The following is a 57,671-nucleotide window of genomic DNA, read 5'->3' on the forward strand; positions in this document are numbered from 1 at the left end:
TCCCATTATGATTGACGGGCGCAATGTGTACAGGGAAGAGCAAATCAGACAATCTGCCTTTGCATACTATTCTGTCGGCAGGCCACAGATGAACAATCTGGATATAGATCGTCATCAGTCTGTAGTGAATCCGTAAAGGGAGGCTGCGTATGAAACGATGGCTGAAGGTGACATTAGGGGCTGTGGCGTTATTGGTTGTAGGAGGTGCCACCTATACCATCTATGTGTATCATTCCTTTAAAACAGCGGCAAATGCGATGTATCATCCGCGCAGCATCGTGCAGCCCGGAGCCGTCTCTACCCTTGCAACGGGCGGAGCAGGGCATTCCGTGGGTACAGACACTGGAGCAAGTACACCCAATCCGGCGGCCATCTCCCAGTTCAAGCCGTTCACCGTGCTGGTGCTGGGTGTAGATCGGCGACCGCACGATCCAGGACGATCCGATACGATGATCGTTCTCTCTGTGAACCCTGCCAATGGTTCGATGTTGATGTTCAACATTCCGCGTGATACGCGAACAGAGTTGATCGGTAGGGGGCGTGAGGACAAAATCAATCACGCGTTTGCTTTTGGGGGCGTGGATATGTCGATCCGTACGGTAGAGCACTTTTTGAACCATTCGATAGATTACTATGTACAAATGAATATGGAAGGATTTGCGAAAATGGTGGACCTTGTGGGGGGAGTCGAGGTTTACAATCCACTTGATTTTCAGTATGAGGGGCATCATTTTGCGCAGGGAAATTTGAGCTTGAACGGCACCGAAGCATTGGCCTATGCCCGTATGCGATTTGATGATCCACGTGGCGATCTCGGGAGAAATGCCCGCCAGCGAGAACTGCTCAAGCAAATTCTGGCCCAGTCCATCAGCAAGGAAGGACTGCTGCGAGTAAAACCGATACTGGAGGCAGCAGGGGAGCAGATTCGCACAGACATTACCTTTGACGATATGACGACCTTCCTCACCCGGATCGGCCCGTCCCTCAAGCAGACGGATACCGTTGAGGTGAAGGGACATGGGAGTAAAATCAACGGCGTGTATTATTACATCGTAGATGAACAGGAACGTGAGCGTATCCACGGAGTGCTGGAAAGGCATTTGCTCACCACTGCCGCATCACCTTAGCAATGCCTTATGACGACGGGTGTCCTTCAGGGAGACCCGTTATTTTCTTCTAAACTCCTCTTGTCCTACATACATCTGTAGAGTATTCGGTACAGTCTGACAGAGGGAGGGGCATGTGTGCTGCTTAGAAGAAGAGCGGCTTCGGCGTTCGTCCGTAAGCTACGTAAGCTACTGTATTTTGTAATTATATGTGGATTGCTGTGGCTGCTGTGGATAGGTCTGCGTGGGGTGATGTCTACGGGAGAAGGGGATCAGGCCGTAGAAGTGCTTAACGAGTTCTACAAGATGGAGCAATCGGGGAATTTTGGCGGCTCATGGGAGCTTTTTCATTCACAAATGAAGAAGAAATTCGAGAAGTCCACGTATGTACAGCAGCGAGCGCATGTTTTTATGCAGGATATGGGGACAGATACGTTTACGTTTGAACTGGGGGAGCCGCAGGCCGAATATGACATTCGTACCGATCCGGATGGGGAAGATTTAGGCAAGGTCTACCGTATTACGGTCACTCAGCATTACAAGACTCGATTCGGTACTTTTGATATTGTACAGCCTTGTTATGTAACACGGGAAGATGAGGAGTGGAGGGTGCTTTGGATATACAAGGAAAAGGAAGAGACATGACATGATGTCCCCAAAGGTGTTTCTGAAAGGATAAATATGGTACAATACTTCCAAAACCGGAAATGTACAGTAAAAAGGATGATAGCTTCACTCCGGATGGAAGGAGTTTCATAGTATGCAGCAAGCGACAGGGCAGGTTCCCGTCATACGTATGGAGGGTGTGAGTAAAATCATTTCCTCAAAAGCGATCGTGGACAATCTGACACTAGAGGTTCCGGCGGGACAGGTATTTGGTTTTCTCGGACCCAACGGTGCGGGGAAAACGACCACCATTCGTATGATGGTTGGCCTGATTTCGATCAGCAAGGGTGATATTCATATTTGTGGAGACAGCATCAATACCGATTTTGAAAAGGCTGTTTCTCATGTTGGTGCGATTGTAGAGAATCCGGAGATGTACAAGTTTCTGACAGGCTATCAAAATTTGCAGCATTTTGCGCGTATGTCGCCCGGGGTGACCCAAGAGCGTATAGATGAAGCGATTCGTCTGGTGGGACTCGGAAACCGAATTCATGATAAAGTCAAAACCTACTCGCTCGGGATGCGGCAGCGACTTGGAGTAGCTCAGGCGATTTTGCATCGACCGAAGCTGCTCGTGCTGGATGAGCCGACCAATGGCTTGGACCCGCAGGGGATTCGTGAACTGCGGGATTATTTGCGTCAATTGACCCGAACAGAAGGAATAACCGTATTTGTATCAAGTCATTTGTTGTCTGAAATGGAGCTGATGTGCGACCGTGTGGCTATTATTCAGAGCGGACGGTTGGTTGATATTAAGCAGTTGAAGAATACAGAGGGAGAAGTGCAGACGACGGAAATTGCTTTTGAAGTCAATGATGCCGAGCACGCTTATACGCTTGCTGGAGCAGGACGTGTCGAAGGCAATCAACTACTGCTTCACCTGGAGCGGGAACAAATTGCAGAGATGAACAGTCTGCTGGCTGCCAATGGAGTCAAGGTGTATGCCATTCGCCCGGTTGCCCGTACGTTGGAAGATCAATTTTTGGAAGTGACGGGAGGCGGGTCCATTGGCTGATTTCTTCAAGCTGGTGCATAACGAAAATCTTAAAATCTACTTGCGTGTACGCACATGGATTATGCTGGGGTTGCTGGCAGTCATCACCGCGGTGATTCCGTTGCTGATTTCGCTGGTTTCCGATCAGGTCAGTGTGTGGGATGGCATCACATTGACAACGTTGTTTACATTTTTCCTCAATACGACGTTTACGGTCATTGTAGCCGCTGATTCGGTGGCTGGCGAATTTACATGGGGCACGATTAAGCTGCTGCTCATCCGGCCTTGGACTCGGAGCAAAATTTTGTTGTCCAAGTATATATCGGTGATTTTGTTCAGCTTGCTCGGAACGATCATTTTGGTCCTGATGGTTACGCTGTCCTCCTGGCTGATGTTATCGAAGGATACACCGGCGGGTTCTGTTCCGCTGTTCAGTGATCCGATCTCTTATGTAACGCTGAACTTCTTGTATAGCTATATCGCCTTATTCGTGACCATGGCTTTTGCATTTATGTTATCGGCGGTGTTTCGTTCCAGCGCCTTGGCGATTGGTTTGTCCTTGTTTATGATGTTCACCAAAACCGTTTATAACTCGATTGGCTTATTCAGCACAGATCGTTTTGAATGGGCCCAATACGTACTCTTTACGCATATGGATCTGAAAAAATATCTGGATATGCCGCCGGGTACTGTAAGTTCCGATCTAACCTTTTCGCTCGTCGTGCTGGCTGCTTATTATGTGGTTTTTATTGCAGTTGCCTGGGTGGTTTTCGTAAAACGGGATGTTTCAACCTAACATTGTCTCTTAGCGTGTGTGATTCAATAATACGAGGATTTTGGCAACATGCTGAGATCACAAAAAGGAAGTCCAATGCCTAGCCATTTGGACTTCCTTTTTTGCTATGTTAACACTATTTTATTCAGTATTTATGTCATTTTTACTACACATTCTGCGTACAGGGGTATATTGTAATCTATTTTCAGCAAGAATCAATCAATAGGGTCGGTTTGCGTTTAAAGAAGTAGAGAGAAACAGAACAGGGGGGCGCATGAATATGCTGCAACATAATCGTTTTTTTCGTCTGACTTCAGGAATCGTCATGCTATTGCTTATCATCTACTTGGGCACCAAAGTAAGTTTTATATTCAGTCCAATCGTATCCTTGGTCAGCTTGCTGGTTGTACCGCTGATGCTATCTTTTTTCCTCTATTATTTATTGAGACCGATCGTAGATGTCATGGAACGGAGAAAAATCAAACGATCGATTTCCATATTGCTAATATATTTGGTCATCGGCGTGTTATTGTTCCTTTTCTCATGGGGAGTGTGGCCTACGCTCCGTGATCAGGTAACCAATTTATTTGAGAACGCGCCGAAGCTCATTAAAAGTTTGGTTGATCAATTGAGCCAGTGGCGGCATAATCAATCCTTGAGACAGGTGCTGCCTCCGGGTGAAGACCCGCTGTCACAACTGTCAGATACGTTAAACGAAGCTTTTTCAACGCTGTCAGATTATTCGGTAAAGCTGGTATCTTTCGTATCCTACTTTTTTATCGTATTGGCTACCTTCCCCATATTGCTCTACTACATGTTGAAGGAAGGAAGTAAATTTGGTCCCAAAATGCTAAACTTCTTCCCTAAAAAGTACCACAAGGATGCGCTGGAGGTTATGGAGGATATTGATAGTGCGCTGAGCAGTTTTATCGTCAGCCGGGTGCTGATCAATGTCGCGTTAGGCTTGATGATGTTCTTGGGATTTTTGATTATAGGTTTGCCTTATGCACTGCTGCTTTCTGTTATTTCGATTTTCCTTAATTTTATCCCCTATGTGGGGGCAGTAGCTGCTTCTATACCTGTGGTTATCATTGGATTTCTCGAATCGCCTTCCATGGCGCTCTGGTCGCTGGTAGTGGTGATCGCTGCACAGCAAATCCAGGATAATTGGCTGTCGCCTATTGTCTTTGGCAAGCAGCTGGACATTCATCCGTTAACTGTCGTTATTTTATTGCTAGTTGGTGGTGACCTGCTCGGGATCTTGGGCATTATTTTGGTCATTCCATTGTATATGTGCGGTAAAATCGTCATTCGCAAGGTGTACCATTTATTTTTGGAACGCAGAGTGGAGGATATGATGGAGTAAATAGAGGATGTATTGGAAATATAAGGAGTATATCGTCTCTATCCTGCCTCAGGTTGTAGGGAGTCTTGGGTGTCTTCTTGATCCTGGTCGAAACTGGATTGATTTTCATCCTCTGATTTTTCTATAACAGCTGGCGGCTCTGCATCCGTAGTTTGGTTCATTTGACTTGTGCCGTTCAGTACGCCGCCTTCAGAAATGATCAACGTGGGAGTCGCCGTATTTCCATACAGTTCGCCTGTCGGTGTAATGGTCAATCGTCCTTCTGTGGTAATGCTGCCGAACACCTTGCCGGCAACAATGACATCCCGGGCAATGATGTCCGAGCGTACAACCGCTGATTCTCCAATGACGACAGTACGAGTGCTGTAGATACCACCCTGAAAGTGACCGTCAATGCGAATGTTGGCCTCTGCCTCGATCATACCTTCGAAGCTGGTGCCATTCGCGAGCAATGTGTCCGTAGCCGGGGTAGAGAGCTTTTTTTTGGATTCCTTGAACATAAGCGTGTTCCTCCAATCCTTTATTGTCAGTATTCTGCAAAATCCTCATTGTACATACAGTAATGGATCGACAGGTTGGTTATGCTTGACAATCTGAAAATGAAGATGAGGTCCTGTGCTTCTTCCGGTGCTTCCCAGCAGACCAATGGTCTGTCCTTTGTGAACACGATCCCCGGGAGCCACCTGCATACCGCTTAGGTGCATATACCAGCTCTGGAGTCCGTCAGGATGCTGAATGATGATGCATTGGCCGCGGGCTCCGCTGGAAGCGGCCTCCAGCACAGTACCTGCTCCTGCCGCATAGACAGGATCACCGGATTGTCCGGCAATGTCCACACCTGAGTGAAAAGCAGATCTACCCGTAAATGGGTCACTGCGATAGCCGAAGCTGGAGGTCATGCGCCGTGAACCTACAGGCCAAATGGAGGGCTTTCCTTGTTCAGCAAGTGCCAGTCTGCGGGTCTGAAGAAGTAGTGCAGCTTGTTTGCGCTCCAGGTTCTGCTGTACGGCGTTTGCCTGTTGAATAGAACGTGGAACCGTACGCTCCACGGTGTCCAGCAGAGCCTCGATTTCCTGAAAATCGTCCATGGCCTGGCGGGCTAAAAGGGCTGTATTTTCATGCACTGCGATCATTTCACCACCGGTATGACCCGAAGCATCCCAGGAGAGCGGAGTTATGGTGGATTTATTGCTGCTTGCGCTGGAGGAATTTCCGTGTTTACGAATGAATTGCTGCATTTGTTGTTCCAGCTCTGTTACGCGCTGGAGACGTTCACGAATACTGGTGGCTTGATTCGTCAGCTCCATGACTTCCTGTCGCAGCCGCCCAATGGCTGCGTCTTTGTCCGCTACCGTGACCTCCATCTGCAAACTCTGGACAGCAAGATTGGTTTCCATTTGGGAAATAATATGGGAAGAACGGATTTGCAGCCCGATCACGAGCGTAGAGATTGATGCGATCACAAGGGTCGGGACGAGAATGACAGCGGCTGTGGAGCATTGTAGCTGCTTGGGCGGTTGCTGTGCATCCCGAATGACAAGCAGGGTCATCCGGCGATTTAGGCTTCCTTTTTTCATAATCGCTCCTTTCCGGACATGGCTCCTATAGTGCTTGGTTACTATCTATTCAGCTTAAGAGGCAAACATGTCAAAAAAATTGGAGCTCTGTATAAATCGTAGATATATAAAGGAGGCTTAGACATGCTGTGGTTGCTGTTGGTTTTAATTATTTTTATCTTTCAGACCGGGACGATTCTGCTCTTTGAATTTCGCAAGCCGTCCAAAGCGGTAGCCTGGCTTTTTATTTTGTTTTGCTTCCCGCTCATTGGTTTTGTGGTGTACTACTTTGTTGCACAGGATTACCAGAAACGAAAAGTGGTTCGAAAAGGCGGATCACAGCTGTTTCGTGAATTCCGTGAGCGTCTGTGGGCGCAATCCAGGGTGATTGAAAATGTGGAGCAAATGCACAATCCCCATTTCAAGCATCAGGAGCGGCTGTTTAACCAGTTAATTCGTATGTCGGAAAATCCGTTGACTGGCTGCAACCGTACGCGTGTGCTGACGAACGGGGAAGAAACATTCGAGGCCATGCTGACAGCGATGGAACATGCGCAACATCATATCCATGTAGAGTTTTACATATTTCGAGCAGACGAAATCGGGAAAAAATTTCAGGAGGTCATGATCCGTAAGGCACGTGAGGGAGTAAAGGTGCGATTTATTGTGGACGGCGTAGGGAGCTACAATTTGCCCTATTCATTTATTCGCACCTGTAGTGAGGCCGGGGTGGAATTTCATTATTTCCTACCGCCTTTTTTTGCCACGCTGGACCGCCGGATTAACTATCGTAATCACCGAAAAATCGTGGTGGTGGATGGTACGATCGGCTTTGTGGGTGGAATCAATGTAGGCGACGATTATCTTGGAAAGTATCCTAAAGTGGGATTTTGGAGGGATACACATTTGCAGATTGAAGGAGATGGCGTTTATTTTCTGCAAAATGTGTTTCTTAGCGATTGGAAACTGGCTTCGAAAGAGCGGCTGATGGATGTAAATTTATTTCCACCGCATAACTGCACGGGAATTGAGGAAGTACAGATTTTGAGCAGTGGCCCTGATCAGGTGTGGGACACAATTCAGGAATTGTGCTTTGGAGCACTCACGGTTGCCAAAAAGCGGATATGGATAACAACACCGTATTTTATTCCCGATCCGGGGATTTATGAGGCGCTAAAGCTGGCGGCCGTTAGTGATATAGATGTGAAAATTATTATTCCCTACCAATCAGATTCAAAACTGGTTCATCTGGCGTCACTGTCCTATGTGCAAGAATTGCTGGAGGCAGGAGTGGAGTTCTACCAATACCGAAAAGGGTTTATTCATGCCAAAGTGGTGATTGTGGATGATTTGCTCGGTTCGGTGGGGACCGCCAATATGGACATGCGAAGCTTTTTCTATAATTTTGAGTTGACCGCTGTGCTTTTTGCCACTTCGGCGATAGATCGGCTTTCGGCAGATTTTGTAGAGGACATTTCCAACTCTTCAAAAATAGAATTGAATGTGTTCCGCAGACGCCCTCGATCTCAAAAAATAGCTGAAATTCTAACTCGCATGCTCTCTCCCCTCCTTTAAAGGCGGTTTTCGCCGTTTTTATCAATATAATCCCGCTTTATTGTGATTTATGTGCTCTTTGCTAACTTTTTTGCGCAAAATCACAATTTTATGATATACTATTCATATAACTAAGCGCCGTAAAGGAAAGGGGACTGCGGATAGCAGCCCCTTTTTCGGTCTAATAAACCATACTGTAACGGGGGGATTTATATATGAGTGTAGTGAGCAAGGAAGTCCAAAATCTGTCTGAGATCACAGATGTAACCGGAGAGTTGACCAAGATCAGCAAAATTCCAGCTAATCCAAAGAACAAAGTAAAACGCTTATTGCAGCGTGCAGCTATGATCGTGGTTGGTGCAGCGTTGATGGCAGTGGGACTGGAAATATTCCTGGTTCCTAACGGTGTTATTGACGGAGGCGTTACGGGTATTTCCATTATGGCTTCCAAAATTACTGGTTATCCGCTCGGTATTTTCCTGACCCTGTTGAACCTTCCATTTTTACTTATCGGTTACAAACAAATCGGTAAAACCTTCGCTTTATCCACATTATTCGGCATCGTCGTTATGTCCATCGGAACTGCGTTACTTCACAATGTAAGTGCATTGACCCCAGGGGAACCGCTGCTTGGCGCGATCTTCGGAGGTGTCATTCTCGGCGTTGGGGTGGGTCTTGTGATTCGGTCCGGCGGCTCGCTGGATGGAACAGAGATCGTAGCCATTCTCGTCAGTGAAAAAACTCCTTTTTCGGTCGGTGAGATCGTACTGTTTGTTAATATTTTCATTCTCGGAAGTGCGGGTTTTGTGTTCGGTTGGCCGAATGCCCTGTATTCCATGATTGCTTATTATATTGCTATGAAAATGATTGATATTACCATTGAAGGTCTGGACCAGTCCAAATCGGTCTGGATTATTAGTGACAAATATCGTGATATTGGAGACGCCCTGACGGACCGTCTTGGACGGGGTGTTACCTATCTGGAAGGTGAAGGCGGCTTTACCGGCGAGAGCAAGAAAGTGATCTTCGTCGTCATTACCCGGCTGGAGGAAGCGAAGCTAAAGAGCATCGTTGAGGATTGGGACCCACACGCCTTCATCGCGATTGGTAATATTCACGATGTGAAGGGCGGACGTTTTAAGAAAAAAGGAATACACTAGCGCAAGGGGACAATTTCTCAGCCTATGGCTGCGGGGTTCGTCCCCTTTTTTGTGCTTCAAAGCATGGATCAGGTGGAGTGTGACTTGGTACGCATATGTTTGAGGAGCTCCTCTACGGGCTGGGGAGGAACCTTGTCGATCAAGTCGCCTACCTGGTTTAATCGTTCCTCAATATTTAACAAATGGTAGTCAAGTGGTGACACATCTCGCCGTACCTCCTCCCAGGTTAATGGAGTGGAGACGGTGGCGCCGGGACGTGCCCGTGGAGTATAAGGAGCGGCCAGGGTTTTTCCCTGATAATGCTGCCAATAATCAAAATAGATGGCTGTTCCTCGATCTTTCTTTAATCGTTCCAGTGTGAACAGATGCGGATGCTTTTCCGTTACAAATTGCCCAACCAACAGTCCGATGCTGCGAAGCTCGTCAAAGGTGATGCCTGTACGGATCGGTACGATAATTTGTACACCCGTAGCTCCGGAGGTTTTGGGGACAGAGTCCAATCCCAGCGAAGCCAAGACTTCCCCTACAATGGCAGCAGCCTCCATAATACGTGGCTCGACCTCTCTGGATGGATCAAGATCAATCATCCATTCACAGGGCAGCTGGCTTCCTGCTTGATGCAGAGAGGGATGAAATTCCAACGCAGCTTGATTACCGAGCCAGAGTAATTGGGGCAGCTTGCCAAGCACGATGTACTCAATGCCGTCATGCAGAGCAGTTTCAATGTAGTCTGGCCGAGGACGTGGGGCATTTTTCTGATAAAAAAAATCCCCATGAATACCATGTGGCCAACGGATGACAGTCAATAGACGCTGATGGCAATATTTGAGCAGGAAGGGGGCTAAAACAGCAAGCTTGCGAAGATATAGCGCCTTAGTTACACCTGCTTCGGGCCATAACGGTTTATCCGGATTTGTGATCGCAATTTCATGACCTTCAATCGTAATCATACCTTTAACAACTCGTCCCATAGTGCTATGCTCCTTTGGCTAACGTGCAGCAAGACATTATTTACAGACAACTGGCAGCACTTCTACATCTACATAAGGTTTAACATGAGCGTGCAGCACAGAATTTATCCATTAAGGGGATTGACAAGATACATTATGTATCATAAATTATAATAAAAATACGATATGTATCTATTAAAACGTCTTGAGCAGAAGTAGAGGAGGAGTGTGCTTGATTGACAAGCAAGGCGGCAAGCTAGTATTTCTGTTGAGTGTCCCTCGAAGTGGAAGCTCGCTGCTAACCGCCATTTTGCAAAACCATTCCCGTCTGTTTGCCACGCAGGAAATGTGGTTTCTGCTCAGCTTATATGATCTTCCTCAGTCACATACACGGCCATATGGAGGAACAGGAATACTCCGGCAATTTTTTAAAGGCATGGTCCCTCCACAGGTATTGGAGCAGGCCTCTCGTTCGTATGCACTTGAAATATATAATGGCCTGCTTCAAGGGACGACCGCTGATATGCTTATCGACAAATCACCGCGTTACTATGCAGTGCTTGAATTTTTAGACCGTTTGTTCCCGGCTGCCCGCCGAGTGTGGCTTATCCGCAATCCTTTGTCCATCGTGGCCTCGTTTAAAAAGGTCAATCAGCTCCGAAGTGGGAACTTTAACCTGCCGAAGGAACTGGGAAGTCCGCATTTTAATATGAAAATGACAGATATTACGGTTGGTTTGTTCCGTTACGCTCATTATTTTGCCACGCCTCATCCACTAGCATACCCGCTGATGTATGAACAACTCGTAGCCAATCCAAGGCTGGAGATTGAGAAGCTGTGTCATTTTCTGGGTATCCATTATGAGCCGGGGATGGAAAGGTACGGGAACTTTGCGGATACGCCTCAATCCAGTCTTTTTTATAGTATGGGAGCGGGTGATCCGTTTGTCATGGAGCATGAACAGGCGCATCAGAATTCGGTACATAGCTGGCAACATTTGTTGAGCACAATGGAAATTGAACTGTATTGCAGAAGTATTGGAGCTCGCTTGTTTAGGCAGCTTGGTTATGGGGAAGCGTTGGAACAGGCTGAGCAAATAACGGGTGTCCGCTTTGAAGATGAGCCGGATGTAGAGCTGTTGAGTCGACGTACCCACCAATTCCTCCAGCAAAGTGGCTTTGAATGGAAGGCGACTTATCGAATGCTGGAAGAACAGGATGCATATAACAAAGAACTTACGACAATTGCATCGCATCACGCCGCACCTCACAACTCGGATAGGATGGATATGGCACAGATCGTGAGTGATAGACGAATTCAATCGCTGGAAAACAGGCTGGCACATAGCCTTGAGGAACGGAATCGGCTTATTGCGCAGCTCCAAAGGTATCAGCACCCAAGTCAGGGTATCCGTTTTCGCTTCTTTGCCCGTAAGCTAAGGAACTGGGCGTCTGTATGGTTATCGAGTATGGGAAAAGAAAAAGGGGGGAGAACGTGAGTGCAATTGCCGGAATCTATAGATTTGGGCATGAGTCTGTATCTGCTGAAGAAGGCGAGAAAATGATGCAAGCCCTGCAAAAATATCCTGCTGACCGCGTGTGCACTTGGTGTGAAGGCTCCATTTTTTTGGGATGTCATGCCCAGCATGTGACCCCTGAATCTGTTCATGAGCGTCTTCCGTTCTATGATGAGCTCAGAGATTTGGCCATCACGGCTGATGCGATCATTGACAACCGTTCTGAGCTGTTTGAACGACTGGCGGTTGAGCAGGGGCGGCGGCAAGAAATCACGGACAGCGAGCTGATTTTGCTGGCATATGACAAATGGGGTGTAGATGCAGCACGTTATCTGGTAGGCGACTTTGCCTTTGTTATTTGGGATGCTAGGGAACATCGGTTATATGGTGCTCGGGATATGACAGGCAATCGTACGCTGTACATCTACCAACATGACGGAGGATTTGCATTTAGCACGGTAGTCGCTCCACTAATGGTTCTGTCCTTTCTGCGAAAAGAACTGCATGAACCATGGCTGGCCGAATTCCTATCTATCCGTGCGATGCAGGAATCCGTCGATATCGGGACAACCGCCTACAAGCATATTAACCAGTTGCCTCCTGCACATTGGTTCATCATGGAAGAGGGAAAGCAAACGCTCCATAAATATGCATGTCTGGACGAGGTAGAGCCACTGCGGCTCAAAACAGGGGGCGAATACATAGAAGCTTTCCGCGAGGTATTCTCACAGGCAGTGACTGCCCGGTTAAGGACACATCGCGCTGTAGGAGCTGCCCTAAGTGGGGGACTGGATTCCGGAGCGGTTGCCAGCTTTGCCGCGCCGTCGCTGCACTTACAACACAAGCCGCTACATGCCTACAGCTATGTTCCTGTTCAAGATTTTACAGACTGGACACCGCCTACATTGCTGGCGAACGAACGCAGCTATATTCAGTCCACGGCTCGCTATGTGGGCAACATTCATGAAAATTATATGGATTTTGAGGGGAAAAGTCCTTTTTCTGAAATTGATATTTGGCTGGAGTTAATGGAAGCTCCCTACAAATATTTTGAAAACTCCTTTTGGATCAGAGGTTTTTATGAAAAAGCACAGGAACATAATGTCGGTGTTCTGTTAACTGGAGCACGCGGCAATTTTACCGTTTCGTGGGGGCCTGCACTAGATTATTATGCCCGTCAGTTTCGCCGTTTGCACTGGCTGCAATCTTGGCAGGGAGTGAGGCGGTATAGCAAGCTTACGGGCAGTCGTATGTCTCATTTACTGCCCGTGATGTTGAAAAAAGCCACCTCACTTGACGCTCGCACATGGTGGGGACGCGGCAGGCAAAGTCCGATTCCTTCACTGATTCACCCGGAGTTTGCCAAACGGATGAATGTAGAAGATATTCCCGTATTGAGTGGAACTGGCTGGAGAAAAAATGCCGATCAGACAAGAAAAGAGAAGTTTTCAAATTTGGCGATTGCCAACAAAAATGGTGTCATGGCGACCAAACTTTCACTTCGTTATGGCCTGTGGGAACGTGATCCAACCGGAGACAGCCGTGTAATTCGCTTTTGCTTATCAGTTCCTTTTGAACAATATGTACAAGATGGTCGGGACAGAGCCCTCATTCGTAAAGCTATGCGTGATCATCTTCCTGACGATGTTCGATTAAATCAGCGAGTACGCGGCGTTCAACCTGCTGATTGGCTACATCGTATGATTCCTTGCTGGGATACATTTATGGGAGAGCTGCAAGTGATGTGTCATGATTTGCGAGCTGCTGAATATCTCAATATGGACTACATTAAGACGATTATGGCGAACTACCGACATCCCCGTCCGGAGCAGGCGTCTGATCCGAATATACGACTGCTCATGCATAGCTTGATCGTATACCGTTTTCTCTGTGGATTGAACTGATTTGGATCTATCTGGTCAGATGGTGTGCCATTCGTGGGAGGGGAGGTGATGAGATGAGTAAAAAAGAATGGCAGGAGCCGACAATCGAGGTGCTGGATGTTAATCAGACCATGGCGGGCAAAGGCTGGAAGCAGATTGATTGGGTATCAGACCATGATGCCGATTTGTATAATCCTAGCTAGCAGATCATTATACATGGGTTGATGTTGGACTGAGGACCGGAAAGCTTGTCGATAACGAACCGTCTTTATTTCTTTCGGGTCAGGTTGGACACGAAGGAATAAAGACGGGATTTTAAGAACAGGGGAGTGAGTCCTATCGTGCATGACAGGAGTACCCATATCAGTTGGGTGAAATATACAGCCTTTGGACTCAGGATTGCCAGTGAGCTGACTCTACCTGAACTGATCCCGGCAGAAGCGGGAGTGGAAGAGGATGTGGTCATTCGACAGGCTGATTTGTCAGCATGGAGGGACCAGCTAGAGCAGACCAATTTTGTCATGCAGGATGAACGCTTTATGTTCCAAATACCAGGCACGGCCATTTATGCCATCAGAGGAGGCAAGGAAATCGAGGTAAGTATGTTACCCGGGGCTGATCCTGAAACCGTGCGGCTATATGTGCTGGGTACATGCATGGGTGCTTTACTATTGCAAAAACGGCTTTTGCCTATTCACGGAAGTGCGATCGTCATCGAAGGTCGGGCCTACGCATTTGTAGGTGAATCCGGCACAGGAAAATCGACGCTGGCTGCTGCTTTCAGACAGGCTGGCTATCAGATGGTCAGTGATGACGTGATTGCTATAAACGTTATAGCTTCCGCGGCCATCGTATATCCGGCATATCCGCAGCAAAAGCTGGGACTGGAAAGCTTGCTCCAATTGGAGGCTATGCGGGAGAACCAGCATGTACGACAAAGAAAGCACGTTCTTTCTCTAACAAACGGCAATCCTGTAATGCCACAATACCGAGATTTGCGTAAGCTTGCAGGTGAGCTCAATAAATATGCCGTGCCTGCTGTGAATGAATTTTATAACGTTCCGCTTCCTCTGGGCGGTGTATTCGAGCTTGTGAGCAATTCTGCCAACCATGAGTTGATGCGTGAAGGGGAGCCAGTGGCGGTAACGGAGCAGCCCTTGAACAAACTGGAGTGCTTGCATACATTGCTACAGCATACATATCGTAGGGTTATCATTCCGCGAATGGGTTTGGGTGAATGGTATTTTGATACAGCGGCCCGGATGGCTCGGAAAGTGGAAGGCTGGCGGCTGCTGAGGGACAGCTCCTTCTTTACGGCGTCCGAGGTTGTACAACGGGTACTTGAACTCATTCATAAGGAGGAAAAGAGTTATGGCAGCCACTGATCCAGCTAGGGATTATTATCGCATCACGTATGGTGAAGAGGTCTATGTAAGTGATATGGATGGAGAAAAAGTGATGATGAGCATTCATACTGGAAAGTATTATAATTTGGGCTTCACAGGTGGGAGGATCTGGGAACTGATAGAGTCCAGTCCTTCACTTGGAGATATCGTAACTGTCCTGACAAATGAATATGAAGTGGACGAAGAACAGTGCAGACAGCAGGTACATACTTTTGTAGCTGATTTGGAGCGGGAAGGATTATTGAGGCTCCTGCGGGAGTTGGACTAACATGCGGATACGACGGCTTCTTCTCTTGCATCCAGAGGTCAGGAGATTGTTGCCGGAAGCTTGGCTGGAGTTAGGATGCGCGAGACTTCGCCAGCGTCGTTCTTTTGGAGATTACTCAGAGGCTTGGGGAATATGTATGGAAGAAACCTCTTGGCAGTGCGAGGTCGGGCAGGAGAAGTCGATCCGTCACATTTCACAAGCTGTGGATTTGGCCAGCCGTTATACTCCTTGGCGCAGTAGCTGTCTTGTACAAGCCGCTGCCGCTATGACGATGCTGGGACGCAGAAAACTGGACTGCACATTGTATTTGGGCACAGCCAAAAATGCTGCAGGACGATTGGCAGCACATGCATGGGTACGCAGCGGGCCGATCTATGTTACGGGAGCACGGGAGATGGGGGCATTTACCGTAGTGGGGATATTTGGGAGACACGCGGTGAAGGCTACAAATACGAAGATAGCGGATAAAGGCAGTTCTTTGTTTTAATCCGATACAAAGAGAACAAGGAACGTCCAAAGAATCGAAGGAGAAAAATCCATGATCACCAAGTCTATTTTGGAACTTGCTAATTGGAATGAGGATCAGGAATTAACGTTGTTACTTTCTCTACTGGGTAAAGACGGCACGCTGCGACAGGATTTCACTGCTGTTTCCCGGCTACACGAAATAGATTGGGTCCGCTTGTTGCGTCTGACAGAGCACCATCGCGTGGTGCCTACGGTGTATCTCCAGCTGAAAACGTTGAATCACCCGTTCATCCCCGTAGAATTGCTGCGAAACCTTCAGGCACAATATCAACGAAACACACTGCGCATGCTCCAGCTTCAAGCAGAAGCCGAGCGTCTGACCAGGCTGCTCACAACTCATGGAATCCGTGTGCTGATGCTGAAGGGTCCTGCTCTGGCGCAGCAATTGTACGGGGATGTTTCCCTGCGTACCTCTAAAGACATCGATTTACTCATTTCCCCGGATGACATGGATGAAGCGGAGCATTGGATGAAGGAAGCCGGGTATGCGTCCAAAAGCGGAGAAGCGCGCGTCCTTGGCAGTTGGAAGTGGAAGGATCATCATGCCTCCTTCCTACATCTGCAAAAGAGGGTAGAAATCGAGCTGCACTGGCGACTTCACCCGGATGGAGGGCGGGAGCCTTCCTTTGACGAGCTTTGGGACTGCCGGCAAGGGGGTAAAGCGGCAGGAGTCCGAGCCAGTCGGATGGCACCGGCAGCTTCTGCCGATAACAGGACTGTGATGACGTCCTGTATGTACACGCTTGGCAGCGAGCATCAATTTCTGTACCTCAGCGCACACGGAGCGCGTCACGGTTGGTTCAGGCTGCGCTGGTTAGCCGACATCGACAGGCTTGCGGTACGCGCTGTCGATTGGGAGGCGCTGCTGCCGCTACTGCGCCGTTACGGGGGCCTGCCTGCGGGCGGGCAGGCTTGGGCGCTGGCCGCTGCGCTGCTGGGTACGCCGATCCCGGAGCCGATGCGTCCCATATCGGCTACCCGGCAGGCGCATAGGCTTGCGCTGAGCGCGCTGGCCTTTATGCAGGCCAGCATCCCCGCCCCTTACCCGGTTACCACTGGGACGGGTACAGGCAGACTCGCTCGATCAGAGCTGTTGCCCAGCATGGCTTTGACCGAGCCGATGAAGACCTCCCCTTCGGCTGGAGGTACTTCAGCTAGCGTAGCCTCGGGTGAAGCTGTTCTAGACGCGGTCAGTGGTGCTGCTGACATGCCGAGAGACGCCAGCGGTGTCCTAGATGACACGTTGGATCCGGTGAACACTGCTGTGAGCAGCCTTGCCAAGCCTGCAAGAACTGCTACAGCCGCCTCCAGTCCAGCCATAGCTGGAGCTACAACAAAAGCGATCTCCCCTCAGCCGGTTAGCCGCGCTTACTTGCTTTCCTTAAAGGAGCCAAGACACAGACTATGGTATCTTATCAGCCGTTTGTTTCCTTCTACGAGGGATTCCGTTGTTCTTCCACTGCCTCGCCAGCTGCATTTTTTGTATATTCCTTTGCGTCCATTTCTTTGGCTGAAGCGGCGATTTTCAAAGCACTGACCCGATAAGGAGTGTACATGATGACTCACTTACGAATATATATGACCAAGCTGTACGATGTGAACGGCGGGGCGTTATTTTTCAATATGGGATGTATGATTATCGTCAGCCTACTGGAGGGTGTCGGCATTTATATGCTTGTTCCTATGCTGGCGGCCATCGGCGTATTCGGCGGTCATTCAGAACTGCCATTTCTGTCGGATGGGTTTGATTATTTTTTGCCGTACGTCCCTAAAAGCTGGTTGTTACCGGGGATGCTGATGCTTTTTGTAGTGCTGCTTACAGGGCAGGCTTTGCTTCAGCGTTATCAGTCCATTCTCAATTCGCGGATTCAGCAGCGTTTTATGCGTTCCCTGCGAATAGATGTATACACTTCCTTTATGAAGGCGCAGTGGGCTTTTTATTTGCGTCAGCGTAAATCTGACTTTAGCCATGTGATGACGACCGAGCTGGCGCGTGTCAGTCAGGGAACGAATTTGCTCCTTCAACTGACGACAGCCGTCACGTTTACACTGATTCAGGTTGCACTGGCGTTTTGGTTGTCGCCTTCTTTAACCGGACTGGTGTTTCTGAGTGGATTGGTGTTGTTTGTCGTGTTCCGTCGCTCCATCCGAAATGCCAAACAATTAGGTGACCGTACCACAGAGTTGTCCCAGGTTTATTTTGCCGGAATTACGGATCATATGAATGGGATGAAAGATATTAAAAGCAATCTACTGGAAGCGGCGAATATCCACTGGTTTCGCTCCCTGACGCAGCGCATGGAGGATAATACGACTCAGTTTGTTCGGCAAAATGCGACCACACAGTTTTTTCATCGTGTAGCGGCAGCTGTTTTTGTCGTTAGTGTCCTATTTGTTTCGCTCCAGTGGCTGCATGTAACACCTGAAAAGCTGATTGTACTCATCCTTATATTTTCCCGCTTATGGCCGAGGTTTGCCCTTATTCAAGCGAGTCTGGAATATATCATGTCTATGATCTCTGCTTTTGAGAGTGTGACCAAGGTACAACGGGAATGCGAAGCATTCTCAGATCCCTCGTTGATCGGGCTTACATCCGCTGGGGCTCACATTCCATTCGATTCATCGGTATATCATCTATCATCTACATCTGCGCGGCAACCTCTGTCCCTTCGTAACGGAATAGAATGCAGTCGTCTGGATTATTGCTACGACGGTGCAGCAGAGCCTGCCCTGCGTCAAATTAATTTATTTATACCCGCCCGCGGAATGACCGCTATTGTTGGTAAATCAGGTGCAGGCAAAAGCACGATGGTCGATGTGCTCATGGGTTTTTTACGCCCAACTAGGGGGCAGATTAAGATCGACGGGCACGTGCTGGATAACGAATTGCTGCCACTATGGCGCCAGTCGTTTGGCTATGTGTCACAGGACCCGTTTTTGTTTCATGCGACCGTCCGTGAAAATTTGAAGCTGGCCGATAAGGATGCTAGTGAACAGCAGCTATGGGAGGCGTTACATTTTGCAGCCGCGGACAGCTTTGTATCCAGACTGCCTGAAGGGCTGGACACAGTCATTGGCGATCGCGGGATTCGTCTTTCAGGGGGAGAGCGGCAACGGCTCGTATTAGCACGGGCTATTTTGCACCATCCTCCTGTTCTTATCCTGGATGAAGCGACAAGTGCGCTGGATGGTGAGCATGAAGCCGCAATTCAGGCGGCATTGGAACGGATGAAAGGTCAAATGACATTGATCGTTATCGCTCACCGTCTGTCAACGATCAGACATGCGGATCAAATTGTTGTACTGGATCAAGGTGAGGTCATACAGCAGGGGAACTACTGTCAACTGGCAAAAGAGGAACGGGGGGCGTTCAGCCAGCTACTATCGTATCAAAGCAGTGTCATTGCCGCCCCGTAGTCAAACTCTTATATTAAGCTCAAGTTTCTTTGCGTTTGGTGCTACTTCTTTTCTTTTTGACTGGAGTCGGAGAGAGGGCGTCGCCTGCGACAGCCTGCTGTGCTGGCGCGGCAGCTGGTTTACGCGCAGGGCGTTTTTTTGCACCAGGACCGGGGTCGGTAACGACTGGCTTTACGGCCTCGATACTGGCTTGAAGGGCAGCCATTAAATCCACCACATTGGTTTGAGGCTGTGTAGGGGCAATTCGCACCTCTTCACCGGCCACTTTATGCTGGATAAGATCCAGTAGACGCTCGCGATACTGATCCGTATACTTTGCTGCATCAAAAGGGGTAGACAGCTGCTCAATCAGCATTTTTGCCATGGTCAGCTCCTTTTCTTTAACCTCCTCCTGTCCGGGCAAGTTGGGAACTTGAGCAATGGGACGAATTTCATCCGGGTAAAACATGGTCTCCACCGCCAAGCATTCATCCAGCACGCGAATGGCTGCCAGACTGCTTTTCGAGCGGATGGAGATTTGGGCAATCCCGATTTTTCCGGTATCCTTCATTGCATTCATGAGCAGCTTATATGCATTCGAGCCAGCCTGATCCGGTGACAAATAATACGTTTTTTGAAAGTAGATCGGATCAATTTCCTGCAAATCCACAAAATCCAAAATCACGATATTTTTATCGGCTTGTCCGCTAACTTGCTCCAGTTCCTCCTTGTCGAACATGACAAATTTCCCTTTTTCATATTCGTATCCTTTTCCAATTTCCTCCCATTCAACCTCCTTATCACAAACAGGACACTTCCGTACATAGCTTAGTGGGCTCCCACACTCCTTGTGAATATAACGCATGGAAATATCCTTGTCCTCAGTAGCCGAAAACATTTTAACTGGCACATGAACCAGCCCGAAGCTGATCGCGCCTTTCCAGACCGTATGCATACCGCCAGTCCTCCTTTTTTAATCCGTATATTTCATATTTCGATTCCGGGCACCCGGGCTGTGAGCATTTCATTTTTCACTTAGTATGCTTCGCACAAAGGATTGTATGAGGTGCAAATGAAGGCTGCGAATTGCTTACACTTGCGCATGGTTTCGGTTTTTTTGGTGAATGTTAAGCCATATCTGATGCAAAAGGAGGTACACCATTGATGCCTAGAAAACCCTATCCTCAGCCAATCAGTCATCGTGTGGGGCAAAGTCACATTGCCTTTCGAGGGCCTGCTGGAGGCGAACAGGATGCATTGCCACCCGAGTTTGCCCTTTCACATGCAACGCGGCCGCCATTTCCCGTAGCTGTCGCTCATGTGGATTTGGAGGCTGTAGTTTCAACCTCGCCTTCACATAGCTTTCCTTCATTGGATGTTGAACGGATTATAGATGAAGATTAGGTGGCCTGTATTTGTAAATATTGCACAAAAACAATGAGTAGGAGGAGAACAGTATGAATGTAGAAAGAGCAAAAGCCATTTATGATTCATCCGATACGATTGCCGTCCAATTGGATGGCAAACCGATTTGGATTGAGCATGTAGATGAAGCGAACGGTATGGCAACGATCCAGATCGGCAGCAGACCTGGCAATACACAAACCGTTCGTGTGGATCGATTAGAAGAACAATAGGAGAGAGGCTACAACCTAAAAAGGCTCGCAATTGCTCAATGAGCAATTAGCGAACCTTATTCTATATAATGAATGTGATCAAGGAGACAAGTTAAACGCCAAACAAGTTAATTTGAAGGTGGAACTGGTCTTTACACTGCAATGGTCTTCAAATTCGGAGAAATCATCAACTCAGCCTCTGTTGCTATTTGAACATCTTCCACCGACAAACCGGGTGCAATTTCCTTAAGCATCAGCCCTTGACCCGGGATAACATCGATGACACCCTTTTCGGTTACGATGGTCTTTACCACATTTACAGCGGTTAGGGGCAGCTTGCATTGTTTCAGTATTTTTGGCGCCCCATTTTTGTTCAGATGCTCCATAGCTACAATTACTCTCTTGGCTCCAACCACCAAATCCATGGCTCCGCCCATGCCTGGCACCTTTTTCCCCGGGATCATCCAGTTTGCAAGGTTGCCTTTCTCATCGACCTCTAGGGCACCCAAAACGGTGACGTCCACATGCCCCCCACGAATGATGGAAAATGACAGCGCACTGTCAAGAAAACATGCTCCTTTTACGGTTGTAACATAGTTTCCGCCTGAATCGATACAATCGAGTCTTTCTTTTCCCGGAGCCGCTTTAGGGCCAACGCCGACGATTCCATTCTCTGCCTGTAGCATAATATTAACGTTGTCGGGGATGTAGTCCACCGCCATTGTAGGCAATCCGATACCAAGATTGACCACTTCGCCATCTTTGAATTCCTGGGCTATTCTTCTAATAATCAACTCTCTGTTATTCATTGTCTTCACCCACCTTTACAATCGCGTCGACAAATATTCCGGGAACGTTAATATGATTGGGGTCAATTTCCCCTACCTTCACGTATTCGTCTGTCTGAGCAATTACATACTCGGCTGCGGTAGCCATCACCAAATTGAAGTTGCGTGAAGAGCCGTTGATGACAAGGTTTCCTGCTTCATCAGCCTTATGGGCTCTAATGAGCGCCACATTGGCTTTGAGCGGCAGTTCGAGCAAATATTCTCTTTCGTCAATTTTGATTTTTTGTTTTCCTTCTTCTACGATGGTGCCTACACCTACAGGGGTTAAAAATCCACCCAAACCGGCTCCGCCTGCGCGTATTTTTTCAGCGAGCGTCCCTTGCGGGAAAAGTTGAACCTCTGCTTCCTTCGTCATCAGGAGTCTTCCCGTTTCTGGATTGGAGCCGATATAGGATGCGAAAATTCGCTTGACTCTGCCGCTTTTCACAAGTCTATAAATAGATAATTCGGGCGTGCCTGTATCATTGGAAACAATTGTAAGATTATCAGCGGAATTTGTATCTACAAGTGCACACACCAGTTCCTCTGGAATGCCTCCCTGCATAAAACCTCCGACCATCACCGTGTCCCCGTCTTTGATTTTCTTAATTGCTTCTTCAGCGGAGTTTACTTTTTTATCCATGGTTCCGTCTCCTTATATATTTTTTAGGAAAGCAAACTTTATTGGAGATAATCGTAGAGGACTCTTCCATATGGAAGTGTTAGGTCGGCAATAAAATGTTTTCCGCCAACATAAGCTTTAACCGGCAAATCTGCCACCGGAGCGTTGACATGGGGGATCAGACTTAATCTGGCAGGTCCTGACCAAGCGCCTTTTACAGTAATGTTTTCAAGATTATATGCCACTAGCTGAGCGATTTTAGGGGTGCCGTCAACATCAGGAATTAATTTTAAATTAACCTGCGTTTTTGCGATGGCTTTAGCCGTTTCCTTTTCATCAAGAGTGTTATATTTGAAAGGGGTGGTTCCCACGGCTACCAGGACGTTATTATAATGCAGCGTACCTGTCAGCGTCTCTGTATCCTCAACGATCAGGCGAGGCTTCGCCCATTTTTTCGGAAATCCCCAGATTTCACGTCCCCCCAGAATAGCAGGTGCGTTATCCAGATACATTTGGGCAACAAAATTACACGGTTCTCCATTATAAGTACACGGAATGACAATACCGCTTTCCTCATAGCTTCCTAAACCGGATGAATCGGGCATTTTGATCCATTCATAGGAAACCGTATTACTTCCATCCGGCTGAAGAGGTTCAGGGACCGCCTGTCTAATTGCAGCGGGATCGGATTCATAGGTTATAATAAAGAATTCCCGGTTAATGAAGCGGCATGGCGGACGTCCATAACTGCCGCTGGCCGCAGGCATGGATTGGAGTGAAAGCACATCTTTTTGATTCATAGCGATCCCTTCCTTTTTAAGAGATATTTCAACAAGTCATCTTGAATACGCACTTTAAATGAGAGCATTTTCAACCAGCATGGCTATGCCCATTCCTGTTCCGATGCATAACGAGGCTATGCCATAGCGTGAAGATCTTCTCACCATCTCATGTACCAACGTAACCAATACTCTAGCACCGCTTGCACCAACAGGATGACCGATCGCGATCGCGCCGCCATTGACATTGACCTTCTCCGGGTTGAGTCCAAGCTCTTTTAGCACCGCTAATGCTTGTGAGGCGAATGCTTCATTAATTTCAAAGAGATCAATCGAATCAATCGACATTCCCTGTTGCTTCAGGAGTGACGAAATGGCTTTTACTGGTCCCATGCCCATATATGCAGGGTCAACGCCGACAAGTGAATAGCCCTTGATATATGCCAACGGCTTTAACGCATGTTCCTTACATTTGTCTTCTGACACAACGAGCATGGCTGCCGCGCCATCATTGATTCCCGAGGCATTTCCAGCAGTAACTGTTCCGTTCTCCTTAAATGCAGGCTTTAAATGAGAAAGCTTTTCTTTCGTCGTATTTTCTCTTATGTGTTCGTCTTCTGTGAAATAAATAGTTTCTTTTTTGTTTTTGATCGTAACCGGAACAATTTGCTCTTCAAAAAACTTATTCTTTTTTGCTTGGAAAGCCTTTATTTGGCTTTCATAGGCGAACTCATCTTGCTCAAGTCTTGAAACTCCATATTTTTCGGCAACATTTTCTGCGGTAATTCCCATATGGTAATGGTTGATCGGACATGTTAGACCGTCGGCCACCAGGGAGTCTACCAATTCACCGTTGCCAAGCTTGTAGCCGTTTCTTGCATTTTTTAGAAGATAAGGGGCGTTTGACATGCTCTCCATGCCTCCGGCCAAAACGATGTTTCCTTGTTCCGCCAGTATTGAATCATAGGCTAACGCGACGGCATGAAGTCCTGAACCGCAAACCGTGTTTAGCGTTGACTCGGGCACATGAATGGGGATTCCCGCTTTTAGTGCCGCCTGTCTGGCAGGATTTTGTCCATTGCCCGCTTGAAGAACATTTCCCATAAAAATTTGGTCAATCAAAGAAGGCTCTAATTTACTTTGCTGAAGGCATGCGGTCATCACAGTTGCTCCCAGTTCAGGAGCGCTTAGAGGTGCAAGGGTTTTGTTAAAAGAACCGACCGCTGTTCTCAACGGGCTTACTATAGCTACTTTTTTCATAAAAACTCACATTCCTTTCGCTGTGTTCGAAGGACACAATACATCCATGATTGCACTTCAATTCGTAATTTCGGTACATACCTATGAAACGCAGAGACTGCAAGATACATTTGCATGCGGGCATATCATGGTGTCTAAGACAGTGAGTATGACGGGCCGATCGCCTTCTTCCCTTTCTGGAAATTAAAGCCAGAATTATCATAGTTCTAATACAGATTTTGCTCAATGTTCAAATCTTTACATAGATCTAAATACAGATGTTTATGGAGCCATATCCTCCACAATAATTAGGCCATTCTAATGTTTTCTGTTAATTTCTTTATTTTTCTGAAAATTGTGATCAAAAATTGAATTTTCTGTTAAATATGAAATTTCAAATCAATCTGTGAAAAGAATTTCTTTCCTCTGGAAAACGTCAGTGTTTTTTATATGCATGAGTAAAAAAAGAAGCCGATTTGCTTGAAAGCAATCGGCTTGGGGGATAAACTTTACAAAACTCAAGAAAAATGTATATCTGCTGTCGCAAGCAAACGCGCAAAACGATGACCTAGCGTTGCATTGTGGTGAGCTACAATTTGTTCGCTGCTTAGCACCTTGTTATCAAATGTACTATGCGCATCTGACACAAGCACGTTGTTCTGGTATCCTAGGCGATAGGCGCTTCGGCAAGTCGTGTCGAGACAAAATTCAGTTTGCATCCCGGCAATAATCAGCTGGTCTGCCCCTTCGATTCCCTCCCTGTGTATATCACTTAACATACAATAGCATGTCTTCATGCCTTGCGGCGACATAAGGTGAACTATATAATAAAGAACAAGTTGGAACGGTCCGATTCGGACGAAAGGTGATTAAAAGAGATGACAATTTCGCAGGAACAGTTGGTATTCCGTTCTGCCTCAGAGGCACAGACCGGGACATTAGCAGGCTTTTTGGCAGCCCAAGCGGTTCCCGGAACCGTGATTGTGCTGGATGGAGATTTGGGAGCAGGTAAGACTGCTTTTTCCAAGGCTTTTGCCAGCCATTTAGGTGTGCCAGGTATCGTAAATAGTCCAACCTTTACCCTTATTAAGGAGTACGAGGGTCGTTTGCCTTTGTATCATATGGATGTATACCGGATTTCCCAGGATGAGGCGGAGGATCTTGGGCTGGACGAATATTTTTACGGTACAGGAGTATGTCTGGTGGAATGGGGTAGTATTATACCGGATATGTTGCCGGATCAGCGGCTTCACATGTATATAGAAACAACGGATGTGGGGGAACGCTTGATTCACCTGACCGGGTACGGCGAGCCTTATGAACAATGGTGCCGCAGTTTGCGGGAGAATGGAGTTTGAACCATGCAAAGAGAGCATACAGATGTAAATGAAAAGCCGCGTGAGCGGTTTTTGGCGTTAGATACAGCGACGACCGTAATGGCGGCCGCCCTGATGAACGGAAAAGAGCTGCTGGGAGAAAGTAACGTTTATGGTGAACGCAATCACTCGGTGCATGTCATTACCGAGCTGGAGCGGCTCTTGAGCGAAGCAGGACTGACACGCAATGATGTGGACGGTCTTGCGGTAGGTATTGGACCGGGATCTTATACCGGTATCCGAATTGCCGTGACTGCAGCCAAAACATTAGCTTGGGCCTGGGGTGTTCCGGTAACATCCATTTCCACTTTGCAGGCTTTGGCGTGGGGTGGATGGAATCGTGGTATCGAACTGGAGAAGCAAGAGGGTAAACAGGAGTCTATGCATAACGACTCATCCAGAGCGCAGGCGGCAGACTGGATTGTGCCTGTGCTGGATGCGCGGCGTGGTCAGGTGTACACGGGGCTGTTCGTCGCGAATACAGCTAACGACATCGTCAGTCCACAGCGAATAGAGCCGGATGCCATCCGGTTGATGACTACGTGGACCGATGATTTGCTGCAACGATTGGAGGTTTTGCCCGCCGAGGAGCGTCCTGCGGTGATTTGGCTCGTCGGTGAAACGGCAGTTCACGCCGAAACAGCCGAGCGCTTGCGTGCATGGAGCGAGCTTCGCATTGTGCCTTATGAGCTGGAAGGACAATGGGTTGGCCGCCTTGGGGCGGATAAGCTGCTTCGTCAAGAACATGACGAGCTACATACGCTGGTTCCGAATTATACCCAGCTGGCCGAGGCGGAAGCCAATCTGCTTCGTCAGCGCTGAAGAGGCGGTGAGCAACATGGCAAAGAACATACAGCAGGAAGAGAAACTTGAGTTTCGCTTAATGCAGCTGGATGACATCCCCGATGTGCTGGAGATTGAGCATGAAGCATTCACGCTGCCGTGGACGGAGGAAGCCTTCCGCAATGAGCTGACGATGAATCATTTTGCTAAATATATGATTATGGAGCTTAATGGACGAGCCATTGGTTACGCAGGCATGTGGACGATTATGGATGAGGCTCATATTACGAATATTGCGGTTCGCGAGGCTTATCGAGGACGCAAGCTTGGAGACAAGCTGTTAGATGAGCTGATGCAGACTGCCTCTTATTTAGGGATGGAACGTATGACCTTGGAGGTACGAGTAACGAACCGGATCGCTCAGGGCTTGTATGAGAAAAAGGGCTTTAAGCCCGCAGGTGTACGCAAGGGCTATTATTCGGATAATAACGAGGATGCCGTGATCATGTGGGCGGATCTTCCCGCACACGGGGCATCCGGTGAACAGGAAGGAAGCGTGCAGGAGCAATGACGCAAGCGGAAAAAGCAGGTACAGGCTCTGTCTCCGGCGAGCCTTGCTATATACTAGCAGTGGAAACGAGTTGTGATGAAACGGCTGTTTCCGTCGTGAAAAACGGCACCGAGGTGCTTTCGAATCTGATTTCCAGTCAGATTGAAACACACAAAGCCTTTGGCGGTGTTGTGCCAGAGGTAGCATCACGCAAACATGTGGAAAGCATTACTTATATGCTGGACGAGGCTATGCAAACATCGGGAATCAGCCCCCGTGAGATTTCAGCGGTTGCCGTGACACAAGGACCAGGACTGGTCGGCGCGTTGCTGGTTGGAATTGTCGCCGCCAAGAGTGCTGCTATGGCGTTCGGCAAGCCGCTAATCGGAACGCATCATATTGCGGGACATATTTATGCGAATCAGCTGGAGCATGATATTGTATATCCGTGCATTGCTCTCGTAGTGTCAGGAGGGCATACCGAGCTGGTGCTAATGGAATCCGAAGGTCATTTTCAACTCATTGGTCGTACAAGAGATGATGCGGTTGGAGAAGCCTATGACAAAGTAGCACGAGCCATCGGATTTCCATATCCCGGCGGTCCGCATGTGGATCGTGTAGCCCATGAATCGGAGGAAGTGGTTACTTTGCCGCGTGCATGGCTGGAGCCGGATTCTTATGATTTTAGCTTTAGCGGCTTGAAATCTGCGGTGCTGAATGTAATTAACCAGACGAAAATGCGCGGAGAAACGGTAAATGCGGGAGCGATTGCAAGAGGCTTTCAAGAGTCAGTCGTAGAGGTGCTGGTAGAAAAAGCGATTCGCGCTATGCGTGAATATGGCGCGAAGCAGCTACTGCTTTGCGGTGGTGTTGCTGCTAATCGTGGACTGCGTACAGCATTGCGGGAGCGTTGTGATCGTGAAGGAATCGAACTGCTTGTACCCTCCATGAAATACTGTACAGATAATGCAGCGATGATCGGTGCCGCGGCATACGCCAAGTGGAAACGCGGAGAATTTACCTCATTGGACATGAAAGCTGATCCAGGCCTGTCTCTGGAAGAGTGGTCTGTTCAAACTTAATTGAACGAATTGGAAGGACACGACACATTTGGGGTCGTGTCTTTTTGGTTTCGTGCTATACATATATGACAATATAATTTCAAGAGGATAAAATACAGGATTTTGAGCGCATGATTGCCAGTATTTTATTTCCTCGCATGATTCGTCACAATGGTTCACGATATTTCATGATCCAGCAAAAAAAATATGAAAATTTTATACTGCCCGAATATTGATGTGATTTGTCAAGTTGTGAACAAAGTTATCCACATATACCGCTCAAAATGTGGATAAACAAGCTCGAAGCAAGCAGGCTAAGACTTTTGGGAGATAGACAAATGGGGGATATATCATAACTATATTGAATGTGAAATCTGTGGATAATGTGGATAAAAGAGTGGATAAATTTGGTTTTCATTTGAAATTGGCGTTCTATCAATAAAAAAATGGCCTAAAAGGCCATTTTTCAATACCGTCCATGCACAAAAGTTGTGGATATTCTTGTGTACAAAAAACAGAAGAGGGAAATGTGAAATTTTTATGGCTAAGATTTTATGCAGCAGCTTTATGCCTCAAGTAGTTCCTCCCAGGATGCATAGGTTTCAGTCAATTCCTGTTTATGGGTGTCGAGTTGTGCTTGAATCCCCTGAAGCGCTGTGTAATCCTGATAAATCTCAGGCAGGGTCATTTGTTCCTCCAAGCCTGCAATTTGTTCTTCCAGTGTTTTGATCTTGTTTTCCAATGCCTCCAGCTTGCGTTGACGGCTGCGTTCCTCACTTTTGGCTTGTTTGTCTGCCGCATAAGTGGCCGCGCGTGATTTGGGAGTGGCCTCGTCTGTTGCGGATGTAGAGGCAGATGAGGCTTTGCCACGACTGCTCTGATTTGCCTCGAGAGCTTCCTGTGCTATTTCCTCCAGCTCTTGTTTTTTAGCTACATAGTCATCATAATTCCCCAGGAAATGTTCTATTCCTTCAGGATGAAGCTCAATGACACGTTCAGCCATTTTGTTAAGGAAATAACGGTCATGGGAGATGAACAACAGTGTACCGTCATAGTCCATCAACGCCGCTTCCAGCACTTCCTTGCTAAACAGATCCAAATGGTTGGTAGGCTCATCGAGAATTAATACGTTGGCTTCGCGTAGCATCAGCTTGGCCAGGGATACACGTGCTTTTTCTCCTCCACTTAATGAAGCTACCTTTTTCAGTACATCGTCACCGCTAAATAGGAAATTACCCAACACTGTCCGAATCCGTGCTTCTTCCATATGAGGGTACTCGCTCCATAACTCTTCCAGTACAGTATTGGCGGGATTTAGGTTTGTCTGCTCCTGGTCATATAAGCCGATTTTGATTTTCGTACCCCAGTGGATGGACCCGGCAGCAGGTTTAAGTGAGCCAGTCAGACATTTGAGCAGTGTTGATTTTCCGATCCCGTTTGGACCAATTAGTGCCACTGTATCGCCTCGTTTTAAGTCAAAGGAGGCATGCTGGAATAAAGGTTTTTTGCCCTCATACGCTACAGAAAGGTCGCGTACCTCCAACACTTCTTTACCCGACATATAGGCAGTTTCAAAAGAAAAGTGGGCTTTTTTCAAATCGCCCATAGGTCGATCCATACGATCCATTTTATCTAGCTGCTTGCGGCGGCTCTGGGCACGTTTGGTTGTGGACGCTCGCACGATATTGCGTTGTATAAATGCCTCCATGCGGGCGATTTCCTCTTGTTGCTTTTCGTAATGCTTGAGATTTGTTTCGTACTCGGCAGCCTTTAACTCCATATAGCGGCTGTAGTTGCCTGTATAGCGGATGGAGCGATGGCGCTCAATTTCAACAATCGTCGTCACCAATCGATCCAGAAAGTATCGGTCATGCGATACGACCAACAGCGAGCCAGAGTAGCCGCGCAAATAGTCTTCCAGCCAGGTCAGGGTTTGAATATCCAGATAGTTGGTAGGCTCATCAAGCATAAGGACGTCTGGAGCAAGGAGCAGGATGCGCGCAAGCGCAAGCCTGGTTTTTTGACCTCCGCTCAGGGTGACTACAGGCGTCTCGGGTGCAAATGAGCCAAAGCCCATACCGTGCAGCACGCTGCGAATGCGGGTCTCCATTTCATAGCCACCATGATCCTTGAACCAGTCTGAGCGTCGTGCATAGCGTTCAAGCAGATCGGCATAACGCTTTTCGTTCTGCGCATTAGCCGGATCGGCGATTTCCTGCTCCATTTGCCGAAGTTCCCGTTCTGCTTCAATCAGCGGTGCGAACACCAGCATCATTTCATCCCAGATCGAACGGTCAGAATCCAAGCCGCTGTTTTGCGCCAAATAACCGATGCTGGTTTCCTTCGCCTTAAAGATTTGTCCGCTATCATAGGAAATTTCACCAGCAATGATTTTGAGCAGTGTTGATTTGCCTGCACCGTTCACACCTACCAGTCCAATACGTTCACGTTCCAATATTTGAAGATTAATCCCGTCCAGAACGGGCTCAATTCCATAGGATTTAGTAATTCCGGTTACTTGCAATAACATAGCGTATCGTTCCTCCATTACATTTTGCACAGTTCCTCCTGCCTTTTTCGCAGGTACCTTCTTTCCAGTTTACATGAAATTACCCACTATTGCACTGCTTTCAACCCGTAAACCCTTGAGCCTCGTGTAGTCAATTTGTATAAACAATGATAAACTTAAACGAGAAGTGAAAAAGAATGAAAAAAATTTGCAACGTGTAACACTTACTGACAAATGGGAAAATTGTAACGTTTTACTGATTATCAACGATTGTGCGGGAGGGCGGATGTGTGGATGTCTGTAATGTGAAGAACGCGCTGCGTGTACAGCAACGGGAAGCGCGTGACTCCATGGACCCGCTGACAAGGCAGAAGGCATCGGCTGTGGCCTGTCGGCATGCAATCGAGGCATGGGAGCAGCTTAGAATAGACAGAAACGGAGATAAGCTAACCTTATTTAGTTATCTCTCTTTTGGCAGCGAGATTTCGACGACTCCCCTCATTGAGCATTGCTGGTCACAGGGAGATCGTGTCCTGGCCCCGAGAGTGGATTCGGTAACCCGAACCATGGAGCTGAGGGAGATGGACCAGTACGGAAATAGGGTGTCCGGCGTATGGAACATCCCTGAACCTGCAATGACATGCAAGGAATGGTTGCCTGAAATGTGGACGGGAATCGACTGGGTTGTTGTACCCGGCTTGGCCTTTGATCGTCATGGAGGCAGAATTGGCTATGGCGGAGGCTACTATGATCGTTTTACTGCACAGGTAGAGGCAGAGAAGCGTAATAACGGCTCAATAGGTCCGCTTTATGTCTCGCTGCTGCTGCCGGGACAATTGTTGGCACAAGTACCCATGGAGTCAGGAGATTTGCGAGTGGACGTGCTGTTTACATCGGAAGGACGCCTAGATTGTAATTATGCAAGATCGACAGATGATGAATGAAGTAAAGTTGGGTATGTGAAAGGAGCTGTGAGGGAGTCGTGGATTCCTTTACTCATTTTAACGAACAGGGACGAGCTCGTATGGTAGATATTTCGGGCAAAACGTCTACGGTTCGTACAGCAGTCGCCGTGACTCAGATTACGATGAACCCGGCTACATTGACGGCTGTAAAAGAAGGAAGAATCGGCAAGGGTGATGTTCTTGCTGTGGCGCAGGTCGCGGGGATTCAGGGCGCGAAAAAAACGTCAGACTGGATACCGATGTGTCATCCGCTAGCCCTGACAGGCGTGAACATTACTTTTTCCGATAATGGACATGACGTGCTTCATATTGAAGTTGAAGTGAAGACCGAGGGTAAGACAGGTGTAGAAATGGAAGCTTTGACAGCGGCTTCAGCCGCAGCGTTAACCGTGTATGATATGTGCAAGGCGCTGCAAAAAGATATGATCATCGGCCCTACCATGCTGCAATCCAAAACAGGTGGCAAGCATGGGGATTTTCAAAGGGAGGACCACCGGAAACCTTGACATAGACAGGATTGTCGCCGAGAGGGTACTGTGATGTGATGGAGGATGCAGCGTGGCTGTTTCTGATTTTCAGAAGAGAAAGTATTCTTTCATGATAGGAGAAGGGTGATCTTATGGTGTGGAAAACGGCGATCCTAACAGCCAGTGACAAAGGGGCAAGGGGAGAGCGTGAGGATACAAGCGCACAGGTCATCCGGGAACTCGTCGAAGAAGAACTGGGCGGAGAGATTGTGGAATACCGGATCGTTCCCGATGAACCGGATGAGATTATTGCGGCTTTAATCGAAATGACCGATTATTTTCATGCAGACTTGGTGCTGACTACCGGCGGAACCGAACTGGCAATCCGTGATGTGACACCTGAGGCGACCAGACGGGTCGTGGAACGGGAAGTGCCAGGTATGGCGGAAGCCATGAGAATGATCGTAATGCAGAAAAATCCGGCGGCCATGCTATTTCGTGGAATCGTGGGAATACGCGGACGTACACTGATTGTCAACTTGCCAGGAACGCCCAAAGGCGTGCATGAAAATTTGGCAGCGATTATGGATCAACTCCCGGAAGCGCTGCTTATGGTGACAGGTCAGTTTCGGTAGAAGGCAGCCCGTGTGTGTGGTATGATACCTGTAAGAATTTATAAGGTCGCATACGGATAAAGATTCATCTTGTCCGTCAATATAAGGAGGATTACTACACATGCCCAATATTGGAGCACCGGGTTATATTTTGTTAATTATTCTGGCGCTGCTGCTATTTGGTCCGAACAAGCTGCCCGAGCTGGGTCGAGCTGTAGGGCGTACATTCCGTGAGTTTAAAAACGGGGCACGCGATATTTTATCTGAAGATGAACGGGCTGGGCGTAAAGAAAGCAAAGACAGCAAAGATAGTGTGGTCCAAGCATCACAAACGTCATCTTCAGAAGTTCAACCTCAGCCTGAGGATAAGCGCTTGTCGTAGATCTAGTTATTCATTTTGCTGTTTGTATAATGAACATGAGCCTCTTCTTTAGTGAAGGGCTTTATTTTTTAGGAGGCGCTGCTGCGTTCCGTTCAGAAAGGAGGAAAGGACTTGACCCCATCAGAGCATGAAATGCCGTTAATGGAACATCTGGGTGAGCTCCGCCGCCGAATAATTTATGTGCTGATTGTATTTGTATTGGCACTGGCTGGTGGATTGTTTGCGGCAGGTTCTGTCTATAACTGGCTTATTCGCTCCGGTTCGGCGCAGGCTTTTCAGCTAAACGCATTTTCCTTTTGGGACGGGATCGGTATCTATATGAAGATCGCCATGATTATTGGGATTGCAGTGGCGTTACCGTTTGCATGCTACCAATTGTGGAAGTTTGTCAGTCCGGGATTAAGGCCGCAAGAACGGAGTGCAACTTTGCGATATGTGCCTTATGTGCTGCTTTTGTTTATAATTGGCGCGGCTTTTGCTTATTTCATTATTTTCCCGATGGCGATTCAGTTTACATCGTCCGTCACCAAAAGTATGGGATTGCAGGAAACGTACGGCATTGCACAATATTTCACCTTTATGTTTAATATTGTATTGCCTGTAGCGCTACTATTTGAACTTCCTCTGCTGATTATGTTTCTAACAGGGATTCGTGTATTAACTCCAATGAGGCTTCGTAAATGGCGAAAGATTTCTTATTTCCTGCTTGTTTTTGTCGCTGTTGTTATCACTCCTCCGGATTTTATATCCGATTTTTTGGTGGCGATACCGTTGCTGGTGCTGTATGAAGCGAGTGTATATTTGTCATCAGTCGTGTACCGTAAGCAACTGCGTGCAGAGGAGGAACGAGAGGCCCAATTGCGTGTAGCTGCGGAATAATAAGACAGGGCCTGAATGGCTCAATAACTAATTTCTCTAAAATTGAGTAGCATAGCTATCTTAAAAATAACCATTAGCCTTGAGTTAACGGTTATTTTTTAAGATAGGTGGATATAATCGAGAATGGCTGTCCATAAAAATTCCCATAAAAAATACATTAGGGACTTGAAATTCAATCTCAAGTTGAGTATCATAAAGTTGGTTGTTAGCACTGACGACTGTTGAGTGCTAATACATACAACATAACAACCAAATTACAGGATAAAACACTTAATAAGGAGGCTATTTTTTCATGATCAAACCTTTGGGTGAACGCGTATTGGTGGAAGCAATTGAGCAAGAAACAACGACTTCCTTCGGAATCGTACTTCCTGACTCTGCCAAGGAAAAGCCGCAAGAAGGCAAAATTATCGCGGTTGGCGCAGGCGCATTGAAAGACGGTGCCCGTATTCCTCTGGAAGTAAAAGAAGGCGACCGTGTCATTTTCTCCAAATACGCTGGAACGGAAATCAAATATGAAGGTAAAGAATATTTGATTATGAAAGAAAGCGATATCCACGCGATCATCGGTTAACCGGAACCCGGACAAGACCTAAATATAGGAATTGAAACAAATCATTCATAATCCATAGGGAGGTTTATCACAAATGGCTAAAGACATTAAATTCAGTGAAGACGCTCGCCGCTCCATGCTGCGCGGGGTAGATGCATTGGCTAACGCTGTTAAAGTAACACTCGGACCGAAAGGCCGTAACGTTGTACTGGAAAAAAAATTCGGTAGCCCGCTCATCACTAATGACGGTGTAACGATTGCAAAAGAAATCGAGCTGGAAGACGCGTTCGAAAACATGGGCGCTCAACTGGTTAAAGAAGTAGCAACCAAAACAAACGATGTAGCTGGTGACGGTACGACTACAGCTACTGTTTTGGCTCAAGCCCTCATCACTGAAGGTTTGAAAAACGTAACTGCTGGCGCAAGCCCAATCGGTATCCGTAAAGGGATCGACAAGGCGGTTAAAGCAGCTGTTGCTGAACTGCAATCTATCTCCAAACCAATCGAAAGCAAACAATCCATTGCTCAAGTAGCTGGTATTTCCGCTGCTGATGATGAAGTAGGCGAACTGATCGCTGAAGCTATGGAAAAAGTGGGCAAAGACGGTGTCATCACTGTTGAAGAATCCCGCGGTTTTGCAACTGAACTGGAAGTCGTTGAAGGTATGCAGTTTGACCGTGGCTACATTTCTCCGTACATGATTACAGATACGGACAAAATGGAAGCTGTACTGGACAATCCGTATATCCTGATCACTGACAAGAAAATCACAAACACACAAGAAATCCTGCCATTGCTTGAAAAAATCGTACAACAAGGCAAGCCACTCGTTCTGATCGCTGAAGACATCGAAGGCGAAGCGCTGGCTATGCTCGTTGTCAACAAGCTGCGTGGTACATTCAATGCTGTAGCTGTTAAAGCTCCTGGCTTTGGTGACCGTCGTAAAGCAATGCTGCAAGATATCGCTGCCCTGACAGGCGGTCAAGTAATCACAGAAGAACTCGGTCTGGACCTGAAAACAGCTTCTGTGGACCAATTGGGTACAGCACGTCAAGTACGTATCACAAAAGAAAACACGATTGTGGTTGACGGTGCTGGAAACAAAGCCGACATCGACGCTCGTGTTAGCCAAATCCGTACACAACTGGAAGAAACTACTTCCGAGTTCGACAAAGAGAAACTGCAAGAGCGTCTGGCTAAATTGTCCGGCGGCGTAGCAGTCATCAAAGTCGGTGCGGCTACTGAAACAGAATTGAAAGAACGCAAACTGCGCATCGAAGATGCTCTGAATGCAACCCGTGCTGCGGTTGAAGAAGGTATCGTATCCGGTGGTGGTGTAGCGCTCCTGAACGTATACAATGCAGTTGCTGCTGTTGAACTGCAAGGCGACGAGCAAACAGGCGTCAACATTGTGTTGCGCGCTCTAGAAGCTCCAATCCGTACAATTGCTGCTAACGCAGGCGAAGAAGGCTCTGTTATCGTTGAGCGTTTGAAACGCGAAGAAGTAGGCGTTGGTTTCAACGCAGCTACTGGTGAGTGGGTAAACATGATTGACGCAGGTATCGTTGACCCTGCGAAAGTAACTCGTTATGCATTGCAAAACGCTGCTTCCGTAGCGGCTATGTTCCTGACTACTGAAGCAGTGATCGCTGACAAGCCAGAACCAGAAAAGGCTGCAATGCCTGACATGGGCGGCATGGGCGGAATGGGCGGCATGATGTAATAAGGGCCTCAAAACCCTGTAATACCGCTATTTTAAGGGCTCCCGAGAGGGGGCCCTTTTTCTATACTATTGCTACACTATGAGTACTCAAGCAGCTTGCAGCTGAGTTTCTGTAATTCGACAGTTTACATTCGTTCATTTGTTCTAATGGTTTCTATACATACTAGTTGTTTGGCAGTTTAACTTAATTGTCAGATCGCTTTATTGTGGTGTAGTATATATGCAAATTATCCAAAGGGGGAAGTTTTGTGGAGCTTCATACTATTTTAGCTTTTCTGGGAGCAGCCATTGTTCTCACCATTATGCCGGGTCCCGACAACGTGTTCACACTGACACAGAGCATAGCCAAGGGTAGGAATGCAGGGATATTTACTACTTTAGGCCTTTGCACAGGATTGTTGGTTCATATTTTTGCAGCAACCTTCGGTCTCGCAGCAATAATTTATCAATCTTCCTTGGCGTTTGCAGTAATCAAATACGCTGGAGCAGCTTATCTATTATTTTTGGCGTATAAGTCATTTAGAGCAAAAGATACGAATTTTGAACTTAAGAGTGGAGATACCTTAAATTACAAGTCGTTGTATAAAAAAGGTGTCATCATGAATCTGTTGAATCCAAAGATATCACTTTTTTTCTTGGCTTTTCTTCCTCAGTTCGTAAACCAGGAAAGCGGTAATGTTTCTGTTCAAATGCTAGTTCTTGGAGTGGTATTTTTAATGCAAACTTTAGTGCTTTTTATTTTGATAAGTATTTTTGCTGGAAAAGTAGGCTCCTTTCTACGGAGAAATCCATCCTTTTCTAAAAAAATCAATTATATTCAAGGCTCGTTATTTACACTCATCGGATTGAAAATCGCATTTACCCAAAAATAATAGAAGGTAACACTTTTTAATCCAACCATTAAGGACTAGCTATTGTGCTAGTCCTTTTTTTTGTTGGAAAAGCATACAATCCACGCCGTGAACAGGGTGGGCGGTCACCAGCGGTACAAGATCATGGCCAACGAGCTGGAGCATATGGACTGGCACCTATGCCTATCTTTTCTAGATGAAGTCAACAGCCCAATCTTTTTGGTGATTTGCACAATAAGCTAATTTGACTAGACTTTGGAGGTGACCATTAAATATGTTTCGACATTATTGTTGGCAAAAGAAAATGCATCGGAGAAAATTTAGAAGATGTACAGTTAAAAAATTCAAAGTTTTACCGAAGGTCATTGTTAAAGGAGTTCCAGGGCCTCAAGGACCTCAAGGACCTCAAGGACCTCAAGGGCCTCAAGGACCCCAAGGACCCCAAGGACTGCCAGGTCCGCAGGGAATTCCAGGTGCTCAAGGACTACAAGGGCTACAAGGAATCCCAGGCCCCGCAGGTCCAGTAGGACCAGCAGGACCAGCAGGGCCTGCAGGAGCAGTAGGACCGGCAGGAGCAGTAGGGCCAGCAGGAGCAGTAGGACCGGCAGGAGCAGTAGGGCCAGCAGGAGCAACGGGGCCAGCAGGGCCTGCAGGTGTCGGGATATCAGACTTCTTAAGTGTTTTCAGAGCAGATCCTGGTACGGGGACTGATACAGTTCCGGGTAACACACCAATTACCCTTACTGGGGTTTTAGCGAATGTTGGCGGTGCATTTACTTTTACTCCTCCTTCTCCAACGATAACAATCAACGAGACGGGTAGCTACTTTATCTCATTTTCTATTCACAATCAAGGTAACGCAGACTTCAATCTCACTGTTAACGGGACTCCTATAACACCGTTACCTTTCTCAGGTAATGGTGGGGGACCTATCGCAGCGGAGGTTATTATAACCGTTACAACAGTTCCAACTACAATACAACTGGTAAATGCCAATGCAACTCCTGCTCAGTTGCACAATAATATTAATACAACTATGACAATATTAAAGTTGACGCCTTAATATTGTTACTTAGTAGTAACTTATTCAGTAAAAGTTTTGAGGTTTATGTCTTTTATCCGGTCAGTTTGTCTAATTATTCAGAGACCTGAGATATGAAGTGGTGAAATGTAGAATGCCTAGAGAGAGGAGCCCTGAACGGGCAAAGCCAGACAGACGTAGTTGGAGAGCAGCGGGGCGATGCGACTTAAGGACATCGCCGCTGCTCTTTCTGTTCCTGAAAGTCGGGTTCGAAAATGGAAGTCTACGGATTGCTGGTAGGATGCTTTAATTATTTTTCGCTTTCAAAAAAACACATGAGGGTGAACTGTAAAATGTCCACGACCTTGCAGCTATTGACTAAAAAATTTTGAGCCGGATACATTTCAACAGTGATCGAGTTGCACATTAGCTTCAAAAGGATGAATGTTAGGTATTGAAATATAGCCGATAACGCGTTAGTATAGTGTATCCGAAATTTCATCTGGAGGCGCATGATGAACGATATATTGGCATTTACGATCCTGCTCATCTTTATTGTTATGTCACCTGGGATTGATTTTGCTTTAATAACGAAAAGAACTCTCACTGATGGCAAGAAGGATGGGTTGAAAATTGCATTAGGTTTAACTAGCGGAGCTCTCGTACATACCTTGGCAGCCGCTTTGGGGCTTTCTTTAATATTAATGAAGTCGGCTGTAGCATTTGAAGTAGTCAAATATGCAGGGGCAGTTTACTTGATATATATGGGATTGTCTTCCTTTATAAAAAAAGGGAAAAGTCATTTGGTTCAAGAGAAACAAGGGAAGTCTAGAAAATCAGCATTCACACAAGGACTAGTCTCCAATGCACTCAATCCGAAGGTTGCTATTTTTTTTCTCACGTTCCTACCGCAATTTGTTATACCAGGCTATAATCCCAGTTTGCAATTTTTACTGATGGGTTCTCTTTACGCTCTACTTTCGATTTTATGGTTTACTACAATCGTATTGTTGTTAGGTTATGTAAGAAGATGGTTAATGTCACCCAAAGTCCAAAATATCATTGATAAGGCCACGGGACTCGTACTGATTGGATTTGGTTTAAATATGATCTTCAAAGTTCAAAAAACAGGATCATAAATAAAGGAACGGGCTATAGGAGCTCGTTTCTTTTTTTGTTGGGAAAGTAGAGCAGCAACAGATGCGGTTGAGTCATTGGAATGAAAGCGTTGACATAAATTTCAGCCCTCTATATACTTAGCTTAATTAACTGAAAATAAATAGCATTAGGATTGTTACTGTTACGCAGGCAAAACCTAAGGAACAAAATGTTAAGATCTAGGGATCTTATGTATTTTGTTATCTTAGGTTTTTTTGTTTGTGGAGAGAGAGGGATTGTGTTCACATCTGAGAGGAGCGACAGACTTGGAATGCACTTATGAGCTGGTTCAGGCAGATCATCATTTTCCATTAAAAATTATAATTCATTCTTCCAATGAAGCAGCATATATACCTCGACATTGGCATGACAGCATCGAAATATCCTATGTACTTTCAGGAAAAATAGACAATATCTATATAGATGGCATGAATTATAGCTCCAAGAAAGGAGATATTGTGCTCATTAATTCGAATACTATTCATTCCTTTTCTGTGGCTAAGGGCAAAGGGAGAGAGGCTATAACCGTTCTGATCCCGTCTGGATTTATTCGCGGAAATATGAAGGACAGTAACTCCGTTTCATTTGATTGTATATCTATTTTCGAAAGCAACGAGCAGAGATTACAGCATTTTAAGGAGCTGCGTGCTCTGTTAGACACATTATTTGCAGCTTACCTCAACCAGCACAAAGACCCTTTAGTACATATCCATTTAACGTCGCTATCTTATAAACTGGTGTACCTTTTATTAATGCATTTTAAAATTGACAACGAATTGATCCCTGGCTTTAACACCAATAAATATTTGGAGCGGCTGACGTTGATCACCGATTATATCCAAGAGAATTACGATCAGAGCCTGTCTCTGGATTCCATAGCTCAGGTTTTTGGATTGTCTCCCGAATATTTGTCCCGTTTTTTTGTAAAGCATGTAGGTATGACGCTCTTTCAATATATCAACGCTATTCGACTGGAGAAATCTTTCCGTGTCCTTATGAATACGGATCAGTCTATTATACAAATTGCGCTGGAACACGGATTTCCGAACGAGAAGTCTTTTGCCAGGGTATTTAAAAAGGTTTATCAAGTGACACCTCATCAATATCGAAAAAAGCATAAGAGCCATTCTGAAGCTAGGAGTCAGTAATTGACCTGAATTAGGCTAATAAAAGGCGGGCTGCCAATAGAAAAATCGTTAAAATTAGATAATGTAAGCGTTTTATTAATGGATCTAGGAGGTAAGACATCATGTTCACACCGTTTAAAAAGGTTGCTAAAACAACTATGTTATTCACTTTAGCTGTCAGTACAACTCTTGCTTTCAGCTCTGGTGCATGGGCCAAGGATGCCAAGGTACAGCCCACTTCATACCGTACGGTTGCGGAGGTTAAGGATTGGGGAGCAACCATTACGAAGATCATTGTTAACCTAGGTAAGCCGGTATCCAAAGATGCGATAACAAACGATACATTTAAGGTACATGTGGAAAGAAGCGACAATAGGTTGGTAAATTCCTTTATTGAGAAAGGCAACAGGAAGGTCACCAAGGCCTATGTATCGGACAAAAGCGGCAACCCTGTAAAGAAAACCGGAAGCTACGTTGTGCTGGAAATGGAAATCGGTCCGTCCTTAACATTGGGTTCCGCTATTCATTATGATGCAGGTTCCGGGTTTAACGGATGGAATGATAACAAATATACGATCACGCAGCAAAAGGCTATTAAAACCCAATCAGGAACAATTTCCGGATTGAAGATTGATACTTCCTCAGGTGAAATCCGGAAGCTTGTTGATCAGTTTACAACTGGCAAAGCTACATTTGATGGGGTTACTTTAACTTACGCCGACTATACACCAGCAAAAGACAAAGTGAAGAACCCTTTGGTGATCTGGCTGCATGGTATGGGAGAGGGAGGTACAGATCCGACGATTCCAATTTCGGGAAATAAGGCAGCGAATTTTGCTTCTAAGGATATTCAATCTTATTTTGGCGGGGCTTATGTGCTGGCACCTCAGACCCCAACCTACTGGATGGATGGTTTTACAGGCTTTGGAGACGGAACCTCAAAGTACGAGCAAGCATTGATGTCCTTAATTAAGGAATACGTGGCCCAAAACAAGGACATTGATACAGACCGAATCTATATTGGCGGAGACTCCAACGGTGGATACATGACTATGCTGCTGATCCGTGATTATAAAGACTATTTTGCAGCAGCTGTGGTAGCGTGTGAAGCTCTGAAGGATAGCCTTATCACCGATGAACAAATCAATGAAATGAAGGACCTGCCGATCTGGTTTGTGGCTGCTAAAACCGACACCGTAGTTCCACCCAACGATTACGTGATTCCGACCTATAACCGTTTGGTGAATGCGGGAGCAAAGGATGTCCATATGTCGTTGTTTGATAATGTAGTGGATACTTCTGGTTTGTACAAAAAGAGCGACAAAACACCGTATGAATATAATGGCCACTGGTCCTGGATTTACGTGTATAACAATGAAGTATCAAAGCTAATTAACGGGAAGGACACAACAATGATGCAATGGCTGGCCTCCAAAACATTGAACTGAAAGGGCAGGTACAGCTTTGGGATGCTGTCGGGGGGATAAGAACATGAGATTCTTGTACAGACCGAATATACAAGAATCTCATCCCTAGATTACGCAGTGGATAATCCTGTTATTCAAAACTGTATTTAATTCCCCATTGCTCTCGTATCTGGCTCATGATGTCCATAACGTCAAGAGAGAGCGCTAGGGTATTCCGGTTACTCCTGCCAGCCATACGGCTCTCTATCTCTTCAATCTCATATTGCAGTGCTTTAGCACTGTCTCCTATTTCAATCAGTTCTACAGTTCCGTCCAAATATTGAATAGTAGCGCTGGAGGCCCGAGGGAAGTTATCCACGGTGATATAGCCTAATTCCCCAGCCACAATGCCCCGCTTGGGCATTTTAGATCTCATCGCCAGAGAGATGACGGCCATTTCCTCTGCATTGTTGTTCAGAATTATACCAGATTGTTCATCGACACCCGTCTCAAAACGTTTGACAGTCGAAAGAATTTCTTGCGGTTGTTCCGAAAGAAAATAACGGGCAAATGATAGGGCATATGTTCCAATATCCAGCAGTGCTCCTCCGGCTAGATCCTTACTGAAAAAACGATTATTCACATCGTACTCTTTATGACTGCCGAAAGAGACCTGAATCATTTTCAAACGGCCGATGACCCCGTCGTCCAGAAGCTGCCGTAGCTTTATATAAAGTGGCATGTGGTAGATTGTCATCGCTTCAGCCACTACCAATTGCTTTTCTTCGGCAAGACGAGCAACCTCGCGTAACTGTGCGCTGTTTATCGTGATGGACTTTTCGCAGAGGACATGCTTTCCCATCGAAAGGCTATCTATCATGTATTGGTAATGGTGGCTGTGCGGTGTGGCGATGTAGACTGCATCCAGCTCACGGTCCTCCAGCATTTCGCTGTGACCGCCGTAAGCCTTCATGGCGCCGTGTCGGCTGGCAAATTCTTCAGCTTTCTCTAGTGTCCGTGAGGATACTGCATACAGTGTTCCACCAAGCTCATTTAGGGCGGCTGCGAATTCCGCAGCGATCGATCCTGGTCCGATAATCCCCCACTTCAAATGATCCATGGTTAAGCCCCCGTTCTTATTTTAGTGTGTCTATTTATTGGACATAAATCGGACTCCATGCTCGCTCGCAACGAGCACTCCTGTCACTTCCTCCGTGAACAATGATGTCTCGATTACTCCGCTAATCTTTTTTAGGCTACTCTGAATTGTCTCGATATCTAGCCTTTCCCGAAAAAATACATCCATTAACAAATGCCCGTAATCGCTAACAGTATATCCATCTTTAGTTGGACTGCTACGGACAATTCCGTTGCCGCCCAGATTGGTAACTGATCTTTGGACATAAGAGAGCGCATCCTCAAAAATCTCAAGCACGACAGGATGACGAAAGGTCAGTTCCTTTACCACCTTGCTCTCATCAACCAGTAATATGTAGTGCTCCGCCATCGTTGCGACCAGTTTCTCCCTGGTATGAATGCCGCCACCGCTCTTCAACGCCCGTAGCTGCTCATCGACCTCATCGCAGCCGTCAAAAGCAACAGAAACCTGCTCCACAGACCATAACGGAAGCAGCGGAAGACCATGCTGAATACAAAGGGCGGCTGTAGCATCGGAAGGGGTTACTACTTTAACACGCCGATCGGATTCTTTAATCTGCCTGATTAAATAGGAGATAGTGCTTCCACCTCCCAGTCCAATGACTGTATCATCTCGGATATAAGTTAGAGCTTCTTTGGCACATTTGTTTTTTATCGTATCCGTGCTCAAAGTAATCATCTCCCCGTATTATTTGATCCTCTGCACATTTGTGCGTTATAATAAAATATGTGCAAAATGATCGCCTACAGTATATCGACGGTTATTTTATCTGTCAAATGCAATATGCGCAAAGGGAGGTCGAGATGATGAATTTGCAGGAAGAACGAAAACTTTTAGTTAAGGTTGCCCAAATGTATTATGAACAGGACATGACGCAGAGCGAAATTTCTAAAGTGTTGGGCATTTACCGGACGACAATCAGCCGGATGTTGAAGCGGGTACGAGAAGAAGGGATTGTGAGTGTTACAATTAATTATGGTGCTGCCGGTCAGCTTCCGCTGGAGCAGAAGCTATGCGAATGCTTTGGACTTCAAGAAGCTATTGTTGTTATGACCGATCCAGCTCAGCCAAGCCATCTAAAGCGTAAAGCCATAGGCCGGGCTTGCTCGGACTGGTTGCAGCATAAGGTCCAATCAAAGGATGTTATCGGTTTTTCTTGGGGTAGCAGTCTAGCAAGTGTAGTGGATGAATTTTCAATGGATAGCCGTCCCTTTGTAACGTTCATACCCATGGTCGGGGGGCCATCGGGAAAACTAGAGAGCCGCTATCATGTGAACACGATTTGTTATCAAGCAGCGCTTAAGTGGAACGCCCGTTCATTAATGATTGATGCACCAGCGATTACAGAGCAGAGGGAGACCAGAGAGCAATTGATAAAGTCCCCTTACTTCAAGACAATCTCTGACAATTGGGATAAGTTGGATATTGCGTTGTTTGGCATTGGCTCAGCCAAATTACAGGGGCGCGAGAAGTGGAGAGGTTTTTATGGCGATGCATTTATTACAGAATTGGAAGATGGGCGGGCAGCCGGAGATATTTGCTCGCGTTTCTTTGACGAAAGCGGTGCTGCGATCAAAACAAGTTTAGAGGATAGGACTCTCACCATTTCGCTGGAGCAAATCAAAAAGGCGAAGCTGTCTGTCGGTATAGCAGAATCGTTAGAAAAGGTACCAGGAATCCTGGGTGCATTGAATGGGGGATACATGAATGTGCTCGTTACAACGGAAGAAACAGCATTAAAACTGCTGGAGCAAGCTTGTGAAAACAAATCCCCATGACATGATGTGTACGATTAGTTACGTGACACATGATAACATGGGGCTTATCTCTGATTCATTCTCTTAGCTCACGAGTACAACATTGCTCTTTTACTTATTCACCTCAATCAGCCCATCCGGCTTTTCTCGATTAGAGAGTAGTTCAGATACAGTGACGAAGGAGTAACCTCTTTGTTTGAGCTCAGGAAGAATAATCTTCAGGGCCTCGACGGTTTGTGTACTTTGATGTACATAATCGTGCATGAGGACAATGTCGCCGTTACGGGCGTTGCGGAGCACCTTATTAGCGATACGGTGTATACCGGGTTTGCGCCAGTCTTGGGTGTCCTGATGCCAGGACCATAAGATGATTTTCAGTCCCTTTTCCTTGGATAGCTTGACGAGTGAATCGGTATAGGAGCCGCCCGGTGGTCTGAAAAGATGGGTACCCGCACCAGTTGCCCGAACGATGCTCGCCTGACCTTGATCCAATTCGGACAGAGCTTTGCTGCGGGAGATATATTGAAAGGATGAATGAAGGAAGGTATGGTTGCCAACTTCATGGCCCTCCTCTCGTTCCCGTTTTACAAGGTGTGGTAGCTTTTCTACACGGCTGCCGACGACAAAAAAGGTCGCTTTCGCGTCATATTTCTTAAGCAAATCGAGAATAGCAGGCGTATTGCTTTCGTCCGGTCCGTCATCGAATGTGAGAGCGATAAGTTTACGATGGGTCGGAACTTCCCATACAATGTCGCCCCGTTCTTCGTAATAGGCTCTTCCCTTTGTAGGAGCAGGGGAGGCGTAGGATGTATCTTGTGCATTCATATATGGAATGGGGCAAGAACTGATACATAGCAAAGAAACAGCGATTCCAGCACTTAGCAAACGGTTATATTTCATCTGGCTTCTTCTCCTTACATATTCTCACATTAGCTTGCCAAGAAGAAGCGTACACCATTCCTCATTTTTGTAATTTATCATTTCCAATCACCCTATAAGCCGTCTAAATATTATCTATTATACTTTCAACATGGTATGAATGGTTGAGTTGTGAGCAATAAAATTCCTAGCTTGCTTGTTGATAACATCCTGTACCCATGTTAAGTTGTACATATCTTTGAGGTCGACAGGACAAGCTGCAAAAGTTAATTTGAGATCATGGAACTGCGGCTCGTCCCTCAACCATGAACAGGAGATGAGACAGGATGAAAACAGATGAAAACGAGCTGCGAGCCATTAATCTGACGTTAGAAGCTGGCGAACACATCCGATCCTGTATTAGGTGTACGTATCATTTGCAACAAAACTCCGAGAGGATACCGCTTCATGGAATGCTGGCAGTAACGTCCCAACGAATCATCTTTTATTCCTGTACTATGGGTACTCCGTGGGTCAAGTTCATTAATTATCACCATCTTTCGCTGGCTAAGCTGGAAAAGGATTTATCGGATACTAAGGGGAACATCCTCCTGATCAATCAGGGTATAAATGAGATTTTTTACTACCTGCCGAATGGAGAACATATAGAGCGTTTTGTAGCTGTACTAGAGCAGGAAGCAGGCATCTCCTGTGTGGACTCATAATTATGGAACACAAATTAATAAAACCTCCAACTTCGTAATGTGCCAAGGGTAGGCATCTTACGGATTTGGAGGTTTTTTGTCTTTTAGTTAGACAGATTGCACGGATCAAGCGCTAGCTTAACAGGACTATAACCAACAAATTAAATAGCACCAGCGGCAGAATGACATTGTTGTAGGCATAGGAACGATCTGGGGTCGGGGCTCCTAAGGAGGATGAGTGGTACTGCTGAGGCACTCTCAAATACAAATGATCCGCATCCATATGCGCAATCGTCCCTTCATACACCTGATGATCCATTGTTTGTACCCTAACCGTGTGATTCATGTAGGGGCTCAATTGATAATGCATTTGATCGCGGACCTTTTTAATCCCTTGTTGAAATTCCGGTCTAGCTTGATATAAAGTTTGCGGGCTGACGGTGTTGTAGGGCATTCGCCTCTGACCTCCATACTCATAGAATGGTATATCGTATGCAGGAGCCTGTGCCCTTGTGCAGGTACCCAAGCAGGACAGGTTTTACAAAGAGTCGAAATATTAACATTTTACTCCAGTCCACTTGATGTTCCCTTTACATCAAAACGATACACTTACTGAGGTTGGTTTGAAAAGAAAGGGGCGTTCCGTTTTGGGTGAACTTAACAAATCTTTGGGACTGGGGACGGGGAGCCAGCAACGAACATCGTCTAAAGCTCGCATACGCACGGGTTCGCTAAAAATTCAAAGACTGCGCGAAAACGCTCTGGCGTATACCTTTTTGGCTCCATCGCTTATTTTGTTTGCTGTATTTATGTTCTATCCGATGATTAAATCCGTTTATCTCAGCTTGCACTCTACAGACCCCGCGGGAAACGTTGCAAATTATGTGGGGTTAGATAACTTTGCTATGCTGTTCAGCTCAGGTCAGTTTCTACAGGGGATTAAGGTCACGCTGCTTTTTGCACTATTGACGGTACCTGTGGGTATTTTTCTGGCACTGGTACTCGCGGCGCTTACACACAGTAAATTACGTGGCATGCGAATCTTCCAGTTTGCCTTCTCGCTACCGATGGTGTTATCGGTGGGTTCATCTGCGGTCATTTGGAAATTTCTGTTCCATCCCACCCTGGGGATGTTCAACTATGTGCTTTCCCTATTACATATCAATCCAGTTCCGTGGTTGACCAGCCCGGACTGGGCGCTGTTCTCCGTAGCCATAATGACTATGTGGATGAATCTTGGCTTCAATTACATTATCTTATCGAGCGGACTTCAAGGGATTCCAGATGACATGTACGAAAGTGCCAAAATGGACGGAGCCGGACCGCTGGTCACGTTCTGGCGAATTTCTATGCCGCTACTATCACCAACGATCTTTTTTGTCACAGTAGTTTCGATTATTGGTGCCTTCCAGTCTTTTGCTCAAATTAATATTTTGACCAAGGGCGGCCCGGTGAACAGTACGAATGTATTCGTATATTCCATTTATCAGGAAGCTTTCGTTAATTTCCGGTTCGGAACAGGGAGTGCGCAGGCTATTGTCTTGTTTGTCGTCATTTTGCTGCTTACGATGATTCAGTTTAAATGGGTGGAAAGAAAGGTGCATTATCAATGAAACAACACCTGAATTCAACATTACTGTATGTGCTGCTTACGATTGCAGCCGCTCTGATTTTGTATCCGGTGATTTATACATTTTTTATGGCGGTCATGTCACCGGAGGAAGCGAGCGCTTATCCACCAAGCTTTTTCCCTCATTCCTTTCATATGGCCAATTTTAGTGAAGTGTTTGAAATCGTTCCGATTGCAGCTTTTATCGGCAACACCTTTCTCATTTCGGGCCTGACAATGATCGGGCAACTGATTACAGCCAGCCTGGCGGCGTATGCCTTTGCCAAAATGGAATTCAAGGGGAAAAACTTCATTTTTAGCATGTTTGTCGCGACGATGATGATCCCTTGGGAAGTTACGATTATTCCTAACTATCTGACGGTACGCAGCTGGAACTGGCTTGATACATATCAAGGGTTGACGGTTCCTTTTCTGGCGACGGCATTCGGAACATTCCTGTTAAGACAATTTTTCCTCCAGCTTCCCAAGGAATTGTTCGAGGCTGCGCGTATGGATGGATGCGGACATATCCGATATTTCCTATTCCATGTGCTTCCGTTATCGCGCCCTGCGCTTGGAACACTGGCTGTGTATTCGTTCCTGAATATGTACAATTCATATCTCTGGCCTTTACTGGTCACGAATAGCGAGAATATGCGCACCGTACAGATCGGCATATCCATGCTTGAGTTTCAGGAATCGACTTCATGGAATCTGGTGTTTGCGGGTACAGCACTTGTCATTTTACCGTCTCTGCTCCTGCTGATCTTTGGACTCAAACAGCTGGTGCGTGGAATGGCAGCGGGTGCGCTTAAAGGCTAATCACTAATCATAGATGCAAAAGACAGCAACACCTGCGCAAGCAGCCTATATACAAAGCTTTACAACACAAGCGTACGAGCATTCATTCAAGAATCATTTAATCAAAGGGAGAGAAGAGAGATTATGAGATTTTTTCGTTTGAAAAGTGCTTTGACCCTGCTTATTCTGACTGCTATGGTGGTTGCAGCAGGTTGTAGCAACAATACAGCGGCGGAGAAGCCGAGTAATGGTACCGATAAAGGGGCTACAGCGGCTTCACCTGTAAAGCTGACTTGGTGGCATTCAATGTCCGGCAACGGTGAAAAAGCGATCAAGCAGATTGCCGCTGACTTTAACGCTAGTCATAAGGACATTCAGGTAGAGCCAGTATATCAAGGCAAGTATGATGACAGCTTGAATAAGCTGAAAGCGTCACTGGGTTCTAATAGCGGACCGGACATCATTCAAGTATACGAAATTGGCAGTAAATTCATGATCGATTCCAAAATGATCACACCTGTACAACAATTTATTGATGCAGATAAATTCGATTTGTCGCAGCTTGAGCCAAATATTACACGATACTACACGATTGATGGCAAATTGAACGCCATGCCGTTCAATACGTCAAATCCGATTTTATATTACAACAAGGATGCTTTCAAAGCCGCAGGACTTGACCCAGCTAATCCTCCAAAAACATATGATGAATTCGAAAAAGCCGCCAAAGCCTTGAGCAAGGATGGTAAATCCGGTGCATCCATTGCCATCTACGGCTGGTTTATGGAGCAACTGTTTGCCAATCAGAACGCGGACTATGTGAATAATGGCAACGGACGCGAGCAAGCAGCTACGGAATCCTTGCTGAATTCGGATGCTGGTGTAAAAACGCTGACATGGTGGAAGAAAATGATCGATGAAAAGGTCGTATCTAATCTGGGACGTAACTCGGACGACACAGCGAAAGCCTTTTCCGCAGGACAAATTGCGATGACGCTGGATTCCACCGCTTCGCTACGTAATATTGTGGAGCAGGTTGGCGATAAATTCGAAGTGGGCACAGGATTCCTGCCAAGAGCCAATGAAGCAAAAGAAGGTGGCGTGGTTGTAGGCGGCGCGAGCTTATACATCATGAACAACAAGCCTGAAGCTCAGCAAAAGGCAGCATGGGAGTTCATTAAATTCGTCGCTTCCCCAGCAGTGCAGGCACAATGGAGTGTGAATACCGGGTACTTCCCGATCACGAAAGCAGCTTATGACGAGAAGGTACTCAAAGATAACATGGTAAAATATCCACAATTCCAGACAGCCGTTGACCAATTGCATGCAGCGGCACAATCCACTGCTACACAAGGCGCAGTAATGGGCGTATTCCCAGAAGCGCGTCAAATCGTCGAAGGTGCGATCGAGGCTGTTCTGAGCGGCCAGCAGCAGCCAAAACAGGCCCTGGATCAAGCAGCACAAGAAATTACAGGCAAAATTGCGCAATACAATCAAACGGTGAAGAAATAGTCGGCCTTCCCTTAAAATCGGCTAATCATTTATAGGATTTGCCCCCTTATTAGCCGATTTTATAAAATAACGGATCGAATGAGTGACCCCCTCACTTATTCGATCCGTTTTTGCATTTCCATTTTAGAATAGTCGTTTAGACGAAGCGTCTAAAATAGTCATTTTTACACATTTCCTATTGCTGGATAACTGAAAATGGGCTTATAATAAATACATAATTTTTGTACTGGACGGTCAGTTCAAAAAAGGAGGAAGCATGAAACAACAAACGAAGGAAATTATTTTTAACGGCGCACTCAAGGCTTTTTCCGAACGGGGCTTTAATGATACAAATATGGAGGAAATTGCCAAGGTTTGTGGCATAGCCAAAGGAACCCTGTACTACAATTTTAAAAACAAGCAAGAATTGTACATTTACATTCTGAAGATGGGAATGGAGCGTTTTGTCCAGGATATCCAAGAAGCGATGGCTCAAATTCCTATGGATCAGGTAGAAGTGAGGGTCCGCAAGCTGATCCAAGTACATATTGAGTTCATTGGGAGAGAGCCGGATTTTTGCCGTCTACTGGTCAGTAAGGGCTGGGTCTCGCAGGAACAGCATTTTAATATTAGGCAGGTGCTGGCAGACTATTTTGATTTTATGGAGGCAGAGATTGATTCCGGCAAGTTCTATGGAAAAATTTCGAGTAAGCTGGATGCAAAAACGACTGCAAATTGTTTATTCGGCATTTACATTTTTACTCCGATGCGGTCGATGGTATGGGGCGAAACGATGAATCTGCAGGAAGTTCGCGAAAGTACCGAAGTATTTGTATGTAACGCGCTGGGTATGCAACATTAAATAGATAAGTGGAGTGATGAGAACATGAAAGCCAAAAAATATGCGATTTACATCGTACTTATTATTTTAATCGCTGTAGGAATCTATGCTTTGACTGCTTTCCCACGAGGAAGCAGCAGCTTATCCGCAGATGAGTCCTCTTCTATACCTACGGCTTATGTAGAATCAGATACGCTCAATGCCAGCTTTAAGATGGCGGGACGTATTGATCAGATGCTGGTGAATGAGGGCGACAAGGTAAAAAAAGGACAGGTGATCGCCCATCTGGAAAGCCGTGAGCTGGAAGATAAGGTGAAGCAAGCACAGGCTGCATTACTGGCAGCCAAGAGCAATGTGTCCAAAGCGAAAGCCAGCGTGTTGCAGGCTCAAGCAGGCGTAGGCCAGGCACAGGCTACCGTGAGTGCCGCTCAGGCCAAGAAGAGCCAGGGTACGACAGCGGTCAGTGTGACGGCTGAGGCTTCCTCCAGCCAGATTGAGCAGGCCCAAGCGGCTGCGAACGCCGCCAAAGCGAAACTGGATGCCCTCAAGAGCGGGGCAAGACCGCAGGAGCTTGAACAATTGCAAGCTTCTGTGAAGGTAGCCAAGGAAACGCTGGACCTGACCGTTAAAAATCTGGAGCGTGCCAAAAAGCTTCAAGAAGCCGGTGCAGCAACTCAGGCATCGTTGGACCAAGCGACATTGGAACATCAACAGGCAGTGGCCAAGTATAATGCAGAGTCACAAAAACTGGATATGGCACGGGAGGGAAGCCGTAAGGAGGAAATTACGGCTGCAGAAGCTCAATACCGTCAAGCCCTGGCTGCAGTGAAGGAAGCACAGGCAGGAGCGGGCAAAGTGGCTGTGCAACAGGAAGATGTCAAAGCTGCTCAGGCTTCAGTAGAACAAGCACAGTCCGCTGTGAAGGCGGCGCAATCGACGGTAGAACAGGCACAATCTGCGGTTGAAGGTGCCAATGCACAGGTAGCCCAAGCGGAAGCTGCACTTCAGGAAGCTCAGACCTATTTGGGCTATACTACACTGCGTGCGCCCGAGGATGGGATCGTAAAATCCAAGTCGCTTAGCTTGGGTGAGATGGCAAGCGCAGGGTTCCCGGTCTATACTATTGAAACATCCACACAGCGTTGGGCTAAATTCTACGTGCCGGAAACATCTCTGAACGGTCTGCAAGCAGGGGATACAGTTCAAATTAAATTACTGTCAGGTGGTAAGGAGCTGAAGGGTAAAGTCATTTTGTTAGAATCCGCTGCGGACTTTGCCATTCAAAAACCGAGCCAAAGCTCCGGTGATAAGGATGTCCGTTCCTTTGGTGTGAAGGTAGCATTGCCGGATCTTGCGGCTTCCGTTCCAACAGGCTCCACGGTCCTGTTTACAGGCAAAGGGGCGCAGTAATATGCAGGGTTCACAGGAAAGACTTCGTATCCGCGATGTATTTCGCGAGGAATGGCTGAGTATCTTCCGGGACCGCCGTTTTATGGCTATTCTACTGATTACGCCAATTGTCTATACGATACTGTTCGGCTTCCTGTATTCGCATCAGCGGATTACCGAGATGCCTGTTACGGTGTATGACGGAGATAATTCGCAGCTTAGTCGCCAAATTATTCAGGCGTTTGATGCGACTGATTCATTTGCCGTTACACGTCAAGTGACCAATCAGGATGACGTAGTCCGCCAGGTGGAGACTGGGGAAGCCAAGGTCGGGATTGTCATTCCCGACAACTTTACCACCCGGCTTAAGCATGGAGAAAATCCACCTGTGCTTACGCTAATTGACGGCAGTAATATGATGTATTCCAATAGTGCCAGTCGGATTGCCAATCAGGTCATTAGTAGCGTGAGCGCCGGAGTATCGCTCAATTCCATGAAGCAAAAGGGAATGAACGCCGATCAGGCTGCTTCGACACTGACCACCATTCCGTTCCGATCGAGAGTGCTATTTAACCCGGTCTATGACTATAAGCTATTCATGCCGTTGGGGGTTATTTCTGCGGCTCTCCAGCAGTGTTTGCTGCTAGGTATTGCGTTGTCCTGCACGCGTGATAAGGAAGCAGGGACTTGGGGAAGATTTGGCGAATGGAAAAATACCCCTTGGCGCTTGGCTATTGCCAAGCTGGCACCCTATTATGCGGCGGGAGCCTTCAATGTGCTGACCGTATTCAGTATTAGCGCTCTATGCTTTGATATTCCGTTTAGGGGACAGGTATTGCCATTGATTTTGGTGTCGCTGGCCTTTAACTTTGCCTTGTGCGGATTAGGGTTCCTGTTCAGTCTCTTTTCCAAGACCAGAGTGGATGCAACACAAACTCTGATGCTCATTGCTGTTCCTTCCTTTATGCTGTCAGGCTATACGTGGCCATTGGAAGCCATGCCTGGTTTCTTGCGAGGGCTTGCTGAAATATTACCGCTGACGTATTATCTGGACGCTGTACGGAACATTACGCTCAAAGGACTGGACATCACATATATCTTTAAGGATATGATTGCTCTAGGTGTCATTGGTTGTGTGAGTCTGCTGGTGGCCTTCGTAATCTATCCGTTATTCTTCAGACAGTATCAAACGACAGCGCAGCATGCCGATGTGCCCGCTCAAGAAGGGTTCACAATCAAAGGCTGAGAGCAATTTTAAATTTGGATATCAAAAAGGCAGATCGGGAGTAGTCCTGATCTGCCTTCTACTTATTAGTATCAATTAAAATTGGAAGAAGTATTATTGCGTTTTAAGATCCTCAATTGAATCAATCGGCACATAGGATGGAACGACAAGTCCAGACATAACGCCAGTCATGCTGGTTCCGATGTCATCTACCTTATCCTTGTACTGAGCCCAATAATCAGCATGCGTTAATGGAAGCCAAGCGGCTGCGGTAGCATCTACACTTCCGCCAGCCACGCCTGTCCACATTGGGCCGATTTCCACTTGCAGCGCTGTTACTTTATAGCCCAATTTTTGTTCCAATACATATTTCAATACGTTCGTGCTGGCAATTTCCGAATCCCAAGCAGCGTAGCTCAGCTTCAGGGGATCGCCGTTGACAGGCTGCAAGCCCTTGGTCCATTCCTGTACCTTATCAGGATGCTTATCGGCCCAGTTCTTGGCAGCCTGCTGTGGAGGAGTACCATCTTGTATTGCGATCATTACTTCACCCATGTCTTCAGCAGTCCACTTAAAGCGGCTTAGAAATTCATAAGCCACAGGAGCGTCCTGCTTCAAGCCTTTGCGGGCAATGGTATGAATTTCTTCTTTATCACCATATGCCTTTTTAGGGTCTTTTAAGTATTTCAAATCATACTTGTTAAACATCCAGTGAGGAGTCCAACCAGTTACAACGATAGGCTGCTTGGCTTTGATAGCTTTATCCAAGGTAGCGGTCATAGCAGCTCCGGAGCTTTCAAGCAGCTTCCAGTCGGATAATCCATAGTCACTGATAGCTTTAGCAGTTAGCTTCATCAGTCCGGCGCCAGGGTCGGTACCGACAATGCGGTAGCCGACCTCCTTGCCGAACTCACCAGTAGCAGCGGAAGCGGGAGCCGAAGCGGCTCCGTTATCCTGCAAATCAGTAATTGATTTAACATTCATGTAAGCTGGAACGACCAACCCGGTTTTCACTCCAGTCATATTTGCACCCAGGTCGTCGAGTTTATCTTTGTATTTAGCCCAGTAATCCGCATGCGTTAACGGCAGCCATGCAGCTGGTGAGGCATCTACATCACCACTAGCGACACCCGTCCACATAGGACCTGCTTCCACTTGCAGTGCGGTTACCTTGTAACCCAGTTTGTTTTCCATAATATATTTCAGCAAATTCGTACTTGCAATTTCCGAATCCCAAGCTACATAGCTTAGCTTAAAGGTGTCACCATTGACAGGTTGCAGACCTTGAGTCCATTCCTGAACCTTGTCGGCATGTTTCTCTGCCCAATCCTTGGCAGCTTGCTCAGGACTGGTTCCGGCTTGGATGGCAACCATCATTTCACCCATATCTTCCGAAGTCCATTTGAAACGTTTGAGAAACTCATAAGCGGTTGGAGCATCCTGCTGCAATCCTTTGCGGGCAATGGTATGAATACCCTCAGCTTCACCATAAGACTTTTTAGGATCTTCCAAATATTTGAGATCATACTTGTTGAACATCCAGTGAGGAGTCCAGCCTGTAACAATGATCGGTTTTTTTGCTTTGATGGCTTTTTCCAGTGTAGCCGTCATGGCTGCACCGGAACCTTCGACTAGCTTCCAATCAGACAAATTGTAGTCTTGAATTGCTTTAGCCGTCGACTTCATAATGCCTGCTCCGGCATCAATGCCGATAATTTTATAATCAACCTCTGCGCCAACCGTATTGCCAGCTGCACTACCTTTACCAGAAGCGGAATGATCCGTTCCAACAAAATATTGAGATGCGCCAGCGATCAAAATGACTGCTGTAACTGCTGAGGTGATCCAAACTTTTTGTTTGCTGGATACACGACTTTTGCTTCTTTTCGTCGGTCTGAACAGATTTTGTGTAAAGCGGTCAAGTACAATAGCCAGAACGACCACAGCCAAGCCGGCTTCAAAACCTTTACCAATTTGCAGCTGAGTCACAGCACGATATACAACTGCACCGATGCCTTCCGCACCGATCATGGAAGCAATTACAACCATGGACAATGACAGCATAATTGTCTGATTAATACCAGCCATTAAGGTAGGCAAAGCCAGTGGAAGCTGTACTTTAAACAGCTTTTGCGCCGATGTAGAACCAAAAGCATCAGAGGCTTCAACCAGTTCCTCCGATACTTGCATAATCCCCAAGTTAGTCATGCGAATCGTTGGGGGGATCGCAAAGATTACAGAGGCGATAACACCTGGTACAACACCCAAGCTGAAAAAGGTAACCGCTGGGAGCAAGTACACGAACGCAGGCATCGTCTGCATAAAATCAAGTAAAGGCGTGATAATGCGTGATGCTGATTTACTGTATGCACACCAGATTCCGATTGGAATACCGATAACAATGGATACAAGCGCAGACGTGATAACCAGTCCGAGCGTATTCATCGTTTCACTCCAATAGCCGAGATTATCAATCAGCAGGAAGCCGATGACAGTAAACAGTGTAAGCTGCACCCGCCCGACCATAAAGGCGATAATTCCGATGATCACGATGAACACCAGAGGGTGCGGAAGCATGAACAAGCCAGAGAAGAAACCTACTACGGCTTCAATAACGGAAGAAATAACATTAAACAATCCAGCCAGATGAATACCCATCCAGTCTACAATGGATTGAATCCACTCAGCGATTGGCAGCTTCGGTATCATGGGCATTCACCTCCTTTGTAGTAGGTACATCTCCACTTAGTGCACCCAGTAATGCTCCACGGACGATAACGCCCAGCAACTTCTGCTTGTCATCGACGACAGCCAGCGGTACCTTGGACGAGCTTGTAATTTCAAACAAATCGTTAATAACAGTTTCGGCAGTCACCTGCGGTCCATCCGTGATCAAAATATCTTCAATTTTCAAATTGTTGCGCAGTGCATGAACAGCATCCTCGGCATTAATAACACCCAGTAGCTTTTTGGTGCGGTCAATGACGAATAGATTGGAAATTCCACGCTCCCGCATCAATTCCAGAGCTACACGCGGACCGCGGTCCATAGTGATAGTTTCTGGACGAAGCATCACATGAGCAGCCGTCAATACCTTGGACAGATCCACATCCTCGACGAAGCGGGCTACATAAGAGTTAGCTGGTTGGATCATAATTTCTTCCGGCGTACCAATTTGTACGACCACTCCGTCCCGCATCAATGCAATCCGGTCACCAATCCGCAGCGCTTCATCCAGATCATGGGTAATAAAGACAATCGTTTTCTTCATTTTATCTTGAAGCTCCAGCAGCTCATCTTGCATATCACGGCGAATGAGAGGGTCCAATGCGCTGAATGCCTCATCCATCAGGAGAACTTCAGGATCATTCGCTAGTGCTCGTGCCAGGCCGACACGCTGCTGCATACCGCCACTCAGCTCATCGGGCATTTTATCGCCCCAGTTTTTAAGACCAACCAGTTCCAGCGCTGTTTGTGCCTTTTCCTGACGCTGTGCTTTATCTACCTTTTGAATTTCAAGGCCATATTCTACATTTTCCAATACAGTCCGATGTGGGAACAAGGCGAACTTTTGAAAAACCATGCTGATGGTTTTACGACGAACTTCGCGGAGTTGTTCTTTGTTCATCTTACGGAGATCTTTGCCGTGGACCAGAATTTCACCGGAGGTAGGCTCAATCAAGCGATTTAGCATTCGCACCAAAGTGGACTTGCCGCTACCCGATAACCCCATTATTACGAAAATTTCACCTTGCTTAATTTCCATGTTGGCCCTATTAACACCAACAGTAATCTGTTTTTCTTTGGCCAGCTTTTCCTTGCCCCAGCCTTGCTCCAGGAGCGGAACACCTTGCTCTGCGTGAGGACCAAAGAGTTTGCTGACATTTTTGACTTCCAAAATCGTCATACATACACCTCTTCTTTCTATACTTTGCTTGGTATTAACCCCATGTTGCATGATGGATTGAGTATAAAAATCATAATTCTGTACATCCTGAACGGTTAATGACAAAATTAATTGTAACAGAAGCATTACTTACATTTCAAACAAAAAAACTGTTCGTAAAGTACGTACAGAAAAAACTGTACAAACTTTGCTTCGATATGCTCCTTCGTTCTTTAGAATGCTCAAACATTCGGAACTTTACAACCGATAGTGCTTTTTTTAAAATAGACAATGAAATATGACCATAAGAAAAAGATTT

At 46.6% G+C, this 57,671-nt stretch carries 58 protein-coding genes and 1 pseudogene (1 of these 59 only partly in view); 43 read left to right on the top strand and 16 right to left on the bottom strand.

The annotated features are described in order from the left end of the window. The 6 genes from ABEW32_RS09315 to ABEW32_RS09340 form a co-directional block, all read left to right on the top strand. Positions 1-136 carry the 3' end of a UDP-glucose dehydrogenase family protein gene (locus ABEW32_RS09315; RefSeq protein ID WP_430186790.1) on the top strand. 1,205 nt of this gene lie to the left of the window's left edge, so the window shows 136 of its 1,341 coding nt (coding positions 1,206-1,341); its start codon lies off the left edge, out of view; it ends in the stop codon at positions 134-136. A gap of 13 nt (positions 137-149) precedes the next feature. Then, the gene (locus tag ABEW32_RS09320; protein ID WP_430186792.1) at positions 150-1,127 is read left to right on the top strand and encodes an LCP family glycopolymer transferase; all 978 of its coding nucleotides are present in this window, start codon (positions 150-152) and stop codon (positions 1,125-1,127) included. Between the two features lie 117 nt (positions 1,128-1,244). Next, on the top strand, positions 1,245-1,751 hold the full coding sequence (locus ABEW32_RS09325) for a hypothetical protein (RefSeq protein WP_430186794.1): 507 nt from the start codon (positions 1,245-1,247) through the stop codon (positions 1,749-1,751). 115 nt (positions 1,752-1,866) lie between these two features. Beyond that, on the top strand, positions 1,867-2,787 hold the full coding sequence (locus ABEW32_RS09330; protein ID WP_430186796.1) for an ABC transporter ATP-binding protein: 921 nt from the start codon (positions 1,867-1,869) through the stop codon (positions 2,785-2,787). After that, the gene (locus ABEW32_RS09335; RefSeq protein ID WP_430186798.1) at positions 2,780-3,562 is read left to right on the top strand and encodes an ABC transporter permease; all 783 of its coding nucleotides are present in this window, start codon (positions 2,780-2,782) and stop codon (positions 3,560-3,562) included. Before ABEW32_RS09330 ends, ABEW32_RS09335 begins: the two co-directional genes overlap by 8 nt. Before the next feature lie 259 nt (positions 3,563-3,821). Then, positions 3,822-4,907: an AI-2E family transporter gene (locus tag ABEW32_RS09340; protein ID WP_430187044.1), complete on the top strand. Its 1,086-nt coding sequence runs from the start codon at positions 3,822-3,824 to the stop codon at positions 4,905-4,907. A gap of 38 nt (positions 4,908-4,945) precedes the next feature. On the opposite strand, the gene ABEW32_RS09345 is transcribed toward ABEW32_RS09340, so the two are convergent. Continuing rightward, positions 4,946-5,407 (bottom strand): bactofilin family protein, encoded by a 462-nt coding sequence (locus ABEW32_RS09345; RefSeq protein ID WP_430186800.1) that lies wholly within the window; start codon positions 5,405-5,407, stop codon positions 4,946-4,948. Positions 5,408-5,452: 45 nt separating this feature from the next. Beyond that, positions 5,453-6,484, bottom strand: coding sequence for a M23 family metallopeptidase (locus ABEW32_RS09350; protein ID WP_430186802.1), 1,032 nt, complete (start codon positions 6,482-6,484; stop codon positions 5,453-5,455). 123 nt (positions 6,485-6,607) lie between these two features. Here ABEW32_RS09350 and cls point away from each other — a divergent pair, with 123 nt between their 5' ends. Together cls and ABEW32_RS09360 are read left to right on the top strand one after the other, a co-directional pair. After that, on the top strand, positions 6,608-8,038 hold the full coding sequence (gene cls / locus ABEW32_RS09355) for a cardiolipin synthase (protein ID WP_430186804.1): 1,431 nt from the start codon (positions 6,608-6,610) through the stop codon (positions 8,036-8,038). A gap of 194 nt (positions 8,039-8,232) precedes the next feature. Then, positions 8,233-9,177 (top strand): YitT family protein, encoded by a 945-nt coding sequence (locus ABEW32_RS09360; RefSeq protein WP_013369852.1) that lies wholly within the window; start codon positions 8,233-8,235, stop codon positions 9,175-9,177. Positions 9,178-9,245: 68 nt separating this feature from the next. On the opposite strand, the gene ligD is transcribed toward ABEW32_RS09360, so the two are convergent. Further along, positions 9,246-10,148 carry a non-homologous end-joining DNA ligase gene (ligD, locus tag ABEW32_RS09365; RefSeq protein ID WP_430186806.1) on the bottom strand — a complete coding sequence of 301 codons (903 nt, stop codon included), beginning with the start codon at positions 10,146-10,148 and terminating at the stop codon, positions 9,246-9,248. Positions 10,149-10,353: 205 nt separating this feature from the next. Between ligD and ABEW32_RS09370 the strand changes: the two genes are divergently transcribed. From ABEW32_RS09370 to ABEW32_RS09405, 8 genes are all read left to right on the top strand, one after another. Continuing rightward, positions 10,354-11,625, top strand: coding sequence for a sulfotransferase family protein (locus ABEW32_RS09370; RefSeq protein ID WP_430187046.1), 1,272 nt, complete (start codon positions 10,354-10,356; stop codon positions 11,623-11,625). Then, entirely contained in the window at positions 11,622-13,547 is a 1,926-nt protein-coding gene (locus tag ABEW32_RS09375; protein WP_430186808.1) for an asparagine synthase-related protein, read from the top strand. Before ABEW32_RS09370 ends, ABEW32_RS09375 begins: the two co-directional genes overlap by 4 nt. Before the next feature lie 53 nt (positions 13,548-13,600). Further along, positions 13,601-13,729 carry a paeninodin family lasso peptide gene (locus tag ABEW32_RS09380; RefSeq protein ID WP_430186810.1) on the top strand — a complete coding sequence of 43 codons (129 nt, stop codon included), beginning with the start codon at positions 13,601-13,603 and terminating at the stop codon, positions 13,727-13,729. 138 nt (positions 13,730-13,867) lie between these two features. Beyond that, entirely contained in the window at positions 13,868-14,911 is a 1,044-nt protein-coding gene (locus tag ABEW32_RS09385; protein ID WP_430186812.1) for a serine kinase, read from the top strand. Continuing rightward, positions 14,898-15,200: a lasso peptide biosynthesis PqqD family chaperone gene (locus ABEW32_RS09390; protein ID WP_430186814.1), complete on the top strand. Its 303-nt coding sequence runs from the start codon at positions 14,898-14,900 to the stop codon at positions 15,198-15,200. The genes ABEW32_RS09385 and ABEW32_RS09390 overlap by 14 nt, the downstream gene beginning before the upstream one ends. Position 15,201: 1 nt before the next feature. Continuing rightward, on the top strand, positions 15,202-15,687 hold the full coding sequence (locus ABEW32_RS09395; protein ID WP_430186816.1) for a lasso peptide biosynthesis B2 protein: 486 nt from the start codon (positions 15,202-15,204) through the stop codon (positions 15,685-15,687). Between the two features lie 51 nt (positions 15,688-15,738). Beyond that, complete coding sequence (locus tag ABEW32_RS09400; protein ID WP_430186818.1) at positions 15,739-17,265, top strand: nucleotidyltransferase domain-containing protein; 1,527 nt, start codon at positions 15,739-15,741, stop codon at positions 17,263-17,265. Between the two features lie 20 nt (positions 17,266-17,285). Next, a complete protein-coding gene (locus ABEW32_RS09405) occupies positions 17,286-19,145 on the top strand; it encodes an ABC transporter ATP-binding protein (protein WP_430187048.1) in 1,860 nt (619 codons plus the stop codon). Between the two features lie 19 nt (positions 19,146-19,164). Here the strand turns inward: ABEW32_RS09405 and ku are convergent, their stop codons facing one another. Then, positions 19,165-20,079, bottom strand: a complete 915-nt coding sequence (gene ku / locus ABEW32_RS09410; protein WP_430186820.1) for a non-homologous end joining protein Ku — start codon at positions 20,077-20,079, stop codon at positions 19,165-19,167. 209 nt (positions 20,080-20,288) lie between these two features. On the opposite strand from ku, the gene ABEW32_RS09415 reads away from it, so the two are divergent. Beyond that, a complete protein-coding gene (locus ABEW32_RS09415) occupies positions 20,289-20,528 on the top strand; it encodes a hypothetical protein (protein WP_430186822.1) in 240 nt (79 codons plus the stop codon). A 53-nt stretch (positions 20,529-20,581) separates the two neighbouring features. Next, positions 20,582-20,761: an H-type small acid-soluble spore protein gene (locus ABEW32_RS09420; RefSeq protein ID WP_430186824.1), complete on the top strand. Its 180-nt coding sequence runs from the start codon at positions 20,582-20,584 to the stop codon at positions 20,759-20,761. A 131-nt stretch (positions 20,762-20,892) separates the two neighbouring features. Here ABEW32_RS09420 and ABEW32_RS09425 read toward each other — a convergent pair whose 3' ends face one another. From ABEW32_RS09425 to ABEW32_RS09445, 5 genes and pseudogenes are all read right to left on the bottom strand, one after another. After that, positions 20,893-21,549 (bottom strand): 3-oxoacid CoA-transferase subunit B, encoded by a 657-nt coding sequence (locus ABEW32_RS09425; protein WP_430186826.1) that lies wholly within the window; start codon positions 21,547-21,549, stop codon positions 20,893-20,895. Then, the gene (locus ABEW32_RS09430; protein ID WP_430186828.1) at positions 21,542-22,210 is read right to left on the bottom strand and encodes a CoA transferase subunit A; all 669 of its coding nucleotides are present in this window, start codon (positions 22,208-22,210) and stop codon (positions 21,542-21,544) included. Before ABEW32_RS09430 ends, ABEW32_RS09425 begins: the two co-directional genes overlap by 8 nt. Before the next feature lie 38 nt (positions 22,211-22,248). Continuing rightward, positions 22,249-22,989 (bottom strand): acetoacetate decarboxylase, encoded by a 741-nt coding sequence (locus tag ABEW32_RS09435; protein ID WP_430186830.1) that lies wholly within the window; start codon positions 22,987-22,989, stop codon positions 22,249-22,251. Positions 22,990-23,043: 54 nt separating this feature from the next. Continuing rightward, a complete protein-coding gene (locus ABEW32_RS09440) occupies positions 23,044-24,228 on the bottom strand; it encodes an acetyl-CoA C-acetyltransferase (RefSeq protein WP_430186832.1) in 1,185 nt (394 codons plus the stop codon). Positions 24,229-24,725: 497 nt separating this feature from the next. Further along, a pseudogene (locus ABEW32_RS09445) lies at positions 24,726-24,953 on the bottom strand (isochorismatase family protein); the annotation flags it as partial. A 132-nt stretch (positions 24,954-25,085) separates the two neighbouring features. Here ABEW32_RS09445 and tsaE point away from each other — a divergent pair. From tsaE to tsaD, 4 genes are read left to right on the top strand one after another with little or no spacing between them, the layout of a single operon-like run. Continuing rightward, complete coding sequence (tsaE, locus tag ABEW32_RS09450) at positions 25,086-25,565, top strand: tRNA (adenosine(37)-N6)-threonylcarbamoyltransferase complex ATPase subunit type 1 TsaE (protein WP_430186834.1); 480 nt, start codon at positions 25,086-25,088, stop codon at positions 25,563-25,565. Between the two features lie 3 nt (positions 25,566-25,568). Then, on the top strand, positions 25,569-26,405 hold the full coding sequence (gene tsaB / locus ABEW32_RS09455; RefSeq protein ID WP_430186836.1) for a tRNA (adenosine(37)-N6)-threonylcarbamoyltransferase complex dimerization subunit type 1 TsaB: 837 nt from the start codon (positions 25,569-25,571) through the stop codon (positions 26,403-26,405). Between the two features lie 16 nt (positions 26,406-26,421). After that, the gene (gene rimI, locus ABEW32_RS09460; protein WP_430186838.1) at positions 26,422-26,937 is read left to right on the top strand and encodes a ribosomal protein S18-alanine N-acetyltransferase; all 516 of its coding nucleotides are present in this window, start codon (positions 26,422-26,424) and stop codon (positions 26,935-26,937) included. Beyond that, positions 26,934-27,998 (top strand): tRNA (adenosine(37)-N6)-threonylcarbamoyltransferase complex transferase subunit TsaD, encoded by a 1,065-nt coding sequence (tsaD, locus tag ABEW32_RS09465; protein ID WP_430186840.1) that lies wholly within the window; start codon positions 26,934-26,936, stop codon positions 27,996-27,998. The genes rimI and tsaD overlap by 4 nt, the downstream gene beginning before the upstream one ends. Before the next feature lie 544 nt (positions 27,999-28,542). Here the strand turns inward: tsaD and ABEW32_RS09470 are convergent. Further along, positions 28,543-30,507 carry an ABC-F family ATP-binding cassette domain-containing protein gene (locus tag ABEW32_RS09470; protein WP_430186842.1) on the bottom strand — a complete coding sequence of 655 codons (1,965 nt, stop codon included), beginning with the start codon at positions 30,505-30,507 and terminating at the stop codon, positions 28,543-28,545. 269 nt (positions 30,508-30,776) lie between these two features. On the opposite strand from ABEW32_RS09470, the gene ABEW32_RS09475 reads away from it, so the two are divergent. From ABEW32_RS09475 to ABEW32_RS09535, 13 genes are all read left to right on the top strand, one after another. Then, on the top strand, positions 30,777-31,430 hold the full coding sequence (locus tag ABEW32_RS09475) for a 5-formyltetrahydrofolate cyclo-ligase (protein ID WP_430186844.1): 654 nt from the start codon (positions 30,777-30,779) through the stop codon (positions 31,428-31,430). A 38-nt stretch (positions 31,431-31,468) separates the two neighbouring features. Then, positions 31,469-31,957: a cyclic pyranopterin monophosphate synthase MoaC gene (gene moaC / locus ABEW32_RS09480; RefSeq protein WP_017426496.1), complete on the top strand. Its 489-nt coding sequence runs from the start codon at positions 31,469-31,471 to the stop codon at positions 31,955-31,957. 113 nt (positions 31,958-32,070) lie between these two features. Further along, positions 32,071-32,553: a MogA/MoaB family molybdenum cofactor biosynthesis protein gene (locus tag ABEW32_RS09485; protein WP_013369877.1), complete on the top strand. Its 483-nt coding sequence runs from the start codon at positions 32,071-32,073 to the stop codon at positions 32,551-32,553. Between the two features lie 100 nt (positions 32,554-32,653). Continuing rightward, positions 32,654-32,914 (top strand): twin-arginine translocase TatA/TatE family subunit, encoded by a 261-nt coding sequence (locus ABEW32_RS09490; RefSeq protein ID WP_430186847.1) that lies wholly within the window; start codon positions 32,654-32,656, stop codon positions 32,912-32,914. A gap of 111 nt (positions 32,915-33,025) precedes the next feature. Next, the gene (tatC, locus tag ABEW32_RS09495; protein ID WP_430186849.1) at positions 33,026-33,793 is read left to right on the top strand and encodes a twin-arginine translocase subunit TatC; all 768 of its coding nucleotides are present in this window, start codon (positions 33,026-33,028) and stop codon (positions 33,791-33,793) included. Between the two features lie 292 nt (positions 33,794-34,085). After that, entirely contained in the window at positions 34,086-34,367 is a 282-nt protein-coding gene (gene groES, locus ABEW32_RS09500) for a co-chaperone GroES (RefSeq protein ID WP_007429271.1), read from the top strand. Positions 34,368-34,440: 73 nt separating this feature from the next. Next, the gene (gene groL, locus ABEW32_RS09505) at positions 34,441-36,069 is read left to right on the top strand and encodes a chaperonin GroEL (RefSeq protein ID WP_264216523.1); all 1,629 of its coding nucleotides are present in this window, start codon (positions 34,441-34,443) and stop codon (positions 36,067-36,069) included. Between the two features lie 248 nt (positions 36,070-36,317). Then, positions 36,318-36,941, top strand: a complete 624-nt coding sequence (locus tag ABEW32_RS09510; protein WP_430186851.1) for a LysE family translocator — start codon at positions 36,318-36,320, stop codon at positions 36,939-36,941. A gap of 283 nt (positions 36,942-37,224) precedes the next feature. Further along, on the top strand, positions 37,225-37,983 hold the full coding sequence (locus ABEW32_RS09515) for a collagen-like protein (protein WP_430186853.1): 759 nt from the start codon (positions 37,225-37,227) through the stop codon (positions 37,981-37,983). Between the two features lie 177 nt (positions 37,984-38,160). After that, complete coding sequence (locus ABEW32_RS09520; protein ID WP_430187050.1) at positions 38,161-38,241, top strand: phage terminase small subunit-related protein; 81 nt, start codon at positions 38,161-38,163, stop codon at positions 38,239-38,241. Positions 38,242-38,456: 215 nt separating this feature from the next. Beyond that, on the top strand, positions 38,457-39,080 hold the full coding sequence (locus ABEW32_RS09525) for a LysE family translocator (RefSeq protein WP_430186855.1): 624 nt from the start codon (positions 38,457-38,459) through the stop codon (positions 39,078-39,080). Between the two features lie 285 nt (positions 39,081-39,365). Then, the gene (locus tag ABEW32_RS09530) at positions 39,366-40,247 is read left to right on the top strand and encodes an AraC family transcriptional regulator (protein ID WP_430186857.1); all 882 of its coding nucleotides are present in this window, start codon (positions 39,366-39,368) and stop codon (positions 40,245-40,247) included. A 101-nt stretch (positions 40,248-40,348) separates the two neighbouring features. Then, the gene (locus ABEW32_RS09535; RefSeq protein WP_430186859.1) at positions 40,349-41,674 is read left to right on the top strand and encodes a prolyl oligopeptidase family serine peptidase; all 1,326 of its coding nucleotides are present in this window, start codon (positions 40,349-40,351) and stop codon (positions 41,672-41,674) included. A 109-nt stretch (positions 41,675-41,783) separates the two neighbouring features. Here ABEW32_RS09535 and ABEW32_RS09540 read toward each other — a convergent pair whose 3' ends face one another. After that, a complete protein-coding gene (locus ABEW32_RS09540) occupies positions 41,784-42,752 on the bottom strand; it encodes a Gfo/Idh/MocA family protein (protein ID WP_430186861.1) in 969 nt (322 codons plus the stop codon). A 30-nt stretch (positions 42,753-42,782) separates the two neighbouring features. Further along, a complete protein-coding gene (rpiA, locus tag ABEW32_RS09545) occupies positions 42,783-43,469 on the bottom strand; it encodes a ribose 5-phosphate isomerase A (RefSeq protein WP_430186863.1) in 687 nt (228 codons plus the stop codon). A 125-nt stretch (positions 43,470-43,594) separates the two neighbouring features. Between rpiA and ABEW32_RS09550 the strand changes: the two genes are divergently transcribed. Beyond that, complete coding sequence (locus ABEW32_RS09550) at positions 43,595-44,569, top strand: sugar-binding transcriptional regulator (RefSeq protein WP_430186865.1); 975 nt, start codon at positions 43,595-43,597, stop codon at positions 44,567-44,569. A gap of 90 nt (positions 44,570-44,659) precedes the next feature. Here ABEW32_RS09550 and ABEW32_RS09555 read toward each other — a convergent pair whose 3' ends face one another. Next, positions 44,660-45,448, bottom strand: a complete 789-nt coding sequence (locus tag ABEW32_RS09555; protein ID WP_430186867.1) for a polysaccharide deacetylase family protein — start codon at positions 45,446-45,448, stop codon at positions 44,660-44,662. 305 nt (positions 45,449-45,753) lie between these two features. Here ABEW32_RS09555 and ABEW32_RS09560 point away from each other — a divergent pair, with 305 nt between their 5' ends. Beyond that, entirely contained in the window at positions 45,754-46,131 is a 378-nt protein-coding gene (locus tag ABEW32_RS09560) for a hypothetical protein (RefSeq protein WP_430186869.1), read from the top strand. A gap of 112 nt (positions 46,132-46,243) precedes the next feature. Here the strand turns inward: ABEW32_RS09560 and ABEW32_RS09565 are convergent, their stop codons facing one another. Then, a complete protein-coding gene (locus ABEW32_RS09565) occupies positions 46,244-46,564 on the bottom strand; it encodes a hypothetical protein (RefSeq protein ID WP_430186871.1) in 321 nt (106 codons plus the stop codon). A gap of 193 nt (positions 46,565-46,757) precedes the next feature. On the opposite strand from ABEW32_RS09565, the gene ABEW32_RS09570 reads away from it, so the two are divergent. The 6 genes from ABEW32_RS09570 (at position 46,758) to ABEW32_RS09595 (ending at position 53,487) form a co-directional block, all read left to right on the top strand. Continuing rightward, complete coding sequence (locus ABEW32_RS09570; RefSeq protein WP_430186873.1) at positions 46,758-47,723, top strand: carbohydrate ABC transporter permease; 966 nt, start codon at positions 46,758-46,760, stop codon at positions 47,721-47,723. Continuing rightward, positions 47,720-48,541: a carbohydrate ABC transporter permease gene (locus ABEW32_RS09575; protein ID WP_016821186.1), complete on the top strand. Its 822-nt coding sequence runs from the start codon at positions 47,720-47,722 to the stop codon at positions 48,539-48,541. Before ABEW32_RS09570 ends, ABEW32_RS09575 begins: the two co-directional genes overlap by 4 nt. Positions 48,542-48,664: 123 nt before the next feature. After that, positions 48,665-50,032, top strand: a complete 1,368-nt coding sequence (locus tag ABEW32_RS09580) for an ABC transporter substrate-binding protein (RefSeq protein WP_430186875.1) — start codon at positions 48,665-48,667, stop codon at positions 50,030-50,032. A 256-nt stretch (positions 50,033-50,288) separates the two neighbouring features. Next, positions 50,289-50,873, top strand: coding sequence for a TetR/AcrR family transcriptional regulator (locus ABEW32_RS09585; protein WP_430186877.1), 585 nt, complete (start codon positions 50,289-50,291; stop codon positions 50,871-50,873). A 24-nt stretch (positions 50,874-50,897) separates the two neighbouring features. Continuing rightward, positions 50,898-52,262, top strand: coding sequence for an HlyD family secretion protein (locus ABEW32_RS09590; protein ID WP_430186879.1), 1,365 nt, complete (start codon positions 50,898-50,900; stop codon positions 52,260-52,262). A gap of 1 nt (position 52,263) precedes the next feature. Next, the gene (locus tag ABEW32_RS09595; RefSeq protein ID WP_430186881.1) at positions 52,264-53,487 is read left to right on the top strand and encodes an ABC transporter permease; all 1,224 of its coding nucleotides are present in this window, start codon (positions 52,264-52,266) and stop codon (positions 53,485-53,487) included. Positions 53,488-53,580: 93 nt separating this feature from the next. On the opposite strand, the gene ABEW32_RS09600 is transcribed toward ABEW32_RS09595, so the two are convergent. Next, positions 53,581-56,175, bottom strand: a complete 2,595-nt coding sequence (locus tag ABEW32_RS09600) for a glycine betaine ABC transporter substrate-binding protein (protein ID WP_430186883.1) — start codon at positions 56,173-56,175, stop codon at positions 53,581-53,583. Continuing rightward, entirely contained in the window at positions 56,150-57,373 is a 1,224-nt protein-coding gene (locus tag ABEW32_RS09605; protein WP_430186885.1) for a quaternary amine ABC transporter ATP-binding protein, read from the bottom strand. The genes ABEW32_RS09600 and ABEW32_RS09605 overlap by 26 nt, the downstream gene beginning before the upstream one ends. Positions 57,374-57,671 lie beyond the last annotated feature (298 nt).

Origin of the sequence: Paenibacillus jamilae, assembly GCF_050482105.1 — a bacterium.
Taxonomy (GTDB): domain Bacteria; phylum Bacillota; class Bacilli; order Paenibacillales; family Paenibacillaceae; genus Paenibacillus; species Paenibacillus jamilae_B.

Coding starts and splice junctions, on each gene's coding strand:
- ABEW32_RS09320 (WP_430186792.1), top strand. CDS start 150: ATGAAACGATGGCTGAAGGTGACATTAGGGGCTGTGGCGTTATTGGTT.
- ABEW32_RS09330 (WP_430186796.1), top strand. CDS start 1,867: ATGCAGCAAGCGACAGGGCAGGTTCCCGTCATACGTATGGAGGGTGTG.
- ABEW32_RS09340 (WP_430187044.1), top strand. CDS start 3,822: ATGCTGCAACATAATCGTTTTTTTCGTCTGACTTCAGGAATCGTCATG.
- ABEW32_RS09345 (WP_430186800.1), bottom strand. CDS start 5,407: ATGTTCAAGGAATCCAAAAAAAAGCTCTCTACCCCGGCTACGGACACA.
- ABEW32_RS09350 (WP_430186802.1), bottom strand. CDS start 6,484: ATGAAAAAAGGAAGCCTAAATCGCCGGATGACCCTGCTTGTCATTCGG.
- cls (WP_430186804.1), top strand. CDS start 6,608: ATGCTGTGGTTGCTGTTGGTTTTAATTATTTTTATCTTTCAGACCGGG.
- ABEW32_RS09360 (WP_013369852.1), top strand. CDS start 8,233: ATGAGTGTAGTGAGCAAGGAAGTCCAAAATCTGTCTGAGATCACAGAT.
- ligD (WP_430186806.1), bottom strand. CDS start 10,148: ATGGGACGAGTTGTTAAAGGTATGATTACGATTGAAGGTCATGAAATT.
- ABEW32_RS09380 (WP_430186810.1), top strand. CDS start 13,601: ATGAGTAAAAAAGAATGGCAGGAGCCGACAATCGAGGTGCTGGATGTT.
- ABEW32_RS09390 (WP_430186814.1), top strand. CDS start 14,898: ATGGCAGCCACTGATCCAGCTAGGGATTATTATCGCATCACGTATGGT.
- ABEW32_RS09395 (WP_430186816.1), top strand. CDS start 15,202: ATGCGGATACGACGGCTTCTTCTCTTGCATCCAGAGGTCAGGAGATTG.
- ABEW32_RS09400 (WP_430186818.1), top strand. CDS start 15,739: ATGATCACCAAGTCTATTTTGGAACTTGCTAATTGGAATGAGGATCAG.
- ABEW32_RS09405 (WP_430187048.1), top strand. CDS start 17,286: ATGACTCACTTACGAATATATATGACCAAGCTGTACGATGTGAACGGC.
- ku (WP_430186820.1), bottom strand. CDS start 20,079: ATGCATACGGTCTGGAAAGGCGCGATCAGCTTCGGGCTGGTTCATGTG.
- ABEW32_RS09415 (WP_430186822.1), top strand. CDS start 20,289: ATGCCTAGAAAACCCTATCCTCAGCCAATCAGTCATCGTGTGGGGCAA.
- ABEW32_RS09420 (WP_430186824.1), top strand. CDS start 20,582: ATGAATGTAGAAAGAGCAAAAGCCATTTATGATTCATCCGATACGATT.
- ABEW32_RS09425 (WP_430186826.1), bottom strand. CDS start 21,549: ATGAATAACAGAGAGTTGATTATTAGAAGAATAGCCCAGGAATTCAAA.
- ABEW32_RS09430 (WP_430186828.1), bottom strand. CDS start 22,210: ATGGATAAAAAAGTAAACTCCGCTGAAGAAGCAATTAAGAAAATCAAA.
- ABEW32_RS09435 (WP_430186830.1), bottom strand. CDS start 22,989: ATGAATCAAAAAGATGTGCTTTCACTCCAATCCATGCCTGCGGCCAGC.
- ABEW32_RS09440 (WP_430186832.1), bottom strand. CDS start 24,228: ATGAAAAAAGTAGCTATAGTAAGCCCGTTGAGAACAGCGGTCGGTTCT.
- tsaE (WP_430186834.1), top strand. CDS start 25,086: ATGACAATTTCGCAGGAACAGTTGGTATTCCGTTCTGCCTCAGAGGCA.
- tsaB (WP_430186836.1), top strand. CDS start 25,569: ATGCAAAGAGAGCATACAGATGTAAATGAAAAGCCGCGTGAGCGGTTT.
- rimI (WP_430186838.1), top strand. CDS start 26,422: ATGGCAAAGAACATACAGCAGGAAGAGAAACTTGAGTTTCGCTTAATG.
- tsaD (WP_430186840.1), top strand. CDS start 26,934: ATGACGCAAGCGGAAAAAGCAGGTACAGGCTCTGTCTCCGGCGAGCCT.
- ABEW32_RS09470 (WP_430186842.1), bottom strand. CDS start 30,507: ATGTTATTGCAAGTAACCGGAATTACTAAATCCTATGGAATTGAGCCC.
- ABEW32_RS09485 (WP_013369877.1), top strand. CDS start 32,071: ATGGTGTGGAAAACGGCGATCCTAACAGCCAGTGACAAAGGGGCAAGG.
- ABEW32_RS09490 (WP_430186847.1), top strand. CDS start 32,654: ATGCCCAATATTGGAGCACCGGGTTATATTTTGTTAATTATTCTGGCG.
- groES (WP_007429271.1), top strand. CDS start 34,086: ATGATCAAACCTTTGGGTGAACGCGTATTGGTGGAAGCAATTGAGCAA.
- groL (WP_264216523.1), top strand. CDS start 34,441: ATGGCTAAAGACATTAAATTCAGTGAAGACGCTCGCCGCTCCATGCTG.
- ABEW32_RS09515 (WP_430186853.1), top strand. CDS start 37,225: ATGCATCGGAGAAAATTTAGAAGATGTACAGTTAAAAAATTCAAAGTT.
- ABEW32_RS09520 (WP_430187050.1), top strand. CDS start 38,161: ATGCGACTTAAGGACATCGCCGCTGCTCTTTCTGTTCCTGAAAGTCGG.
- ABEW32_RS09525 (WP_430186855.1), top strand. CDS start 38,457: ATGAACGATATATTGGCATTTACGATCCTGCTCATCTTTATTGTTATG.
- ABEW32_RS09535 (WP_430186859.1), top strand. CDS start 40,349: ATGTTCACACCGTTTAAAAAGGTTGCTAAAACAACTATGTTATTCACT.
- ABEW32_RS09540 (WP_430186861.1), bottom strand. CDS start 42,752: ATGGATCATTTGAAGTGGGGGATTATCGGACCAGGATCGATCGCTGCG.
- rpiA (WP_430186863.1), bottom strand. CDS start 43,469: ATGATTACTTTGAGCACGGATACGATAAAAAACAAATGTGCCAAAGAA.
- ABEW32_RS09550 (WP_430186865.1), top strand. CDS start 43,595: ATGATGAATTTGCAGGAAGAACGAAAACTTTTAGTTAAGGTTGCCCAA.
- ABEW32_RS09555 (WP_430186867.1), bottom strand. CDS start 45,448: ATGAAATATAACCGTTTGCTAAGTGCTGGAATCGCTGTTTCTTTGCTA.
- ABEW32_RS09560 (WP_430186869.1), top strand. CDS start 45,754: ATGAAAACAGATGAAAACGAGCTGCGAGCCATTAATCTGACGTTAGAA.
- ABEW32_RS09565 (WP_430186871.1), bottom strand. CDS start 46,564: ATGCCCTACAACACCGTCAGCCCGCAAACTTTATATCAAGCTAGACCG.
- ABEW32_RS09575 (WP_016821186.1), top strand. CDS start 47,720: ATGAAACAACACCTGAATTCAACATTACTGTATGTGCTGCTTACGATT.
- ABEW32_RS09580 (WP_430186875.1), top strand. CDS start 48,665: ATGAGATTTTTTCGTTTGAAAAGTGCTTTGACCCTGCTTATTCTGACT.
- ABEW32_RS09585 (WP_430186877.1), top strand. CDS start 50,289: ATGAAACAACAAACGAAGGAAATTATTTTTAACGGCGCACTCAAGGCT.
- ABEW32_RS09590 (WP_430186879.1), top strand. CDS start 50,898: ATGAAAGCCAAAAAATATGCGATTTACATCGTACTTATTATTTTAATC.
- ABEW32_RS09595 (WP_430186881.1), top strand. CDS start 52,264: ATGCAGGGTTCACAGGAAAGACTTCGTATCCGCGATGTATTTCGCGAG.
- ABEW32_RS09600 (WP_430186883.1), bottom strand. CDS start 56,175: ATGATACCGAAGCTGCCAATCGCTGAGTGGATTCAATCCATTGTAGAC.
- ABEW32_RS09605 (WP_430186885.1), bottom strand. CDS start 57,373: ATGACGATTTTGGAAGTCAAAAATGTCAGCAAACTCTTTGGTCCTCAC.